This window comes from Shouchella sp. JSM 1781072 (assembly GCF_041949915.1).
Classification (GTDB): Bacteria; Bacillota; Bacilli; order Bacillales; family Bacillaceae_D; genus Shouchella.
On sequence record NZ_JBHFQE010000001.1, the window covers coordinates 1,438,718 to 1,493,596 of the forward strand.

69 protein-coding genes, 5 tRNA genes, 1 other RNA gene and 1 riboswitch (2 of these 76 only partly in view) are annotated in these 54,879 nt (G+C 39.5%); of the genes, 21 read left to right on the forward strand and 54 right to left on the reverse strand.

Annotated features, from left to right (window positions below):
* Positions 1–244, forward strand: partial view of an ion transporter gene (locus ACE1TH_RS07590; RefSeq protein ID WP_375078673.1) — the 3' portion only. Its footprint begins 560 nt before the window's first position; only the last 244 of its 804 coding nucleotides appear in the window; its start codon lies off the left edge, out of view; the stop codon is at positions 242–244.
* A gap of 76 nt (positions 245–320) precedes the next feature.
* Here the strand turns inward: ACE1TH_RS07590 and ACE1TH_RS07595 are convergent, their stop codons facing one another.
* The 3 genes from ACE1TH_RS07595 to ACE1TH_RS07605 form a co-directional block, all read right to left on the reverse strand.
* Entirely contained in the window at positions 321–1,691 is a 1,371-nt protein-coding gene (locus ACE1TH_RS07595; RefSeq protein ID WP_375078674.1) for an aspartate kinase, read from the reverse strand.
* 155 nt (positions 1,692–1,846) lie between these two features.
* Positions 1,847–2,005 (reverse strand): hypothetical protein, encoded by a 159-nt coding sequence (locus ACE1TH_RS07600; RefSeq protein ID WP_176554201.1) that lies wholly within the window; start codon positions 2,003–2,005, stop codon positions 1,847–1,849.
* Positions 2,006–2,057: 52 nt separating this feature from the next.
* Positions 2,058–2,351 (reverse strand): hypothetical protein, encoded by a 294-nt coding sequence (locus tag ACE1TH_RS07605; protein WP_099300489.1) that lies wholly within the window; start codon positions 2,349–2,351, stop codon positions 2,058–2,060.
* Between the two features lie 177 nt (positions 2,352–2,528).
* Here ACE1TH_RS07605 and ACE1TH_RS07610 point away from each other — a divergent pair, with 177 nt between their 5' ends.
* The 4 genes from ACE1TH_RS07610 to cbpB all read left to right on the forward strand — a co-directional run bounded on the left by ACE1TH_RS07610 (position 2,529) and on the right by cbpB (position 6,496).
* Entirely contained in the window at positions 2,529–2,831 is a 303-nt protein-coding gene (locus tag ACE1TH_RS07610; RefSeq protein WP_099300488.1) for a MerR family transcriptional regulator, read from the forward strand.
* 185 nt (positions 2,832–3,016) lie between these two features.
* Positions 3,017–3,799: a divergent polysaccharide deacetylase family protein gene (locus ACE1TH_RS07615; protein ID WP_375078675.1), complete on the forward strand. Its 783-nt coding sequence runs from the start codon at positions 3,017–3,019 to the stop codon at positions 3,797–3,799.
* 19 nt (positions 3,800–3,818) lie between these two features.
* The gene (locus ACE1TH_RS07620; RefSeq protein ID WP_375078676.1) at positions 3,819–5,576 is read left to right on the forward strand and encodes a S8 family peptidase; all 1,758 of its coding nucleotides are present in this window, start codon (positions 3,819–3,821) and stop codon (positions 5,574–5,576) included.
* A gap of 482 nt (positions 5,577–6,058) precedes the next feature.
* Complete coding sequence (cbpB, locus tag ACE1TH_RS07625) at positions 6,059–6,496, forward strand: cyclic-di-AMP-binding protein CbpB (RefSeq protein ID WP_099300484.1); 438 nt, start codon at positions 6,059–6,061, stop codon at positions 6,494–6,496.
* A 1-nt stretch (position 6,497) separates the two neighbouring features.
* Here the strand turns inward: cbpB and ACE1TH_RS07630 are convergent, their stop codons facing one another.
* Positions 6,498–6,914 (reverse strand): hypothetical protein, encoded by a 417-nt coding sequence (locus tag ACE1TH_RS07630; RefSeq protein WP_375078677.1) that lies wholly within the window; start codon positions 6,912–6,914, stop codon positions 6,498–6,500.
* Positions 6,915–6,929: 15 nt separating this feature from the next.
* Complete coding sequence (locus tag ACE1TH_RS07635; protein WP_375078678.1) at positions 6,930–7,364, reverse strand: YaaR family protein; 435 nt, start codon at positions 7,362–7,364, stop codon at positions 6,930–6,932.
* Positions 7,365–7,512: 148 nt separating this feature from the next.
* Between ACE1TH_RS07635 and ACE1TH_RS07640 the strand changes: the two genes are divergently transcribed.
* On the forward strand, positions 7,513–7,677 hold the full coding sequence (locus tag ACE1TH_RS07640) for a hypothetical protein (RefSeq protein WP_176554199.1): 165 nt from the start codon (positions 7,513–7,515) through the stop codon (positions 7,675–7,677).
* 12 nt (positions 7,678–7,689) lie between these two features.
* On the opposite strand, the gene ACE1TH_RS07645 is transcribed toward ACE1TH_RS07640, so the two are convergent.
* Positions 7,690–8,811 (reverse strand): M20/M25/M40 family metallo-hydrolase, encoded by a 1,122-nt coding sequence (locus ACE1TH_RS07645; protein WP_375078801.1) that lies wholly within the window; start codon positions 8,809–8,811, stop codon positions 7,690–7,692.
* A gap of 56 nt (positions 8,812–8,867) precedes the next feature.
* A complete protein-coding gene (locus ACE1TH_RS07650) occupies positions 8,868–9,275 on the reverse strand; it encodes a VOC family protein (protein WP_375078679.1) in 408 nt (135 codons plus the stop codon).
* A gap of 73 nt (positions 9,276–9,348) precedes the next feature.
* Between ACE1TH_RS07650 and prli42 the strand changes: the two genes are divergently transcribed.
* On the forward strand, positions 9,349–9,447 hold the full coding sequence (gene prli42 / locus ACE1TH_RS07655; RefSeq protein ID WP_176554198.1) for a stressosome-associated protein Prli42: 99 nt from the start codon (positions 9,349–9,351) through the stop codon (positions 9,445–9,447).
* A gap of 66 nt (positions 9,448–9,513) precedes the next feature.
* Here the strand turns inward: prli42 and ACE1TH_RS07660 are convergent, their stop codons facing one another.
* Genes ACE1TH_RS07660 through ACE1TH_RS07670 form a run of 3 tightly spaced genes read right to left on the reverse strand, consistent with a single transcriptional unit; the run spans position 9,514 to position 11,815 of the window.
* The gene (locus ACE1TH_RS07660; RefSeq protein WP_099300478.1) at positions 9,514–10,017 is read right to left on the reverse strand and encodes a L,D-transpeptidase; all 504 of its coding nucleotides are present in this window, start codon (positions 10,015–10,017) and stop codon (positions 9,514–9,516) included.
* Positions 10,018–10,045: 28 nt separating this feature from the next.
* A complete protein-coding gene (locus ACE1TH_RS07665) occupies positions 10,046–11,029 on the reverse strand; it encodes an aromatic acid exporter family protein (RefSeq protein ID WP_099300477.1) in 984 nt (327 codons plus the stop codon).
* A 57-nt stretch (positions 11,030–11,086) separates the two neighbouring features.
* Positions 11,087–11,815, reverse strand: coding sequence for a YqcI/YcgG family protein (locus ACE1TH_RS07670; protein ID WP_099300476.1), 729 nt, complete (start codon positions 11,813–11,815; stop codon positions 11,087–11,089).
* A gap of 143 nt (positions 11,816–11,958) precedes the next feature.
* On the opposite strand from ACE1TH_RS07670, the gene ACE1TH_RS07675 reads away from it, so the two are divergent.
* Positions 11,959–12,579, forward strand: a complete 621-nt coding sequence (locus ACE1TH_RS07675; protein WP_099300475.1) for a LysE family translocator — start codon at positions 11,959–11,961, stop codon at positions 12,577–12,579.
* Here the strand turns inward: ACE1TH_RS07675 and ACE1TH_RS07680 are convergent.
* Positions 12,509–14,170 (reverse strand): PAS domain-containing sensor histidine kinase, encoded by a 1,662-nt coding sequence (locus ACE1TH_RS07680; RefSeq protein WP_255225096.1) that lies wholly within the window; start codon positions 14,168–14,170, stop codon positions 12,509–12,511. The genes ACE1TH_RS07675 and ACE1TH_RS07680 overlap by 71 nt on opposite strands.
* A 178-nt stretch (positions 14,171–14,348) precedes the next feature.
* Positions 14,349–16,085 carry a BCCT family transporter gene (locus ACE1TH_RS07685; RefSeq protein WP_099300473.1) on the reverse strand — a complete coding sequence of 579 codons (1,737 nt, stop codon included), beginning with the start codon at positions 16,083–16,085 and terminating at the stop codon, positions 14,349–14,351.
* Positions 16,086–16,303: 218 nt separating this feature from the next.
* On the opposite strand from ACE1TH_RS07685, the gene msrA reads away from it, so the two are divergent.
* From msrA to fumC, 3 genes are all read left to right on the forward strand, one after another.
* Positions 16,304–16,840 carry a peptide-methionine (S)-S-oxide reductase MsrA gene (msrA, locus tag ACE1TH_RS07690; RefSeq protein ID WP_255225095.1) on the forward strand — a complete coding sequence of 179 codons (537 nt, stop codon included), beginning with the start codon at positions 16,304–16,306 and terminating at the stop codon, positions 16,838–16,840.
* Positions 16,837–17,271 (forward strand): peptide-methionine (R)-S-oxide reductase MsrB, encoded by a 435-nt coding sequence (msrB, locus tag ACE1TH_RS07695; RefSeq protein WP_099300471.1) that lies wholly within the window; start codon positions 16,837–16,839, stop codon positions 17,269–17,271. Before msrA ends, msrB begins: the two co-directional genes overlap by 4 nt.
* A gap of 183 nt (positions 17,272–17,454) precedes the next feature.
* The gene (fumC, locus tag ACE1TH_RS07700; protein ID WP_099300470.1) at positions 17,455–18,843 is read left to right on the forward strand and encodes a class II fumarate hydratase; all 1,389 of its coding nucleotides are present in this window, start codon (positions 17,455–17,457) and stop codon (positions 18,841–18,843) included.
* Between the two features lie 52 nt (positions 18,844–18,895).
* Here the strand turns inward: fumC and ACE1TH_RS07705 are convergent, their stop codons facing one another.
* Complete coding sequence (locus ACE1TH_RS07705) at positions 18,896–19,114, reverse strand: helix-turn-helix domain-containing protein (RefSeq protein ID WP_099300469.1); 219 nt, start codon at positions 19,112–19,114, stop codon at positions 18,896–18,898.
* A gap of 26 nt (positions 19,115–19,140) precedes the next feature.
* On the reverse strand, positions 19,141–19,329 hold the full coding sequence (locus ACE1TH_RS07710; RefSeq protein ID WP_099300468.1) for a hypothetical protein: 189 nt from the start codon (positions 19,327–19,329) through the stop codon (positions 19,141–19,143).
* 214 nt (positions 19,330–19,543) lie between these two features.
* On the opposite strand from ACE1TH_RS07710, the gene ACE1TH_RS07715 reads away from it, so the two are divergent.
* The 4 genes from ACE1TH_RS07715 to ACE1TH_RS07730 are packed head-to-tail and all read left to right on the forward strand — an operon-like array spanning position 19,544 to position 21,508.
* Positions 19,544–19,774: a hypothetical protein gene (locus tag ACE1TH_RS07715; RefSeq protein ID WP_255225093.1), complete on the forward strand. Its 231-nt coding sequence runs from the start codon at positions 19,544–19,546 to the stop codon at positions 19,772–19,774.
* 33 nt (positions 19,775–19,807) lie between these two features.
* Positions 19,808–20,536: an alpha/beta hydrolase gene (locus ACE1TH_RS07720; RefSeq protein WP_099300466.1), complete on the forward strand. Its 729-nt coding sequence runs from the start codon at positions 19,808–19,810 to the stop codon at positions 20,534–20,536.
* 13 nt (positions 20,537–20,549) lie between these two features.
* Complete coding sequence (locus ACE1TH_RS07725) at positions 20,550–21,074, forward strand: YjcG family protein (RefSeq protein ID WP_099300465.1); 525 nt, start codon at positions 20,550–20,552, stop codon at positions 21,072–21,074.
* Entirely contained in the window at positions 21,071–21,508 is a 438-nt protein-coding gene (locus ACE1TH_RS07730) for a GNAT family N-acetyltransferase (RefSeq protein ID WP_099300464.1), read from the forward strand. The genes ACE1TH_RS07725 and ACE1TH_RS07730 overlap by 4 nt, the downstream gene beginning before the upstream one ends.
* 104 nt (positions 21,509–21,612) lie before the next feature.
* Here the strand turns inward: ACE1TH_RS07730 and ACE1TH_RS07735 are convergent, their stop codons facing one another.
* From ACE1TH_RS07735 to ACE1TH_RS07790, 12 genes are all read right to left on the reverse strand, one after another.
* Complete coding sequence (locus ACE1TH_RS07735; protein ID WP_099300463.1) at positions 21,613–21,927, reverse strand: MTH1187 family thiamine-binding protein; 315 nt, start codon at positions 21,925–21,927, stop codon at positions 21,613–21,615.
* A complete protein-coding gene (locus ACE1TH_RS07740) occupies positions 21,915–22,625 on the reverse strand; it encodes a DUF1385 domain-containing protein (protein WP_255225091.1) in 711 nt (236 codons plus the stop codon). The genes ACE1TH_RS07735 and ACE1TH_RS07740 overlap by 13 nt, the downstream gene beginning before the upstream one ends.
* A 31-nt stretch (positions 22,626–22,656) precedes the next feature.
* Positions 22,657–23,223, reverse strand: a complete 567-nt coding sequence (locus ACE1TH_RS07745; RefSeq protein WP_255225090.1) for a hypothetical protein — start codon at positions 23,221–23,223, stop codon at positions 22,657–22,659.
* A gap of 11 nt (positions 23,224–23,234) precedes the next feature.
* The gene (gene thiD / locus ACE1TH_RS07750; RefSeq protein WP_099300460.1) at positions 23,235–24,032 is read right to left on the reverse strand and encodes a bifunctional hydroxymethylpyrimidine kinase/phosphomethylpyrimidine kinase; all 798 of its coding nucleotides are present in this window, start codon (positions 24,030–24,032) and stop codon (positions 23,235–23,237) included.
* Positions 24,033–24,041: 9 nt separating this feature from the next.
* Positions 24,042–25,148: a glycine oxidase ThiO gene (thiO, locus tag ACE1TH_RS07755; RefSeq protein ID WP_099300459.1), complete on the reverse strand. Its 1,107-nt coding sequence runs from the start codon at positions 25,146–25,148 to the stop codon at positions 24,042–24,044.
* A 12-nt stretch (positions 25,149–25,160) separates the two neighbouring features.
* On the reverse strand, positions 25,161–25,937 hold the full coding sequence (locus ACE1TH_RS07760) for a thiazole synthase (protein ID WP_099300458.1): 777 nt from the start codon (positions 25,935–25,937) through the stop codon (positions 25,161–25,163).
* Between the two features lie 3 nt (positions 25,938–25,940).
* Positions 25,941–26,138 carry a sulfur carrier protein ThiS gene (gene thiS / locus ACE1TH_RS07765; RefSeq protein WP_099300457.1) on the reverse strand — a complete coding sequence of 66 codons (198 nt, stop codon included), beginning with the start codon at positions 26,136–26,138 and terminating at the stop codon, positions 25,941–25,943.
* Positions 26,135–26,764, reverse strand: a complete 630-nt coding sequence (gene thiE / locus ACE1TH_RS07770; RefSeq protein WP_099300456.1) for a thiamine phosphate synthase — start codon at positions 26,762–26,764, stop codon at positions 26,135–26,137. The genes thiS and thiE overlap by 4 nt, the downstream gene beginning before the upstream one ends.
* Positions 26,765–26,831: 67 nt before the next feature.
* A riboswitch (TPP riboswitch) is annotated at positions 26,832–26,942 on the reverse strand.
* Between the two features lie 35 nt (positions 26,943–26,977).
* Entirely contained in the window at positions 26,978–28,393 is a 1,416-nt protein-coding gene (aspA, locus tag ACE1TH_RS07775; RefSeq protein ID WP_099300455.1) for an aspartate ammonia-lyase, read from the reverse strand.
* Between the two features lie 42 nt (positions 28,394–28,435).
* A complete protein-coding gene (locus ACE1TH_RS07780; protein WP_375078680.1) occupies positions 28,436–29,389 on the reverse strand; it encodes an ROK family glucokinase in 954 nt (317 codons plus the stop codon).
* Positions 29,389–29,592, reverse strand: coding sequence for a YqgQ family protein (locus ACE1TH_RS07785; protein ID WP_099300453.1), 204 nt, complete (start codon positions 29,590–29,592; stop codon positions 29,389–29,391). The genes ACE1TH_RS07780 and ACE1TH_RS07785 overlap by 1 nt, the downstream gene beginning before the upstream one ends.
* Positions 29,593–29,611: 19 nt before the next feature.
* Positions 29,612–30,121: a hypothetical protein gene (locus ACE1TH_RS07790; protein ID WP_099300452.1), complete on the reverse strand. Its 510-nt coding sequence runs from the start codon at positions 30,119–30,121 to the stop codon at positions 29,612–29,614.
* 112 nt (positions 30,122–30,233) lie between these two features.
* On the opposite strand from ACE1TH_RS07790, the gene ACE1TH_RS07795 reads away from it, so the two are divergent.
* A complete protein-coding gene (locus tag ACE1TH_RS07795) occupies positions 30,234–30,629 on the forward strand; it encodes a YueI family protein (protein ID WP_176554195.1) in 396 nt (131 codons plus the stop codon).
* A 13-nt stretch (positions 30,630–30,642) separates the two neighbouring features.
* Here the strand turns inward: ACE1TH_RS07795 and ACE1TH_RS07800 are convergent, their stop codons facing one another.
* The 8 genes from ACE1TH_RS07800 to ACE1TH_RS07835 form a co-directional block, all read right to left on the reverse strand.
* Entirely contained in the window at positions 30,643–32,103 is a 1,461-nt protein-coding gene (locus ACE1TH_RS07800; RefSeq protein ID WP_099300450.1) for a spore germination protein, read from the reverse strand.
* A gap of 118 nt (positions 32,104–32,221) precedes the next feature.
* Positions 32,222–33,781 carry a rhomboid family protein gene (locus ACE1TH_RS07805; RefSeq protein ID WP_176554194.1) on the reverse strand — a complete coding sequence of 520 codons (1,560 nt, stop codon included), beginning with the start codon at positions 33,779–33,781 and terminating at the stop codon, positions 32,222–32,224.
* Between the two features lie 85 nt (positions 33,782–33,866).
* Positions 33,867–34,067, reverse strand: a complete 201-nt coding sequence (locus ACE1TH_RS07810; RefSeq protein WP_255225085.1) for a sodium:proton antiporter — start codon at positions 34,065–34,067, stop codon at positions 33,867–33,869.
* A gap of 72 nt (positions 34,068–34,139) precedes the next feature.
* Positions 34,140–35,144: a ThiF family adenylyltransferase gene (locus tag ACE1TH_RS07815; RefSeq protein WP_099300447.1), complete on the reverse strand. Its 1,005-nt coding sequence runs from the start codon at positions 35,142–35,144 to the stop codon at positions 34,140–34,142.
* Between the two features lie 15 nt (positions 35,145–35,159).
* Positions 35,160–35,951 (reverse strand): DUF92 domain-containing protein, encoded by a 792-nt coding sequence (locus ACE1TH_RS07820; RefSeq protein ID WP_099300446.1) that lies wholly within the window; start codon positions 35,949–35,951, stop codon positions 35,160–35,162.
* Positions 35,948–36,499 (reverse strand): 5-formyltetrahydrofolate cyclo-ligase, encoded by a 552-nt coding sequence (locus ACE1TH_RS07825; protein WP_255225084.1) that lies wholly within the window; start codon positions 36,497–36,499, stop codon positions 35,948–35,950. Before ACE1TH_RS07825 ends, ACE1TH_RS07820 begins: the two co-directional genes overlap by 4 nt.
* A 56-nt stretch (positions 36,500–36,555) precedes the next feature.
* Complete coding sequence (gene rpmG / locus ACE1TH_RS07830; RefSeq protein ID WP_099300444.1) at positions 36,556–36,705, reverse strand: 50S ribosomal protein L33; 150 nt, start codon at positions 36,703–36,705, stop codon at positions 36,556–36,558.
* Between the two features lie 72 nt (positions 36,706–36,777).
* Positions 36,778–37,458, reverse strand: coding sequence for a hypothetical protein (locus ACE1TH_RS07835; RefSeq protein WP_375078681.1), 681 nt, complete (start codon positions 37,456–37,458; stop codon positions 36,778–36,780).
* 315 nt (positions 37,459–37,773) lie between these two features.
* On the opposite strand from ACE1TH_RS07835, the gene ACE1TH_RS07840 reads away from it, so the two are divergent.
* Together ACE1TH_RS07840 and ACE1TH_RS07845 are read left to right on the forward strand one after the other, a co-directional pair.
* Positions 37,774–38,157: a hypothetical protein gene (locus ACE1TH_RS07840; RefSeq protein ID WP_375078682.1), complete on the forward strand. Its 384-nt coding sequence runs from the start codon at positions 37,774–37,776 to the stop codon at positions 38,155–38,157.
* On the forward strand, positions 38,147–38,620 hold the full coding sequence (locus ACE1TH_RS07845) for a hypothetical protein (protein WP_099300441.1): 474 nt from the start codon (positions 38,147–38,149) through the stop codon (positions 38,618–38,620). The genes ACE1TH_RS07840 and ACE1TH_RS07845 overlap by 11 nt, the downstream gene beginning before the upstream one ends.
* A 125-nt stretch (positions 38,621–38,745) precedes the next feature.
* On the opposite strand, the gene ACE1TH_RS07850 is transcribed toward ACE1TH_RS07845, so the two are convergent.
* The 13 genes from ACE1TH_RS07850 to ACE1TH_RS07910 form a co-directional block, all read right to left on the reverse strand.
* Positions 38,746–40,845, reverse strand: a complete 2,100-nt coding sequence (locus ACE1TH_RS07850) for a peptidoglycan D,D-transpeptidase FtsI family protein (RefSeq protein ID WP_099300440.1) — start codon at positions 40,843–40,845, stop codon at positions 38,746–38,748.
* Positions 40,846–40,912: 67 nt separating this feature from the next.
* Positions 40,913–41,093: non-coding RNA, 6S RNA (gene ssrS / locus ACE1TH_RS07855), on the reverse strand.
* Between the two features lie 51 nt (positions 41,094–41,144).
* Positions 41,145–42,431: an MFS transporter gene (locus ACE1TH_RS07860; RefSeq protein ID WP_099300439.1), complete on the reverse strand. Its 1,287-nt coding sequence runs from the start codon at positions 42,429–42,431 to the stop codon at positions 41,145–41,147.
* Positions 42,432–42,544: 113 nt separating this feature from the next.
* Positions 42,545–42,697, reverse strand: a complete 153-nt coding sequence (locus ACE1TH_RS07865; protein ID WP_176554193.1) for a hypothetical protein — start codon at positions 42,695–42,697, stop codon at positions 42,545–42,547.
* A 99-nt stretch (positions 42,698–42,796) separates the two neighbouring features.
* Positions 42,797–43,405, reverse strand: a complete 609-nt coding sequence (sodA, locus tag ACE1TH_RS07870; protein ID WP_099300438.1) for a superoxide dismutase SodA — start codon at positions 43,403–43,405, stop codon at positions 42,797–42,799.
* 178 nt (positions 43,406–43,583) lie between these two features.
* Positions 43,584–43,673 (reverse strand) — tRNA-Ser (locus ACE1TH_RS07875).
* Between the two features lie 3 nt (positions 43,674–43,676).
* Positions 43,677–43,753: transfer RNA gene (locus ACE1TH_RS07880), tRNA-Ile, on the reverse strand.
* Between the two features lie 11 nt (positions 43,754–43,764).
* Positions 43,765–43,840 (reverse strand) — tRNA-His (locus ACE1TH_RS07885).
* 21 nt (positions 43,841–43,861) lie between these two features.
* Positions 43,862–43,938 (reverse strand) — tRNA-Met (locus tag ACE1TH_RS07890).
* 3 nt (positions 43,939–43,941) lie between these two features.
* Positions 43,942–44,016 (reverse strand) — tRNA-Asn (locus ACE1TH_RS07895).
* A 102-nt stretch (positions 44,017–44,118) separates the two neighbouring features.
* Complete coding sequence (locus ACE1TH_RS07900; protein WP_375078683.1) at positions 44,119–45,744, reverse strand: Na/Pi cotransporter family protein; 1,626 nt, start codon at positions 45,742–45,744, stop codon at positions 44,119–44,121.
* A gap of 315 nt (positions 45,745–46,059) precedes the next feature.
* On the reverse strand, positions 46,060–46,725 hold the full coding sequence (locus ACE1TH_RS07905; protein WP_099300436.1) for an NfeD family protein: 666 nt from the start codon (positions 46,723–46,725) through the stop codon (positions 46,060–46,062).
* Positions 46,726–46,824: 99 nt separating this feature from the next.
* Entirely contained in the window at positions 46,825–47,706 is an 882-nt protein-coding gene (locus ACE1TH_RS07910; RefSeq protein WP_375078684.1) for a DUF1002 domain-containing protein, read from the reverse strand.
* 236 nt (positions 47,707–47,942) lie between these two features.
* Here ACE1TH_RS07910 and ACE1TH_RS07915 point away from each other — a divergent pair, with 236 nt between their 5' ends.
* Positions 47,943–48,284, forward strand: coding sequence for a hypothetical protein (locus tag ACE1TH_RS07915; protein ID WP_099300435.1), 342 nt, complete (start codon positions 47,943–47,945; stop codon positions 48,282–48,284).
* A 108-nt stretch (positions 48,285–48,392) separates the two neighbouring features.
* Complete coding sequence (gene ispG, locus ACE1TH_RS07920; RefSeq protein WP_099300434.1) at positions 48,393–49,496, forward strand: flavodoxin-dependent (E)-4-hydroxy-3-methylbut-2-enyl-diphosphate synthase; 1,104 nt, start codon at positions 48,393–48,395, stop codon at positions 49,494–49,496.
* 37 nt (positions 49,497–49,533) lie between these two features.
* On the opposite strand, the gene ACE1TH_RS07925 is transcribed toward ispG, so the two are convergent.
* Positions 49,534–49,953: a hypothetical protein gene (locus ACE1TH_RS07925; protein WP_099300433.1), complete on the reverse strand. Its 420-nt coding sequence runs from the start codon at positions 49,951–49,953 to the stop codon at positions 49,534–49,536.
* Between the two features lie 78 nt (positions 49,954–50,031).
* On the opposite strand from ACE1TH_RS07925, the gene ACE1TH_RS07930 reads away from it, so the two are divergent.
* Positions 50,032–50,607, forward strand: coding sequence for a hypothetical protein (locus ACE1TH_RS07930; protein ID WP_375078685.1), 576 nt, complete (start codon positions 50,032–50,034; stop codon positions 50,605–50,607).
* 22 nt (positions 50,608–50,629) lie between these two features.
* Here the strand turns inward: ACE1TH_RS07930 and ACE1TH_RS07935 are convergent, their stop codons facing one another.
* The 6 genes from ACE1TH_RS07935 to ACE1TH_RS07960 form a co-directional block, all read right to left on the reverse strand.
* Positions 50,630–50,836 carry a DUF1540 domain-containing protein gene (locus ACE1TH_RS07935; protein WP_099300431.1) on the reverse strand — a complete coding sequence of 69 codons (207 nt, stop codon included), beginning with the start codon at positions 50,834–50,836 and terminating at the stop codon, positions 50,630–50,632.
* Between the two features lie 119 nt (positions 50,837–50,955).
* Entirely contained in the window at positions 50,956–51,372 is a 417-nt protein-coding gene (locus ACE1TH_RS07940; RefSeq protein WP_099300430.1) for a Fur family transcriptional regulator, read from the reverse strand.
* A gap of 47 nt (positions 51,373–51,419) precedes the next feature.
* Complete coding sequence (locus ACE1TH_RS07945) at positions 51,420–52,304, reverse strand: metal ABC transporter permease (RefSeq protein WP_375078686.1); 885 nt, start codon at positions 52,302–52,304, stop codon at positions 51,420–51,422.
* The gene (locus tag ACE1TH_RS07950) at positions 52,297–53,067 is read right to left on the reverse strand and encodes a metal ABC transporter ATP-binding protein (RefSeq protein WP_373454082.1); all 771 of its coding nucleotides are present in this window, start codon (positions 53,065–53,067) and stop codon (positions 52,297–52,299) included. The genes ACE1TH_RS07945 and ACE1TH_RS07950 overlap by 8 nt, the downstream gene beginning before the upstream one ends.
* Positions 53,068–53,188: 121 nt before the next feature.
* On the reverse strand, positions 53,189–53,896 hold the full coding sequence (locus ACE1TH_RS07955; RefSeq protein ID WP_099300427.1) for a lytic transglycosylase domain-containing protein: 708 nt from the start codon (positions 53,894–53,896) through the stop codon (positions 53,189–53,191).
* Between the two features lie 118 nt (positions 53,897–54,014).
* Positions 54,015–54,879, reverse strand: the 3' portion of a protein-coding gene (locus ACE1TH_RS07960; RefSeq protein WP_176554192.1) for a two-component system sensor histidine kinase NtrB. Its footprint extends 188 nt past the window's final position; 865 of the gene's 1,053 nt are visible here — the last part of the coding sequence; the start codon falls outside the window, past its right edge; its stop codon occupies positions 54,015–54,017.

The window sequence follows — 54,879 nt, forward strand, 5'->3', positions numbered from 1 at the left end:
CCCGTTAATGGCATACAACCAGTGGATCTGGATTTACTTTGTTTCCTTTGTACTAATAGGAACCTTTATTATTTTCAACTTATTTATTGGTGTAATTGTCAATAATGTTGAAAAAGCAAATGACTCTGAAGAGGAAGAGGACCCGGCAAATAAACAGGTATCTGTATCAGTCAGTGAGTTAAAACGCATTGAACAGCAGCTTGAATCAATCCAAGCTGAGTTAAAAAAACAAAACCATTCTTAAATCGATTTAGCAAAAGCTAGCAAAAAAAACTTTATGAATGAGCACCCCTCATTCATAAAGTTTTTTCTTTTAACGATTAGACAGGCACGCGACTGCCAAAAAATTCGTGGTACAGTTCTTGCACCGCAACATCCGCATCTTTTTGGTGAATCCCAAACACCAAGCTCGTTTCAGAAGAGCCTTGGTTAATCATTTCAATGTTAACTCCTTTTCGTGATAACGCAGCCGAGGCTCGTGCAATGACACCGATGGAGTTGTGCATCCCTTCTCCAACTAACATCACCATCGCAAATCCTCTTTCGATGTGGACGTCATCAACAGCCAGCTCTGTTTTGATACGCGCTGAAATTTGTTCTTCCACACCATCTGTTAACTGACTTTCGCGAATGATCACACTTGTATCATCAATACCTGATGGAATGTGTTCATAGGAGATCGATTGATCTTCTAATATTTCAAGCAGTCTGCGACCAAAGCCTACTTCTCTGTTCATCAAATATTTGCGTACATAAATCGTCGCAAATCCTTCATCAGCAGCAATTCCAATAACAGGATCATCAAAAGGTTCGCGTTCAGCCACAATGAGCGTTCCTTCACTTTTGGGGTTGTTTGTATTTTTCACACAAACTGGAATACCGTTTCGAAATGCTGGAATCAGTGCTTCATCATGAAAGACACTAAAGCCTGCATAAGAAAGTTCTCGCATTTCGCGATACGTCATTTTTTTTATTTCAAAAGGATCTTCAACAATTGTTGGATTGGCTGCGTAAACAGAATCAACGTCTGTAAAATTCTCATAAAGATCCGCTTGTACTGCAGCTGCTAAGATCGCACCTGTAATATCCGAACCACCGCGAGGGAATGTTACGAGCGTTCCTGTTTCTGAAAACCCGAAGAAACCAGGAAACACAATGACGCCTTCTTGTTGTCGCAATTCATTTAACCGTTCATAAGCTACCGGCAATACTTGAGCATTACCCGGTTCATCGCTCACAAGTAGACCAGCATCTTTAGGATTTATGTAAGTCGCATTCATGCCAATTGATTGAAAGTATGCTGCGATTAACTTTGCATTATTATCTTCCCCACTCGCTTTTAAAGCGTCCATCAGCTGATGTTCGTTTGCATAATATGCATTCATACGTAATTTTAAGTCATGATAAATTTCTTCTTTAATATCTTCTTGCAAGCCTAAATCCGAGACCATTTCTGCATAACGGTTTACTACTTTGTTTAACGTTTGTTCTTTAGCTTGCTCATTATTTCCAATGCAATATTGTGCCAATTCAATTAATAAATCCGTTGTTTTTACATCTGCCTTTGTTCTTTTCCCTGGTGCGGATACAACGACAATTTTTCTAGATGAATCTGCCTGAATAATTGCGGCTACTTTGCGAATCTGTTCAGCATTTGCAACAGAGGAGCCACCAAACTTTGCTACTTTCACGTTACGTTCCCCACTCTCCATTTTTTACTTCTCTATTTTAATTATTCATAATATCATAATCCTTTTTTATAAGCCACCGCTCTAGCACCTTTCTACAAAAAAAAGCGTCCGTTTTTCTTCTGTAAATAGAAGTAAACAGTCGCTTTTAACATCAACTATGGTTTATGAACATCTTCTGAATCGGATTTATGTTTTGTTTCCTTTTTCTTACGCTCTTCTTTTTCCTCTTTTTTAATTTCATCTAACGGCAGCTCGTCATAAGGAGACTCTTTTAAATCTCGGTCTTGAATGGCTTTCCAATCTTTTTTTGTCATGTACAAAACCTCCTTACAATCCTATTACCGCTCAGTCACATCATTAAACCCTTTACATAAACCACGCAAACCATAAAGGACCTCTTGATGTTTGAAATTCCATTGCCGTACAACTGGACTCTGGTAGAAATTCAGTCCCACTTTCTACATCTCCGTAAGTCATCTCGCTAATATTATTTGTGAAACCAGCTTCATCAAAACATTCAGGAGCACTATATAAATTTAGCGTATAATCAACAATTACTCGTTCGGAGTCTTCAGCCCCGTATTCTACTTGAATGACAAAACCTACAATGACAATTAATAAACTAACCGCCACCCCAATTAACCATCTATGCTTTCTCAACGTTCTTCCTCCTATTGTGTTCTACCAATAGTCTACACATTCTGAAAAGGTTCGGCAATTAAAATATAAAAATCACTCATGTTAGATAATCTAACAATTTTATTCACACTCATTCCCAAGCTATGATATATTATTACACAACAATCATGCGTAAACTCAATTGTGAGGTGGAGAGGGTTGTCTTATAAAGATAAAAAAGTGATTACCATTGGAATGGTTAGCGAACTAACCGGTTTAACAGAGAGAAAAATTCGCTACTATGAAGAACGAAAGCTCCTTTTTCCAGAACGTTCAAAAGGCGGAACAAGAAAATACTCATTTTTAGATGTTGAGCGACTAGTCGATATCGCCAATAAGATGGAAGATGGTATGCAAACGTTCGAAATCCGTAAAATGGAACAAAAAGCGATCCGAAAACAAGAAGTACGCGAAAAAATGTTGCGTGGTCAATTAAATGCGGCTTTTAACATTCGAAAATAACCGTTTGTTTGCAAGAAAAACAGAAGATAAAGAATAGTTTATATTAATCCCTTTTATATGTTGACACTTTAACTAGTGAGCATATTAAAGGGATTTTTTTGATTGATTGTTTTTCCTATTACTTCCTAACATGAAATGTACACCTTTTGCGACAAACTAGTTAGTAAAAAGGAGCTTATCTTTCTATGCTGAAAAAGCTTTTATGGTTTTATCTAGCGTTTCTTTTATGTTGCACCGCTCTTCCTTTTTCCGCATTTGCGCAGGAACAGTCAGCAGCCATTATCATTGATGATTTTGGCGGTGACGTTAAAGGAGCTGACCATTTTCTTCAAGGTGACATTCCTGTAACAGTTGCCATTATGCCTTTTCTTGAACAAGCTACTTTACAAGATGAAAAAGCACATCAAAACGGTTTAGAAGTCATCATTCACTTACCACTTGAACCTAAGACTGGTAAAAAATCATGGTTAGGTCCAAATGCCATTACATCTGACTTGAGTGATGAGGAAATTAAACGTCGCTTAAATACCGCCATTGAAAACGTCCCTCATGCTAAAGGGTTAAATAATCATATGGGCTCTAAAGGAATGGAAGACGAGCGCATTGTTACGCTTATTGTACAGTTTGCGAAGGAACATCAGCTTTATTTAATTGATAGCGGTACGACAGCCAAGTCACTTATGCCTCAGCTTGCTGCACGTTATCAAGTGCCATGCCTAAAAAGAACATTGTTTATTGATGATTCAACTTCTTCTTATTCATATGTTCGAAATCAATTAGATACATTCGTAAAGACTGCACGCGATCATGAATACCCACTTGCGATTGGTCATGTCGGCGTGAAAGGAAACGATACGTATAAGGCGATCGTGAATGCAGGCGAACAATTTAAAAGAGGAAACGTAAGGCTTGTTTTCCCTTCAGAATGGCTTTATCCACAAATCGACACACACTTAAACCAACTATAAAAAACAAAGGAGATTCGTTATGTTACGTCGCTCAGAAAAATGGGCTATTGCCTTAGCTAGTGTACTTATTATTAGTATGGTGATCATTAAGCCAAGTCCAACTATGCATCGCTCCATGAATCAACAACAGCACCCCCCGTCGGTTGCTCATGAAGCGATTGATCATTTACAAGCAGAAGACATTGCTCTTTCAACAAATTTAATGCTTCACTCTTTTACGGCAAGTTTAGAAAACTGGACTACTGAAGACCAACTTGATCATAAACTAGAAGATGAAGTCAACAACCATCCGTACATTCGAAGTATTGCTGTTCTAAATGAAGCAGGACAGGTTTTAGAAAGTGCTGGCAAAACAATGGATGTATCAAGCTTGCCTACGTTTTCTACAACGTACAATGCTCTTCAATACTCACATCCCTATCAAGAAGACAACGATGCCTATGTAATGGTGAAAAAAACGTTGGATCAGAACAAAACGATGGTTGGAGAAATCAATTTAGGGTTTATTCAATCTTATCTATCGGAACATGCCATGATCGCAGATAGTGAAGGAACGTTATTTATGTCAGGCGGCGAGGCTTCGGTAGATTTTAATCAAGAAACCCAGTTACCAGATGGACAACAAGCGATAACAGTGCCCGGCTTAAATTGGAGTATCTATGTGAACTCGAAAACAAAAAGTCAGTCGAACCCGATTGTTTCGCAAGAAGTTATCGTGAAACTGGACCCGAATGTACAACCAACAGAGTGGGCTACTACAAACCATCATACAATCTTGAAAGAAAATGATCCTTACCTTGTTTTAAAAACAACGGGTGATGAAGATGACTACATTCAAACATTGCATCGTGATCCCGATGTCATCTTTGCTGAACATAATTATTCTTTTGTGAACAAGGCCCTTATTAGCCAAGCAAAAGTTGAGCCTAATGATGAATTTTTTAAGCCTTATCAGTGGAATCTCGAACAAATTGACCTTGAAGAAGGATGGAACTATGCAAACGGCGAAGATACGATCATTGCCATCATCGATTCTGGCGTAGACCCAGAGCATCCTGACCTTCAAAATAAACTCGTTGAAGGCTACAATGCGATCGATGACTCATCTAATTTTATTGATGACAATGGTCACGGTACACATGTTGCAGGAATTGCAGCAGCTTTAACAAATAATGTTGAAGGAATAGCTGGGGTATCTTGGCAAAGCAAGATCATGCCAATAAAAGTACTTGATACAAATGGCGAGGGGTCGTCTTTTTCCGTAGCGAGAGGGATTTATTGGGCCGTCGAAAATGGTGCAGATGTTATTAACATGAGTTTAGGGGATTATTATCACTCTGATGTGTTATATGATGCTGTTGAACATGCTTACAATCAAGGGGTAACGCTCATAAGTGCGTCTGGTAATGAAAACACAGATGAACAGATGTATCCAGCTGCTTATCCCCAAGTTGTCACCGTTGCGTCTGTCAATCAAGATAAAAACCGATCCTTTTTTTCCAATTATGGAGAGTACGTCGATGTTACCGCACCTGGAGAACATATTCCAAGCACTTATTTAGAAAATCAATACATTCTGTTGTCAGGAACGTCCATGGCAGCACCTCATGTAGCGGGTTTAGCGGCGCTTATTCATTCGATTAACCCGTCTTTATCAAATGAAGATATCGGAAATCTAATTTTGGGAAATGCCAACCAACTTGGTGATGGTGATTATAATGTGTATTATGGTTACGGAGAGATAGATGTCAATGATACGTTATCTGCAATTGAGTAACAGGATGACAATATAAGACAGCTTACTTTTTACGAAAAGCACAAGTGCAACTTTGTTTCATTAGCGTTGCGCTTGTGCTTCTCTTTTATATAGGTTTACGGACCTCAAGATCTTTTTTGAAACAAAAGCACTTCCGCAGAAGCTTTTTTTACATATTCACAAAGGAACCCTTCTTTTTCTCGTTTTAAAAAAGTATCTTTTCCTATTGGCCGCGGTGCTGACCAGGCAACAGATTGAAGATTGCTCCATTTATCATGGGTAATGTATTCCTTTTTGAAAAAATATTCTCGACCTGAGGAATATTGCTCACAAATATATTTAACCGTTTGCTTAGAGTGCATAGCGTAACGCTCTCCTTTTTCTTACTATTGTTACCAAACGGTTCTCCCTGCATTCACCGACACGAATCTTGACGGACATCGTAAGAGCGTTTACGATAATAGAGAGCACATGAAAATCTAACATAAAGAAGTGATACATGTATGCAAACATTACGAAATCGATTGTTAACTGATAATGAAATCTCTCCATTAATCATTTCTGCCGACAAGGTTGCGCATGTTCAAATGAATAACCCGCTTCAACATGCCTTACTTGTTTTAATTAAGTCTGGGTATACAGCGATCCCGGTACTAAATTCATCCTTTCACTTGCAAGGTATGATCAGCAAGTCACTCATTTTAGATTCATTGTTAGGCGAACATGATTTTGAAATTGATCGTCTTTCAACATTGACAGTCGGCGAATGTATGAACAAAGACGTGCCTTGCATCCGTCCTGAAGCTACATTTTCTAAGGCGTTATCGCTTTCCATTAACCACCCTTTTTTATGTGTGGTAGATGATCAAAAAGCCTTCACGGGCATTTTAACACGCCGTTCAATTTTAAAATTAATTAGTAAATATTTACACCAACACTAATCTACATGTTAATCCGTTTGTGCAAGATTTGCGCTCTGCTCGAAAACATCGTTTGCAAAATTTTCGCAGCCAAACTTGCAGAAACCTTCGCACGAAAACGTACTTGATCAATCATAACGGTTCCGTCTTTTCCTTTAACGAATTCATGTTTATGCTCCCAATAAGTAAAAGGAAACGGCGGATTCACCATTTTATCGATGAAGAAATGTGGCGGAACCTCCGTCATAATTTCTGTTGTAAATTGTCCGATTTTGCCTGTATACGGGATTTTAACATGAACGGTATGCCCGTTTTTGTCCACTTTAACTGGCGGAAACTTGTTCACTTTTTCTAAGTTTTTTGGTTCAGAAAAGAACGACCATGTCTCTTCTAATGAATGACGTAATTTCGTCTCATATGTAAAAATATACTCGTCCATTTTTTCCTCCAAGGCTTAAATATAAATTTCCAGCAATAACCCTTCCAACTTCCCTACCCTTTTCAGCAAGTCGATACTCGTTTTTTGTGAATCTACTATTTCTTTTGCCAATTCATCCATTTCTTGATTCACAACCTGAACGAGCTGGTGTTGTTTAAACTGACCGAATTGACTGCTTGTTGTTCTTGTTAGTTGATAACTATCTTTTAAGACATGTGTTAAACATGCTTCCAGAGAGTGGCGAAATAACGATAACGCTTCATATGAGCGATGTTCAACTAGTTTATTCCCTTGTACCCGTAAGTCTTCAACTTTTCCCATCATTGATTGGAGAGCTTGCTGCTTCAACTGCTCTTGAAAGCTTGACTTTTGTGCCGCTGCACGATCCCCTCTCATTGATTGGGTACGTGCTTGAAAATGCAGTGCACTTTTATCTACGTGCTTTAACACGATCATTCCTCCCATTTCCGTCAGCAAACGTTTACATACGTACAACAATATGATATAATAGAATATTCATTCGCATTTCCTCCATCACTGGAGGTGTAAAATGTTTTCTCACATTCGTTTAGCTTCTAAACTCCATTATGAGGAAAATATGAGTAAAATCAATGACTATTTGTTAGAATTTCGACAAAATGATCACGTTTCTCCATCAATTCAACAGCTATCTTATGCGATTGGTCTAACGGAGGAAGAAATATTAGAAAGCATGGAGTATGCGGATGATGCCCAGTATACGATAAAAGCCGTTCACATGTGAACGGCTTATTTTTTATGCTTTAGCTGCTTCTTTTATGATCGCAACGACAACGTCTGCAACCTTTGTAAGAGCATGAACGGCAATTCGTTCATTCGTTGTATGAATGTGTTCATAGCCAACAGATAAGTTAATGGTCGGAATCCCAAATCCAGAAATCACGTTGCCGTCACTTCCCCCACCACTGGCTCTCATAGTCGGCTTTATCCCTAACGAAGTAATGGCTTCACTTGCAATCCGAACCACTTCAGCACTCGCTTCTTCTTTATAGCCTGGATACGAGTAGCTTACATTGACTTCGCACGACGTACCCATATCCTCTGCAGCTTTTTCGAACGCTTTTTTCATTGCCTCAACTTGAGTATCTAACTTATTTTTTTCTAAAGAACGTGCTTCCGCTGTAATTTCAACATAGTCACAAACGATATTTGTTTGTGTGCCTCCTTCAAAGCGACCGATATTCGCAGTTGTCTCGTTATCGATCCTTCCAAGAGGCATTTGTGCCACTGCCTTTGAAGCAACAGAAATCGCTGATATGCCTTTCTCCGGTTCTACACCAGCATGTGCGGTTTTGCCGAAAACTTTTGTCGTAATCTTCGCTTGAGAAGGCGCAGCTGTAATCATGCCTCCGACTTCTCCGTCACTATCAAGGGCATAGCCGTAAGAAGCATGAATAAGGCTTTGATCAAGTGCTTTTGCTCCGACTAAACCAGACTCTTCTCCAACCGTAATAATAAATTGAATGGGCCCGTGCTCGATTTGCTGTTCTTTTAACACGACAATGGCTTCAAGCATCACCGCAATACCAGCTTTATCATCCGCACCTAAAATTGTTGTTCCATCTGTTCTTATGTAGCCCTCTTCAAGAATCGGTTCGATGTTTTTACCCGGAACGATTGTATCCATATGAGAGGTGAAGTAAATGGTTTTCACTTCTTTCTCACTTGTTCCTGGTAATGTACAAATCAAATTATTCGCACCGTGTCCAGTAATCTCTTGCGCCTGATCTTCTTCAACTGTCAATCCTAAGTTCGTGAATTTTTCTTTTAACACTTTCGCAATCTCTGCCTCATGTTTCGTCTCAGAGCTAACTTTTACTAGCTCAATAAACTCATTAACAATACGTTCTGCCACGATTTACCCACTCCATTATTCAATAATCTCTTTTATCATAACGAATGCTACAACTTTTTTCATGTTTCTTGCTCACATAATTCAATTAAAACACCATTTGTAGAACTCGGTTTGAGAAAATTAATTCTTTTTTTATTACTTCCTTGTCTACTATTCGGATATAAAAAATCATATCCGATGCTTTCAAAAAAGGCTTGTCCGTAGCTTAAATCTTGACAACTTAACGCCAAGTGGTGGAAGCACGGAGATGGACGCTTTAAAAGAAACCGCTGTAATCCGTGGTTATCTTTCATAGGCACTAAAAGTTCAATCGAAAAAAGAGGCATGAAAAGATGATAAACGATAACTTGCTGATCGTCGACTGTTTCTTGTGTTGGTTTTGTTGCAGAAAATAACGTAGCTAACCGATCAACCTCTGTCTCAGATTGGAGGGCATATGCAATATGGTCTATTTTTAGTTCTAGCATAAAAAACTCCTCTTGTTGCTTTTGTAGCAATCAGGTAAACTAGCATTAGTAAAGCTTAGGTGGAGGGATGACAATGCCACGAAAATTCCAACGTTTAATTGTATATATTATGATTGGAACTCTTGTACTCGGGGGCGTATTTGGTGCAGCCGCTGGTTTAGGCATGTTTTAATTTGGCATACAAACGTGCGAATTTCACGAGACTTATGCGCTCGTGAAATTTGCTTTAATCCTCGGCTCACTTCAACAACCCGTAAGCTTTTCCTAATGCGTTAAAACTCCGCTGATCATTAACAACAATCACTTTACTCCCAATTTCTACGCGATCAAATACATATTCCACAGCTGAATTTTCCATGCGAATACACCCTAACGATGCATGATAGCCAATTGAATGAGGTTGGTTCGTCCCGTGTACACCATAGGTACGTCCACTTGTCCCATTGGCATCAAACCCAATCCACCTACTTCCTAACGGATTTCGTTCATCTCCACCAGGGATATCTTTTTTTCGGTAATAAGGCTGCTTTGCTTTTACAAGAACTTGAAACTCACCTTCAGGCGTTTCTTCCCCTTTTTTCCCGCTTGCAATTGGAAAGACTTCACTAATATGATTGGCTTCAATGAGTGCTAATTCATTCGTTTTAATATTTACAATAATATCTGCTTGCTCAATGAGAAATTGATTAGGAAATAGTGCGGAAAGAAACACGCAGATAGACAGAAAAAAAGACCACTTCACGTTTGTACACTCCTCGTATCGAATACGTTTAGGATTTACGCAATGGTCTTTTTTTATCCGATTTTCGAGCCCACAACTCGTCTTTTGTCTTCAAGTACTGTTCAAATTCAAACACAATTAGCAAAAGAGACGAGCGACTCTCGAACTCTTCTCTTGTTTTCGGCAGCGGCATATTTCTAAATTCCGTTCGCATCTCTTCTAATTGAAGCAAAAAATAAGCAACAGAATTCGTTGGGCTTACCGCACGTGATAATTCATCTAAAAAATTTGCTACTTTCTCTTGCTGCGGAACCGAACCATTAATACGGGTCAAGTGTGGCATAAGCCGCTCAATGATTTCTAGCTGCTTTTCCCTCATAGTAAAATAATGATAATAATGGTTTTCTTCTGCTAATAGATGGTTTTGCATGGCAACAAATGCCGTCTTCTTACTTTCCTTTAACACCCGATCTAATTGCGACAACTCTTTCCCGTCCCAACTACTTTCTCCAGCACGAATATATGTAGATAGCTGATTTAACGTTGTTTTTAACAATGCTTCAACTTTTTTCCGTTGTTCTCGCATTTCTTTATCTTTAGACGGCATGTAAAGATTCATTAATAGTGCTGTACCAATCCCTATTAAAATAAGCTGAAGCTCGTTCCAATAAAAGCCAACAGACACTTCTTCTACAACGTACAAATGCATGACAATGACAGAGCTTGTTACAATACCATCACTTGCTTTCACAAGCAAAACAACTGGGATAAATAACAAGATAAAGAGTGCGGCCGCAAATGGATTATAGCCAATGATCTCGAATAGAATTGAACTCATGACAAGACCAATCATACAAGCAACAAACCGCGCCCACGAAACAAGAAGGGAATTTTTTCGTGTCACAGATATACACAGTATTGTAATAATGGCTGCTGATGAAGCAAAATTCAATTCAAGCAATTGCGCAATTGAAAGTGAAATAAATACACCAATTGCGGTTTTTAATGTTCGATAGCCAATTCTAAATCTCATGATATCCCTTTTTCTTTAAGTAATATGCTTAGTTTAGCACGTCAATCGACTAAAAATCTATTTAGAATCATTTTTCGCTTTAAATGGGCATTTTCCTGTGATCGGCTCACAATCATCGCCAATAAAAAATTGTTTCCATTCTCTATGTTCGACATCGCCATAATGACTAATATCCGGATGTTTTGGTATTTGATCCCATGCCTCTACCCGTTTCCTAACCGCTTCACGAGAATTATGACCTTTCGGCTCAGTCCCTTCTAAGCCTTGAAAAATCTCCCGAGGTTGAAACCCTATAACCATACTTTGCCCTAAATCTCGTGTAATTCGCTGTTTATATGCAGGTGTATTTGCAAAGGCAAACATCGACTGCCCATTAAAACAAAACGACCATAAATAATGCTCGGGGTTACTAGGCGTATGTTCCGGCCAAATACTTTCGTCTTTGTCATTTAAGTATTGAAGCAAATCCCAAAAATAACGACGGTAATAATCAAGCGTTTGCTCCTGGTCTTCAGGCTCCACAAATACAAAAAGCCCTCGCCTAATGAGTGGACGTTGCGCCATTAATGATTGAAACGTTTGTAATGTATGTGGCAATGAGGACCAGTCTGCATGCGATAAATAAGAGTAGCGTAGTTCCCCTTTCCGTTCTCCTTTCTGACCAAAAAAACACGGAAATGTTGGATTCGTAACAACTTTACTATATTCTTGATAACTTTGATTGACCCAATTTGGTACTTCCGTTGAAAGCATTTCTGCAGTTGTTAATAACCGAGATTTATTCATTTCTCATCCCCCTTTACATTCATTCCCATCATATGAAGCTTGGTGCGAATCTAGTCACGAAATTACAAATAAAGCACGTCTAAATCCCCTTTACTGATCATTTACTAAATAGTAAGGCATGTCTAAGAAATAGGAGGTTTTTTATGCCTGATATCCTTGCAGCATTTATTCTTGGTTTATCTTTAGCTGTTCCAGTTGGTCCTATTTGTTTAGCCATTGTAAAAAAAGGCATTTCAAACGGTTTTTTTCCCGCTCTTTTTGTCGGCATTGGCGCCATTCTAGCGGATGTATGCTTTATGGTCATCATTTATTTTGGTTTAACGCAATTTATTTTTATGACTCCCGTGCAAATTAGTCTTTATCTGTTTGGATCGACTCTACTTATTTATCTTGGCTTCGAGTCCATTAACAAACGAAAGACTGCTCTTACTCGCTCAAGCAGTCTCTCTACTTCAGTCTTTTCTTCCTTTTGGACAGGTTTATCCATCGCGTTATTTAATCCGATTAATTTAATGTTTTGGTTTGGCATTTTCGGCTCAACTTTAGCCGAGCTCACGAATGAACAGTCTAGCTCCTTTCTTATCTATGCCATTTTTCTTTTTCTCGGTATTCTCGTTTGGAATATTAGCTTATCGTTTTTAGCTTCTTTTTTCGGTCAATTTTTGAGCCGCTCTCTCTTACCTATTTTGAATATCATCGCAGGTTTATGTTTGTTAGCATTCGGGTTTCACTTTGTCCTAAAACTTGCTGAAATCCTTTTTTAACACGTTTTCCGTCACGATTTTCTGATATCGCTTTTAATGGCAAATAAACTTGGACGATCGTTCCTGCTCCAGCTTTCGTTTTAATTTCCATTCTTCCACCATGTAATTCCACGATCTTATGACAAATCATTAAACCTAATCCCGTCCCCTTCTCTTTCGAAGAGAAGAAAGGTTGACCTAATAAATATAGACGATTAGGCGGGATTCCTGTTCCTTTATCGATAAATTGCACACAAAGTTGATTGTAATCAGACGTTACCCTTATTTCGATCGACGTAGATGAATGACTCGCATCTACTGCATTTTCAATTAAATTGAGAAATAAAATATCTAATTCTTGTTCATAACCTCGAACATAATACGTATCTGAAACAGAGAGTAGCAAAGGGTTATCTTTCACAAGCTCTTTCATTTCTTTTTTTCTAACCAAAGCTTTTACATAACTGTTCATTTCAATTGTTGTTTTGTTTTCAGCCATCCCTTTTTGCTTAGCAAGAAATACATAATCATCTATGATTTTTTCCATTTGCGTTAATTCACCATTAATAGTGCTTACTTGACTTTCAGGAATGGCGTTTGTCTCCGCATAAAGCTGCATAAAGCCTTTGATTGTTGTTAATGGATTTCTTAATTCATGTGCCATGCTAGCTGATAAACGAGACGCAACTTTCATCGCCTCTTCTCTTCGTTTAGACGTTTGATGAGGTTGCTTTAAAACGGAAACAAATAACCTCTTTCCATCGATATGAACAGGAAGAATAGCACACATTGTGTACAGTAAACTGCCATCCCCGTTAATAAGTTTTATAGGACGATACATAATTTCTTCTTGTTGCGTTCGCATGGCTTCCTTAACGAGCTTTAATTCTCGTTCCTGAATATGATCACGTACTGGTTTTCCTATAAGGCTATGATTCACACTTAAATAACGATTCGTCGCTTTGTTTGCATAATGAATGGTCATGGAATCATGAACAATATAACATTCATTCGACAAATCTAATATATTGATTAACTCATTTCTTGTAATTAATTGCTCCACACGCTGTTCCGCGCGAACAACATCAAATAACATGTAGCCACTATAGGTAACCACTTGTACCTCATATTCAATTTGTTGATATAAAAATGTAACAATCTGTTTTTTATTATTAGGGTTACATAATTCTCTTGGTACAAACGTCCAAATGGAATCTTGAATCGTTAAAAACGCTTTTCCGACTTCGCTCGCTTCAATAATTTTACCCGTTTCGTCGGTTAACCAGCGTAATTTTTTTGATTGATCATTTGACACAAGCTTTAAGCGAATATCTTCTTTCTTCTTTCTCACAGCAAATGTATAGAGCATATAGTCTTGATCCAGCACAGCATGCTCAATGTTTAGTTCAACATTCATACCGTTATCATCAATAACCCACTTTTCCATGGATTGATAGCTTAATATGGTCGCCAACGGAATTTTTTGATTTGGCTTCTTTTCAAGTCCTGTCAATTTATTAAAAGCGCCGTTTCTTATGATAATTTCGTCATCATAAATCACACATTGTGGAACATTAGACTGATTCAGTAACTCAGTAACCATCGCTTTCATATGCACATGCTCGATGTCGCAAAAAACACCGAGACACCCCCCCTTTATAGATAAAACTGACATTTTCCAACAATTGATTCGTTTTTTCTTTTAAAAATCCTCCTAAAGCTACAGAATTCATCAATAAAAAGATTTTGACAGTATAAGAAAAGGGTCGACATAATGCCGCCCTCTTTCGCTATCGATCTTTACGGTTCTCTTTTTTTAGCTGTTTTTTTACATCTTTCTTTAAATCCTCTTTTAATTCCTTGTATACGTCTTCACGGAGTTCTTCCTTTAATTCCTGATAGGCTTGATCTTTAAAATCATCTTTTATTTCTTCTGACACTTCATCTTTCCACTCTTCATAAAAATCTTCTCGAATCTCATCTTTCAACGAAGCCGAGCGGGTCGCCAATACCTGTCTTCTGTAGTATCGATAATCTCGCGTAAGCAAGATCGTTAAACAGACAACCATGCCAATTAAAATGAACGCAATTGGTAACCCACCTGTGATAGCAGCTGTTTGTAACGCACTTAGACCATCATCGCCCCCACTTAATAAGAGCACAGCTGCCACAGCCCCGATGAGAATCCCCCATAACAGTTTTAGTTTAGTTGGTGGATTTTGCATGCCATTTGATGTCATCGAGCCAAGAATAAAGGTTGCAGAATCGGCGGACGTGATAAAAAAGATAAAGATTAACAGCAATGCAACAATACTTGTTAGCAAACTTAACGGGAGCTGTTCAAGCAAAACAAACATAGCCAGTTCTTCATTCGTTTGTGAAACGCTTGTAATGGTTGATATCCCTTGGCTGACTTCATAATAGAGCGACGAGCCCCCAAATGACGAAAACCAAATTAACGCTAATGCTGCTGGAACAAACAGCACACCTGCAATAAATTCGCGAATCGATCGTCCTTTTGAAATACGCGCAACAAATAACCCAATAAACGGTGCCCAAGACATATGCCAGCCCCAAAAGAAAATTGTGTTGCCTGCAATCCAGTTTGATCCTGCATAGGGCTCAAGGGTTAATGACATTTGAACAACGTTTCCTACATAGGAACCGAGAGTCGTAACCATACTTTCAAAAATAAAAATCGTTGGACCAAATGAAATAACGAAAATAAGCAAAATTCCTGCAAGCGCGATATTAATGTTCGTTAATCGCTTAATTCCTTTATCAATTCCGGATAATGCTGAAAAGATAAAACAGATAGTCACAATAATAATAAGTGTAATTTGTGTCCAAACTGTATTTGGAATGGGGGTTATGTAAGATAGCCCGCCGGAAATTTGTAAAGCACTTAAGCCAAATGTCGTCGCAACACCTGCACAGGTAGCGAGAATAGCAAAAATATCAATTGATTTTCCGATCACTCCGTCGGTTTTGTTTCGCAACAATGGATAAAAAGCAGAACTAATGAGCGCGGGTTTGTTTTTACGGTACATAACATACGACATAATAAGACCGACAATTAATGATGCAATCCAGCAATGCAGCCCCCAATGATAGACCGCATAACGGAGCCCTACAGCAGCGGCAGCTTCTGGACTTTGAACCGCTTCGTTCGGTGGTGGATCTAAGTAATTCAACACGGGTTCGGCTACACCGAAAAACACAAACCCAACGCCAATACCCGCAGCAAAAAGCATCCCAACCCACGTAATGAATTTGTATTGCGGTTCATCATCTTCTTTTCCTAAGCGCATTCGTCCAAACGGGCTCACCATTACAATAAGTGCAAATACAATAAAAACGCTTAACACAAGCATGTAGAACCAACCAAAATACTCCGTAACCCATTGAAGTGCATCGTCTGCCACTGCGCCAAGAGATGTCGGTGAAATGACGCCCCATAAAACAAACGCAATCATAAATGCAGCACTAATCATAAGCACACGATTTCCTATTTTTTTCGTTTTCATTCTTTTTTAAATACTGACTTTATAAGCCAGCTCTCCTCTCCTCTATTCTGTTTACATATATACCAGTACCCGTCGCAAGATAGAACGTGCAGCGAAGTAATATCGATATGCATTCCCTTTTCGTAAAATTTCGAAACGTTTTCATATAAGCAGATATAACATGAGACATGAAGGGGTATGTTATACTAGATCTATACAATTGAATTGGGGTGAGAAAGATGAATCAGGTAGAAAAAGCAACATTTGCTGGCGGCTGTTTTTGGTGCATGGTCAAGCCGTTTGATCAATTTGACGGCGTTGAATCGGTCATTTCTGGCTATACAGGCGGCCATACCGAAAACCCCACGTACAAAGAAGTATGTAGTGAAACCACTGGTCATTTTGAGGCGGTTCAAATTACGTTTGACCCTACAGTCATTTCATACGAAACCATTTTATCTTTGTTTTGGCAACAAATTGACCCGACCGACCCTGGTGGACAATTTCATGATCGAGGCGATTCGTATCGAACGGCGATCTTTTATCATAATGAGGAACAAAAAGCAGTAGCTGAAAAAGCAAAAGCTGATCTTCAATCTAGCGGGAAATTTTCTAAACCAATTGCTACACTTATTCTTCCTGCAAAACCTTTTTACCGTGCAGAAGAATACCATCAAGATTATTATCAAAAAAACGCCTTCCATTATCAACTTTACCGTAAAGGATCTGGAAGACAAGATTTTATTGAAACACATTGGAAAGGAGATCAATCATGACGAAAAAATCACCTGAAGAATTAAAGAAAACCTTAACACCCATGCAATACCATGTTACGCAAGAAAATGGGACAGAGCCACCTTTTAAAAACGACTATTATGATCATGAAGAAGATGGCATTTATGTGGACATTGTTTCTGGGAAGCCGTTGTTCTCTTCAAATGATAAGTACGATGCTGGCTGCGGTTGGCCAAGTTTTACTAAACCAATTGAAGATCAAGAAATTCTTGAAAAAGAAGATCGGAGCCATTTTATGGTTCGAACCGAAGTGCGTAGCAAAGAGGCGAACGCGCACCTTGGACATGTATTTCCGGATGGGCCAGGTCCAAATGGTCTACGCTACTGTATTAATTCAGCAGCGCTGCGCTTCGTTCCAAAAGAAGAACTGGAAGATGAAGGATATGGCATCTATAAAAAGTTGTTTGCGTAAAATCATACTCGTCAGCGTAAATTATACGTTGACGACTTTTTTTGTATGGTTTCAATAAGACCGATGATCGGTTTGCTCATTCGACAAATTCAATTCTTTTTTTTGTGTTTTCGTTAAGTTTCATGTTGTTTTTTGGTATGATAGATATGCGTCATGAAATTAGGGATAAAGGGATGATAAAAAATGAAAACGCGTACAGAAAGAGATACAATCGGAGAAATTCAAGTTCCTGTTGATAAGTACTGGGGCGCACAAACGCAGCGTAGTTTAGAAAACTTTAAAATTGGTACTGAGAAAATTCCATTTGAAGTCGTCCGAGCTTTTGCAGAATTAAAGAAAGCCGCTGCGATTGTTAATGGTAAATTAAAAGGTCTAGACGCTCAAAAAGTCGAGGCAATTACATACGCAGCAGATCAAATTATTGCTGGTGGCTTAGAAGACCATTTCCCGCTCGTCGTATGGCAAACCGGAAGTGGCACGCAATCAAATATGAATATGAATGAAGTAATTGCTTATTTAGCGAATGAATACTTAACTGAAAAAGGTGAGACAAGCGTAACGGTTCATCCAAATGATGATGTGAACCACTCTCAAAGCTCAAATGATACATTTCCGACAGCCATGCATGTAGCAACAGTTATTTTTGCAGAAAATGAACTAATTCCTGCTGTCAAACAATTTAAAGAAACGTTGGCTGCAAAAGAACAAGAATTTGCAGACGTTGTTAAAATCGGACGTACCCATTTACAAGACGCTACCCCGTTAACGTTTGGTCAAGAAATTAGTGGATGGAAGCATATGCTTACTACGTGTTCCACAATGATCGAACAGTCTCTTGACCATGTACGCGCATTAACAATTGGCGGCACAGCGGTTGGCACTGGCTTAAATGCCCCGATCGGTTTTAGCGAAGAAGTATCCGCTCAACTAAGCCAACAAATCGGGTTAACCTTTAAAGCATCTGAAAACCATTTTCATGGTTTAACAAGTCATGACGAGCTCGTCTATTTCCACGGCGCTTTAAAAGCTCTTGCAGCAGACGCTTTTAAAATTGCAAACGACATTCGTTTATTGGCTAGTGGTCCACGTTGTGGTATCGGCGAAGTCATTATCCCAGCAAATGAACCAGGTAGCTCGATTATGCCAGGAAAAGTTAACCCTACTCAAAGCGAGGCGTTAACAATGGTTGCTGCACAAGTACTTGGAAATGACGCAACGGTAGGGTTTGCTTCAAGTCAAGGTCATTTTCAGCTAAACGTGTTCAAACCCGTTATTATTTATAATGTTTTACAATCAATGCGTCTACTATCGGACGGTTTAAATAATTTTCATGATAAGTGTCTTATTGGCTTGGAAGCGGATAAAGGGAAAATGGATCAACTTTTAAACGAATCACTTATGCTCGTCACAGCATTAAATCCACATATCGGCTATGAAAACGCAGCGAAAATTGCGAAAAAAGCTCACGCTGAAAATACAACATTAAAGGTAGCGGCAATTAATAGTGGATTGTTAACAGAAGAACAATTTAATGAATATGTGGTTCCTGCAAATATGATTTCTCCTAAATAAGGTTCAATTTAGCTCCCTCTACCATGATATTAGGGGGAGTTTTTTTGCGTGATTAGTAATCCCATATCGTTTTGTAACGAGTCGCTTCAAATAAATCGTCTAGTGAAACATTGAAAAATTGAGCAATTTTATTTGAAATCATCGCGTTCACTTGTCGTTTTCCTGATTCAATTTGTGATAAATAGCCTGCAGATATACCTACTTGCTTTGAAACTTCCTCTAGGCTAAAGCCTTTTTGAATTCGCAACATTCTTAGTCGACTCTCACTCATTCTTCCTTTCGCCTTCCTTTCGCTGGTTAAATCACTTCATCATACGTGTAACGGACAATATACTTATTCGTTTTCAATCGCTTCACTTCCACAAGTGGACCAATTTCATAGCCATTTTCCCAATTATCTTCTAGTTTTGCTTGAATGCATTTAGCTTGGAATTTTGAGCGAAATACTTCCCGATAGTAAATCCAATGAGGTTTTCTAGATCTCATATTATACTCCTCCATTAGCCATCTACTCATTTTTAATTAGATAAGTCAAACTCACAATAGTTTGTGGAAATCGTTTTTATGATTCATAACTGAATGAATTTCATCAGAAGTAGTCGTCATTTTCACGAATGATAAACGCAGTATTGTTTGTAACATTCGTCTTATTAAATGGTGACGACTCCCACGGAACACAGGCTAAGGATAATCAATAACTGTGAAGCGTGCCCAAGGCAAAGAAGACACCGTGAGAGCAAGTGATAACGAAGCGCAAACGGATGTCGCGCTTGTGCCTCTAGTGAAAATGTTCGCCACTCTAAATACGTGTTTGTTTTTTAATTCTAACATTCATTCAGGTAGCGTTAGTTTATCCTTAATTATTCATTTTATCATAGAATCAGCAAAAAAATGGGTACTCCCTGCTATTCATCGAAATATGGTAAACTAATGAGAGAAAAAGAAGCTAGAAAGGAAGTTATCAATGGCTAACATCGAAGGCAGTTTAGCAGAAATGACGATTGAAAGCGAATATTTAAAAGATCGTATTTCATTATCCATTTACTTACCAGCTAACTACACACCGTTAAAATCGTATCATTTAATGATTTGTCAAGATGGACAAGACTTTTTTCGACTTGGACGTATTCATCGACACGTCGATACACTTATTAGCGAGATGGACATTGAAGAAGTAATCGTGGTGGGCGTTCCTTACCCGAGTATTTCAATGAGAAGAACATGGTATCACCCTGATAACGAGACTCATATTGCCTATACCCGATTTCTTGCCTGTGAGTTATTACCTAAAATTGAAGAATCCTATAGTGTCGAACCACTCGCCGCGGCTCGAATTCTTGCAGGAGATTCATTAGCCGCCACAATTTCATTGCTAACTGCACTAGAATATCCTACACTATTTAAAAACCTGGTATTGTTTTCACCTTACGTCAATAAAACCGTACAGGAGAAAGTTAGCCAATTTAGCAAAACGGAAGCGTTATCGATTTATCACATCATTGGAACGAAAGAAGATGTTGTGAAAATGACCGACGGAGACACGGCTGATTTTCTCAAGCCAAACCGCGAGTTAAGTGAACGATTTCGTGCAAAACCGTTTCATTACACATACAGAGAGTTTGAAGGTGATCACACATGGACGCATTGGCAAAAACATCTATCACCTAGTTTGAAAACGTTACTGCCATTATAAAGGAGGCTTTATTATGTTAAATTATGGAATTGTTTTATTCCCATCTAAACCTTTTCAAGACGTCGCCAATGGCTACAGAAGACGTTACGATGCTCATTATGCAAATATTCCACCTCACATCACAGTAAAAGAGCGTTTTTCTTTAACGGATGAAGCGTTACCGACTGTTATTTCAGCTTTAAGAGAGACTGCTACTCAATGCCCTCCTATAGAAATTGATGTCTATAAAGTTGATACATTTTTTCCACAATCCACAACGATTTATTATAAATTAAAAGAAAACGCTCACTTAACTTGGCTTAATGAGAAACTTTACGAAGAACCATTTCCGACGGATCGTGCGCATTCTGTATTTATTCCACACATTACAATTGCACAAAAGCTTCAACAAGCGGAGCACGATGATATTGTCGGTCAGTTAAAGATGAGTGATGTATCTCATCAAGAAACCATTGACCGCATTCAACTCCTCTATCAGCTTGATAATGAATCGTGGACGGTTTACGAAACATTCATTCTTCAAGGAAATCAAGCATGATTGATACCATTACAGTTCAAGTTGCTACGAAACAAAGTGAAATTGACCAGTGTTTCTCTATACGAGAACACGTTTTCATTGACGAACAAGGCGTATCAAAAGACTTGGAACGTGATGTTCACGACGAGACTGCTATCCATCTTTTACTTAAGTCAAGCCATGAGCCAATCGGTGCTGCTCGTATGCGCATACTTGATCAAACAGGAAAAATTGAACGGGTCTGCGTACTCTCACCATTTCGAAACAAAGGCTTTGGTGAACAATTCATGCGTGAAGTCGAAGAAATCGGCAATAAAGAAGGCATCCATGAACTTGTTTTAAATGCCCAAGAACCTGCCCTCAATTTTTATTTACGATTAGGTTATCAAAAAGAGTCCGAGCGTTTTTATGAGGCAGGAATTCCTCACTTTGCGATGAAGAAGACGCTCAAATAAATTGTTATAACCTTACTTCATACTCTTTGCATTCGTGAAGATTAATAATGAAAAGACGGTTCAACCTATTGGCTGAACCGTCTTTCATTCTTTTTCAACACTCGTTACGTTTTCATTTTCGCTTGAACAGCATCAATCTTACTTTGAAAACTTGCTTTTTGGTCACGTCGATCATCAATTCGTATATTCGTCGCGACTCGCTCAATCCCGTTCTCAAAAGGGACTTCATGGATTTGTTTGACAACATCTAATAATGTTGAAACATCGCCTTCAATCAACGTGCTCATCGGCGTTAATTGAAACTTGATGTCATGTGTATGTGATAACTCGTCTAAAAGTTCTTGAATGTTGGCCACATAGTGACTGACACTTGGACCATTCGTTCCAATTGGAATAATTGTTACATCTACGATTGCCATTCTTCTTCCCTCTTTTCAATTCTCTGTTGATACAAAACTGGTGAAAACTCTACCTTCGCAAGTTGAATATACGACTCAATTGCGCTTTCAAGATGTTTTTTTTCCGGTGTCTTAGTCGTTACGTTTTCTTGGAGCCAATAAGAAAGCGGCAATATAACCTGATCAATTTTTTTACTTACGACAATGTTACGATTATAAGCATAGAGGAACACAACTAGTAAAGAGAGGTACGATGCACTGGCAAGGCTTGATGTAAACGACAGAACAATCATTGCTACAGCGGTTAAGACCACGGTACTTAGAAAATAGAGAACGACTAAACCTGTTGAACAGCCTCGATTCCGAACAGACGCTCTTGCTACTTTTTTCCGAGTCTCGTGATTTACTCTCCCTACCGTACTAAAGACTTTATGCTCCGCTGCATGATAGCGTTTCAGTTCGCTTGGAAAGAAAAAATGTGTTCCAAATAGCAAATAAAAGAAACTGTAGAACGGCAAACCAGCCCACTCAATTGGTAAAAGTTTTGGTCCAATAATTAAGAGAACCATCCCCACGCAAATGGTTTGAAACCAAAGGGGCGCCGTCCTCCAAACCAATTGACCTGCCAGCAAAAATGTTCTCATATTTCGAGGTTTTGCCCAAGCATGCAGCGTACCTTTTTTGTCATGGTATGCACAAGCTAAAGTTTGATTTGCCATAAAAAATATCCCTTTTTGAAATGACATTCCGCTAATTCTCAACGATATCATCCCATTCATATGTCCGTACCCAATGCAACACATTGGTCGCATCGCCAAACTGAGGTTCCGCGAACGTCGCATCTTCCAACGTCAGTTCTTCATGATTTGTCCATGTGTGTAAAAGAGAAATTTCAATGTCTTCAACGTTCACGTATTCTGGTAACGCTTGTATAATCGTTCCTCTAGTGCCCACACCTTGATGGTCTTGCATCTCTGTTGGAAAAGGAAAAACAACTCCATTTTCAACCAACGTTCCTTGAAACGTTTGCTCTGGCTCAACCGGCAATGTTACCATGCCCGGTTCAATCGTACCAAAATCTCCATCAAAAGAAAGTCCAATATAATCTGTTCCGAAAATTCCTTCTGTCGGCATCTGCGGCCATTCCCACTCAATGCGCACAGTCTGCTCGTCCACTAAAGATGCCGTTAAGTCGATCTCTTGTTGAAGTTCTTCATTACTTACTGATTCATCTTGATCCAAATAAATGAAGCCTCCGACCGCGATGAATATCATTAAAATAGCTGGTAATACGAATACAACCCAGTGCCTTCTCACCTTCATACCCCTTATCTATGCTGATTATATGCGGCGTGATTCGTCGGTCCTTTGCCTGATCCAATTTTCAATCCGTGACGAATTGCCTCTGTTATAAATGCTTTGCCAAGTTTCACTGCTTCTAACGCCGTCTGCCCTTTTGCTAATTCAGCAGCAATAGCCGAAGCAAATGTACAGCCTGTTCCATGGGTATCATTTGATTCAATTCGTTCATGGCTAAGAAGTTCGACTAGCGTTCCATCATAATAAACGTCAATCGCATCGCCTTCAAAATGCCCACCTTTTAACACAACGACTGAGGGACCAAGCTGATGTAATTGTACCGCGATTTCCTTTAAATCTGCAATTGTTTTAGGCGTTTCTCGATTTGTTATTCGTAAAGCCTCGGGAATGTTCGGTGTGAAAATGGTCGTACGAGGTAAAAGTGTTTGCGTGAGTTGCTGCATCCCGGAGTCATTTAAAAGACCCGAACCGCTTGTTGATGCCATGACCGGATCCACGACTACCTGCTTCACTTGATACTTATCGATGACTTCACACACCACACGAATATGCTCGTCACTTACAAGCATCCCTGTTTTTATGACATCTGTCCCGATGTCAGCAAGGACAGCATGGAGCTGTTGCGCTAAAAAACTTGGCGGAATCGGAAAAACATCTTCCACTCCTAATGTATTTTGAGCTGTTAACGCGGTAATTGCCGTTGTTGTATAAACGCCTAGCTCTTGCCCTGTTTTAATATCCGCTTGAATGCCAGCTCCCCCGCCTGAGTCTGAGCCAGCAATGGATAACACTTTTGCCGTTTGCATAATTGCCTCCTACGAAAAACGTTCTGGATGAAAAGCTTCTAGCGGAAACGAAACGTCTCGTTCTAATAAATCTTCCGTTACGACCTTTGCCGTAATTGCGCTTAATAAAATACCATTTCGATAATGACCGCATGCGAAATAAATCTTTGGATGATCGGTTAATCGACCAATATACGGAAAACCATCTTGTGTAGCTGGTCGCAAGCCGGCCCACTCATGAATAGTCGGTTCATCTTGAAGGGCAGGCAGGATTTTTTTATTCCAGCGCTTTAAGCGATCCATACCTTTTGCTGTAACTGACGTTTCAAAACCAGCAATATCTTCTGAAGCTCCATTTACAATTGTACCATTTGCTTTTGGAACGAGATAGCCTTGACTCGTATAGACAATATGATTAAGTAACGATTCATTTGGACGATACGCACATATTTGACCTCGTATTGGATAGATTGGCAGGTTAAGCCCTAACGTTTCTGCTTGCTTTTGTGCCCAAGCTCCTGTTGTAACGACAACTTGATCTGCTTCAAACACTTGACCCCTAGCTTTTACTTGCACATCATCAGACGATGACGACAGAATCTCTACTTCTCCTAAATGTTCACAAATGTCGACGGATGAACGTTTGCACGCCTCAATTAACGCTTTCACAAAATCTGGAGCGTAAATGTGCGCTTCATTTGGGTAGTAAATCGCTCCTTTTATTTCCTCTGATAGATGTGGCTCAAGCGCAAGCACTTCTTCTTGGTTCAAAATTTGCATATCTTTATTATAGTCTTTTTGCCAAGACGATCTTGTATAAAGAGGAAGTAAGTCCGCTTCATGATAGACACAATGAAGGCTTCCTGATTTTGAATATTCAAAATCGACACCCGATGTTTTTCTTACATATGCTTGCCATTCAGGATATAAAGTTAGACTTGCCAAACTAAAATCAAAAAAAACATCTTGGTCTTCCCCAATCTCTGAAAAAGGAGCGAGCATCCCTGCTGCCGCTCCTGAGGCTTGGCCGCCACACGTGTCCTTTTCTAAAATCGTTACTCGAGTGCCTTCACTTGCCAGCCGTAATGCAATTGATAATCCAATAATTCCGCCACCAATGACGATTATTTTTTCCATTTTGAGCCTCTCCTATTTCATGTACTGTGTTGTTGGGCTACTTGCACTCGCATATGGTTTTTTCGGAATTCTCCCTGCTTCATACGACAGTTCGCCTGCCTCAATCGCTAAACGCATCGCTTTTGCCATTTTAACAGGGTCTTTTGCTTTCGCTACAGGGGTATTCATTAAGATTCCATCCACACCCAGCTCCATTGCTTTTGCAACATCGCTTGGCGTACCTAATCCTGCATCAATAATAATTGGTACATTTGCTTCTTCTACAATTAAACCAATATTGTATTCATTTAAGATTCCAAGCCCTGTACCAATCGGCGCAGCTCCTGGCATGACAGCATGAGCGCCTGCTTCCTCTAGCCGTTTACACAAAATGGGGTCGTCAGACGTATAGGGTAAAACGGTAAACCCTTCTGATACAAGGATTTCGGTTGCTCTTAACGTTTCGATCGGATCAGGCAGCAACGTTTTTTCAGAAGCACTAATTTCAATTTTAATCCAATCACTTAGACCAGACGCTTTTGCTAAACGAGCAATACGAATGGCTTCTTCCGCTGTGGAAGCACCAGATGTATTCGGCAAATACTGAAAATTTTCCCCGTTTAAATGTTGTAAAATCGCATCTTCGGCCGGCGCTTCTAAGTTTACGCGGCGCAAAGCAAACGTTAATACTTCAGCACCAGATGCTTTAATCGCTTCATTTTGAACAAAAGGATTTGGGTAGCGACCAGTACCTAAAAAGAAGCGTGACTGTAATGGCTTTCCGTTTATACGTAAAAGGTTTTTTTTCATTTCTCAACCACCTCCAACAAAATGAACAAGCTCAATTGACTTATTCTCAGATAAGGATGTATTGCTCCAATTTTCACGGGCAATGATCTCACCAGCCATCTCGACAACGAGGAGTTGCCCGTTTAATTCTAGTTCCGCAATCAATTGTTCAATGGTTTCACTTTTTACAGTTCTCTGCTCACCATTTATGAAAAGATTCATGCTTTCGCCTCATTTATCGCCTTTGTCATAGTTTCTGCCGCTGCTTGCACATCTTCCGCTGCTACCACTTCCGTAATGACACAAACGGCATCTGCTCCTGCTTCAATGACTTCGCGGACATTATGAGTTTTAATGCCACCGATTGCTACAAAAGGAATCGAGACATGCGCTTTAATTTCTTTTATATACGAAGTGGTAACTGGATCAACTACGTCTTCTTTACTATTTGTTGGAAAAATGGGGCCGACACCAATATAGTCTGCTCCACCCTTTTCTGCTTCAAGGGCTTCGTCTAATTTGTGCGTAGATACACCAATAATTTTGTCTTTACCGACAAGTTTACGGACTTCAGCCAACGGCATGTCATCTTGACCTACGTGAACCCCATCTGCATCGACTGCCATCGCAATATCAATGTAGTCATTCACTATAAACGGCACGTTATAGGTTTTACAAAGATCATTTAAACGCTTTGCTTTCTCAAACACTTCTTTTCGACTGCTCGTTTTATCTCTTAGCTGTATAAAGTCTGCTCCACCTTTAATCGCCTCTTCCATTACTTGAAGAAGCTCTTTGCCTTCATGAAACGCTTCTCCTGTTATGACATAAAGTTGAAAATCTTTCATTTTGTCTACACTCCTTTACGCAAAAAAACCGTAACCAAAGGGGTTACGGTTTACACGCTCAATTATATGATACGTATGCCGACTTCCCTCCGCTGGTATAAACCAGATCAGGTTAAAGAGTAAAAGAAATTCGTTCTTTTTCTCAGCCCAACTTCATCGGGCACCCCTAGTCTTTTGCTATTTTCTTTTAGTATGACATAAGTGCTTTTGTTTTTAAAGTGGTAAGAAACGAGATCCCGCTATACCAGGTTTAGTCATTTCTTTTGGATCAAGAATTTCGTTTAATTCTTCTTCAGATAAAATGCCACGCTCCAAACAAATTTCTCGCACAGGTCGCTCCGTTTCTAACGCTTCTTTGGCAATGCGAGTGGCCACTTCATAGCCAACGTGAGGATTAATCGCCGTAACAATTCCAACACTATTTTCAACAAGCTCTCGACAGCGGTCGATATTAGCCGTAATACCAGCAATCGCATATTCACGGAATACGCGCATGCCATTTTCAAGAACGGTTAAAGATTGTAATAAATTAAAGACAAGCACAGGTTCCATTACATTTAACTCAAGCTGTCCCGCTTCAGATGCAAGGCTAATCGTATGATCATTTCCAATTACTTGGAAAGAAAGCTGATTGATCACTTCACACATGACTGGATTTACTTTTCCCGGCATAATCGAAGATCCAGGTTGACGAGCAGGTAAATTTATTTCATTTAACCCTGTACGAGGCCCAGAACTCATTAAACGTAAATCATTGGCTATTTTGGATAAATTAATGGCTAATATTTTTAATGAACTTGAAAGTTCAGTATAAGCGTCGGTATTTTGCGTTGCATCTACAAGATCTTCTGCTGTTTTAAAAGGAAGATTTGTAACCGTCGCAAGATGTGTTGCTACTTTTTCAATATACTCCGGTTTAGCGTTTAAGCCTGTCCCAACAGCTGTAGCACCCATATTCACTTCATGTAAATGATTGGCAGAGCGGCTAATTCGTTTTAAATCACGGACTAACACTTTCCGATAAGAACCAAATTCTTGTCCAAGTCGAATCGGCACTGCATCTTGTAGATGCGTACGTCCCATCTTGAGGACATCGTCAAACTCTTCCGCTTTTCCTTCCATTTCCGCAATCAATTTTCGTAACTCATCGGTTAACCCCTGCGTCATATGAAGTGCAGCGATATGAATGGCAGTTGGAAAGGCATCGTTTGTTGATTGAGCCATGTTCACATGGGTGTTTGGGCTAACTTTTAAATAGTCGCCTTTTTCTCCACCTAAAATTTCAATGGCACGATTGGCAATGACTTCATTCGCGTTCATATTAAAGGATGTGCCTGCACCACCTTGAATCGAATCAACAATGAAATGTTCATTTAATTCGCCGTTAATGACATCATCACTTGCTTTCACAATCGCATCAGCAATATGGGGACGTAAAACACCAACGTCTCGATTTGCCATGGCTGCAGCTTTTTTCACAAAACCAAATGCTCGAATCAGTTCTGGATGAGGCGGGTAGCCTGTGATCGGAAAGTTATCCTTCGCTCGTAACGATTGAATGCCGTAATATGCATCCTTTGGTACTTGTTTTTCCCCTAGTAAATCTCGTTCTATACGGTAATCCATCATTTGATGTTGACCTCAACTTTCAATACGTAATCGCTTTTATTTCTATTTATTCTCTACTGCTTGAATCGCTAACCAAACGGCACCATAAATGCCTGCGTCATTTCCTAAGTGGGCAAGCTTAATCTCTGCTTGCTCCGCAACTCTTGGTAACGCATATTGTGTGAATACATCTCTTAAAGGTATTAGGAGATCTTCACCAGCCTTTGAAACACCGCCACCAATAACAATCTTAGATGGATTTAATGTATTGGCTAGGTTTGCAATCGCATAACCTAAGTGATCAACGGCTTCTGTAATCACTTCTTTCGCTACAGTATCTCCTTGTTTAGCAGCTTCAAAAAGGTCTTTTGTTGTTAAGCTTTCAGAAGGAAGAGAGTGTAGGCTAGATTCGCGTCCATCCTTTAACTTTTCGTTCATTAAGCGAACCATTCCTGTTGCTGACGACACTGTTTCCAAGCAACCATGTTTGCCACAATTGCACAATGAACCGCCTTCTTTTACAGAAGTGATGTGGCCGATTTCACCACCCATACCGCCAACACCATGAAGAATTTGGCCTCTTGTAATAATGCCTCCACCAACACCTGTTCCTAGAGTAACAAACAATTCCTCATTTGTGCCATCACCAGCACCTTTCCATTTTTCCCCTAGAGCGGCCAAGTTGGCATCGTTATCAATTCTAACCACAACACCAAGCGCTTTTTCTAATTCATCTTTTAATGGATAGTCTCTCCAGCCGATGTTAACGGCATGATAAATAAATCCGGTTTCCATTTCGATAAAGCCTGGCGCACCGACTCCCGCTCCCATTAACGTATCGCGTTCATCTTTATTCTTTTTTATACTTTCAGCAATATCGTTTACAATGTTCGCGCCGTTATGACGGATATCAGTAGGAATTTCCCACTTCGCTAACATGTCGCCTTGTTTTGTAATGAATGCAAGCTTGACTGAGGTTCCGCCTATATCAATACCTGTATAAACCTCGTTCCCCACTATAATCCCCCATTTCGATGTTTTGTCTCCTCTTGACGTAAAAGTAGCATCGCCGCTTGATACGTATCACTTGTAATCATACCAAACTGATACAAATCTTTAATTTCTTTACGCATTAACTGCAAATCCAACTCTCGATCTCTTGTATAAATAAACGATCCATACTGCTTTAATAGTTGTCTAATGTCGACCATCGTTTCCATTTGTGCACCTCATCCATTATTATAACAGCTTTATTACCGTAACTAAAAGAAATGAGGCAAGCGGAATAAATGCAGCAACGTAAGCGTTTTTAATCCATAACAACATAGAATTATACAGCAAAATGCCTACAAAAACCGCAACCGTAAAGAAAAAAGTCATACTGATAGTGAAAAAAGTTCCGTAACCAAGACTTCCCCATTGTAAACCCATGAAAAAAAACAATAGTGCTAATATCCAGGCAATTGGCTTATAAAAAAGTTGATACCCAAATGCTGGATGATACGAGCGCAACATCGCGATGATAAACACAAAAGAACAAATGACAATTAACGTATTAAAAAGGTGAAAGCCAAACCAGGACAAACTTACAAGTGCAACAAACATCCCGATGTACGTAAATAGTAAGAAATAAAAACTTAGCACACAAAGCACAATAATTGGAGGAAGCCCGCGCATAAATGTGGATAACCCTCCTAGCGTTAAACCAGTCGCAATAACAAAGAACACAATAACAAACCACGCCAACATATGATCAACCCCCTATGTCGATTTTTCCTTAATACAGTCTATGTTTTCATTTGAGATTTAAGGACAGGTTTGCGATGATAGAGAAGATTGATTTAAATAAGAGGTGAATGAATTGGCAAGAGATGTAAACGAAGTATTAGAACACGCCATTAGAGGTGGCTTGGAGACAAAGCCTGCAGAAAGACGAATTTTTTTAACGACAATCGCAGAAAGACTCCATTTAGCGTTAACGATAAATCAAGTTCGCTCAACCGTCATCTATCAGGAAGTCGAACAAACAATGAAAGCAAAACCGAACATTCAAATGTTCGTAAATGGACAGTTAACGTACTCTGATTACAATGAATACGTGAAGCTTGCTACCGTCCACAACATCCCATATACGGTCGTAACAGGCACTACAGAAACCCCATTTGGACTTGTAATCGCAAATAAAGACATGCCTGTTGAAACGTCTCAACCGTATATTGAAGATGATATACACAAACAAGATATCGAAGGATATTAAAAAGGTAGACCTGCTACCTATCCGGATCTTGCGGATGGTTGATAGCAGGTCTACGATTTTTTAATGGCATTGGAATACGTAAAAACACATCTCTTAACGCTTTCACATTAAACGGAATGAATGGCCACATATAAGGGACATGAAGCCCACGTAAACGAACCAAAAAGATGAGCCACAGTGTTGCGCTTATCATAAAGCCAGCTGGACCAAAAATGGCCGTTGCAATTAAAAAGAGAATGCGCATAAATCGATTGGCTAATGACAATTCATAGCTTGGTGTTGCAAACGTACCGACCGCAGCAATGGCTAAGTATAAAATAACTTCAGGCGAGAACATTCCTACTTCTATCGCAATATCACCGATTAATAAAGCTGCTACGAGCCCAAGCGCTTCCGCTACAGCATTTGGCGTATGAATGGATGCCATCCTCAACATTTCAATCCCGGCTTCTGCAATTAGAAACTGAACAAATAACGGTATACTTCCATCCTCTTGTGTTCCAATAAAGGAGTACGCTTCTGGCAATAACTCTTGATTAGTCGCTAGCATATACCAAATCGGCAATAAAAAAAGTGAAACAAACACAGCAGAAAACCGGACGATTCGCAACAACGCGCCGATAATCGGCTTTTGTCGATATTCTTCAGCATGCTGAAGCAAATTCCAAAACGTAATCGGCGTAATCATCGCGCTCGGTGAACCATCTACAAGAAGAATCACATGCCCTTCATAAAGATGGGTGGCACAAACGTCTGGACGTTCACTATAGCGCACTAAAGGATATGGGTTCCCACCTTCTTTAAAAACAAATTCTTCAATCGTTTTGTCTGCCATTGGTAATCCGTCTGTATCAATCGCCTTCATACTTTCACGAATTTGTTCAACGTATTCTGGGTCAGCAATATCGGCAATATATAAGAGCGCCGTATCCGTTTTCGAACGACGACCTATTTGTAAATATTCAACCCGAAACGTTCGATCTCTTATTCTACGACGAATTAAAGCAGCACTCATCACAAGTGTTTCAACAAGACCATCTCGTGAACCGCGGACGACTTTTTCCGTATCTGGTTCTTCAGGACCTCGGACTGGATATTCCCTCGTATCAATGATAATACAATATTCAAGACCTTCTACAAGAAGGACAGAGGGACCAGAAAGAACTTGATCAATCGCAACATCTAAATCTTTTTCCTGTTCCACTTCCGCATATGGAATTCGACTTTTAATAAGCGCATCATACGCATCATCCAATTCTTCAGCACGTGTATGCGATAATTCTCGCTGAATTTGTGTCAGCGCCACATCTTTACCGAACCCGTCCACTAAAAACAACGCCATTTTACGGTCGGCGTGAACCATCTCTAAACAAATTAAATCAAAATTTTGGTCAATTGCGAGTTCATCTTTTAAATATGCAAGCTTGTCTTCATAGGATGATTGGCTTGTTATTTGATTCTCGTCCTTGCTCATCTCAATCCCCCTATTCTATTGTCATAGGGTGCTCGCTAACGTTTAAATCTATGTAACGTCTTTTATAGATAAACAAAAAAACATGGCGGCAACCTGTACAAGTACCACCATGCTTTCCTTAATCGATTTCAGACAAGATCTGTTCTTCTATCTCATAATACTGATCCATATTTTCAATTTGTAACGCTTCTCCGTAGTCAATTGCTTCTGAAATGGTGTCTTGCGCTCGCTCATACTCTTCATTTTCAAGATAAATAAGCGTTAGGTTAAACCAAGCTTCAGGAAATTCTTCTTGTTCTTCTAAGGCTAACTCTAAGTTCATTTGCGCCTCTTCAAGATTATCATCTCGCACATCAACGTAGGCTTGCATAAATAAGAGCTGTGGCTGGCGATCATTCTCTTGAAGACCAGCAGAAATATATGCCTGCGCTTCCTCATAGTTCTCTTCTTCAAACAAACGTTGGGCTTCTAAGACAGCAAGCTCTGGTGAAGTCGATGTACTTTGTTGTCCGAAATAAAGGAGCGCGAGGGCAGCAATTCCATAAACAATAAAAGCGGTAATAGAATATAGGAATGGAGTTGGCTTTTTTTCTTTTGGCATTCTTACAAATGCTGCAATAAGGAAACCGCCAAGTAACCCACCAATATGTGCGCCGTTATCAATTCCAGGCACAATAAATCCTAACACTAAATTAAACCCTAATAAAAAAAGAATGTTTTTTCCTAATGTCCGAAAGAACAGCGTCGGATGCTTCATCCCGAAATAAAGCAGCGCTCCAAAACAACCAAATAATGCCCCTGATGCACCTGCTGACACATAGTCATTAAAGGCAAAACTAACAATTGATCCGAAAATCCCTGCAAGGAAGTAAATAATTACAAAGCGAAACGTGCCAAATAATTGTTCAACAGCTGTTCCAAGAAAAAATAAGGCCATGGCATTAAAAAACAAGTGAAGAAGGCCGATATGCAAGAACATTGATGTCACGAGCCGCCACCATTCACCTTCCATGATTAACGGATTATATTTTGCCCCGTACTCTATTAACACTTGAATGTTCGTACTGCCTCCGTTGGTTTCTAAGAGGAAAAACATGACCACAAACGATATAAGGAGCGCATAGATGAAACGTGGCTTGCCATAAAATAACGTGTTTTCTTCTTTCTTCCGACGATTCCCATTTTCCTGTTTTACCTTTTTCCGAATTTGATCTATTTCTGCTTCCATTTCTTCATCCGATGATAAGACAGCTATTGTTGGAATCTGGTCGTTAGGCAACGCTTCGTCAATCGTTGACTGATACTGCGTTATATTTGTATGTAAAGCAAGATTTCGGATCGTTCCTTTATTCTTTTTTACTTGAAAAGGCACAAGGGCATCTTCCCAAGAATCGATAGGAGGTTGGCTCATAACATAAATGTTTTCGCCTTGCATTTTCCATACACCTAATTGTTTAAAAATAGAATCAAACTGTTGTTGTGCATGGGAAATATCACGCTTTAAGCGATTGGACCAGTCAACTTCTGTTAACACTAGCCGAATAACCCGCCTTGGTTTAACCGCATCGTCTTCAACCCATGCTTGGGTATCATGCAAAGCCAGTAAGCGAAATCCTTTTGTTAGCACATAATGTTCAATGAACTTCCAGTATAAGTAACGATGTTCCGTTTGGTTCATGCCCATCCCCCTTTCTGACTGTCATTATAGCAAGTTTTTATGAATTAAGATGGAATTTTGCTTACAAAAGAAAGCCCTGAAAAAATCAGAGCTTTTCTGTCGTGTGCGGGAATGAAAACAAAGATCCCATTAGCTTCTGCCGCACGTAAGGCATTCGAAGGGCAAATCGAATAAGAACTCTTCTTAATCCTGGTTGTCTCATCATGAGATTGAGCAATTTATAACGGTATTTATAAATGCTAAACCCTACAATAAGAACGGAAAGAATGGAACATGCTTGTTTCATGTAGACACCTCCACAATTAGGATGTGACACCAGTCTACATTTCATCCTATAAAAACGAAGCAGCGCCTAGCATTAGTTTCCAATATACTTGCTGTAAAGAGTTTTCGCTCGCGTCATATCATCTGTTCCTTGAATTAACACTCGTCCATCAGGAAAGACAACAATCGTCTCTAATTCACTTACCATTGCTCGAATTAAAAACGGTGTTTCTTTCACTTGAGCCACCTGTTGTAGCTTTTTGCTCATTTGTTTTAAATCAAAAGGTGCCGAAGCCGTAATTTGAATAGACTGACGACCACATAACGTTGTCTCTGATTTAGAACGTTCATTTAGTGCTGGGAATTCTTCTTTTATACAGGTTGGACAATCAGCACGCTTACCTGCAAACTTTATCTTTTGCTGCGTATTTGACCAAATGTCAAAGGATTCTAATGTTTTTCGCTGTTTATCTTTCGCACCTACAAGATACTTCATTGCCTCAATTACTTGTAAAGAAGCAACAATATCAATAATTGGGGCTAGCACGCCAACAGTATCACACGTGTCACCTGTAGCGCTTCCGCTCTCGATAAAGCAGCGAAGGCACGGGGTTTCTCCGGGAATAAAGAACGCACCCATCCCTCTCGTCTGTACGGCGCCCCCATAGCTAAACGGTATTCCCGCTTTAAAACATGCATCATTTAACAAAAAGCGCGTTTCAAAGTTATCCGTTCCATCTAAAACAACGTCAACCTCTTCCATTAATCGATCAATATTATCGACAGACACGTTCTCAACAATTGCTTCTATTTCAATTTCAGAGTTGACTTTTTCTAACGCTTGCTTGGCCGCAACTGCTTTTGGCACAAGTTGCTTTGCATCTTCTTCCGTAAACAGCATCTGCCGCTGTAAATTACTCATCTCCACAAAATCCCGGTCTACTAATCGTAAAGAGCCAACACCTGCACGCGCCAAGTGATTGGCAATCACCGTTCCAAGTGCGCCTAAACCTACAATTAGTACCTTGCTATGTAAAAGTTTCGCTTGACCTTCTTCACCGATTCCATTAAACAGTAACTGTCTTGAATAACGTTCCATGAATCTCGTTCTCCTTTAAAAAAAGATAACGGCACCTATTACTCCCATTAGCGCACCTGCTCCTGTACAGCATAAATTAACAACATCATTTGTGACAACTGAAAACCCTCTGATTTTAACCGTCTTTACACAGTGATGCAATTTTTCTGTGTGGATCCCGCAGGTAGGGCATTTATATAATGCTTGTAACGTTGATCCTAAAATGCTGTCCAATAAATTCGCAACGAAACCAATGAAAATAAAAAAGAATAACCACACGTAACTTACACTTGTTTCGTTCCACCAAATTAAAATTGCCACACCTGCTAATACAAAGCTCCCTGCAAATGCTGCAGCCATTCCAAGCCCTGTCACACCGCCTGATACGCCTTTTTCTACTTTCTTTCGCGTTAGAACATCAATTGGTTTATCTTGACTTAACTTCCCTATCTCTGAGGCCCATGTATCAGCAATTGCCGCTGACAAGCTGCCTACAAAACCTGCTACAAGAATCGTTGCTAATGAGGGAAAAAAGACTAGGAGCAATGAACAAAGTCCGGCATAGCCTCCATTCGCAAACACTTGAAAAGCGTCGCGTTTTCCATGCTTCTCAACGACCTCTTCGTCTACAGCGGCACCTTTTACTTTTCCTAAAAGAATGGAGCTACCAAAAAACACCGCAAAAAGGAGTAAACCAGCAGGACCCACTCCTACTACAGTTGCCCCTCCAATGATAAACGCAGTTACAGCTCCTGCTAACGTTAATTTCTGCAGCACATACAACATGGTGCACGCGATAACCAGGATACCAAACCAAACACTCATCATAGGATTTCCTCACTAATGACGACATTAACTGGGAAGTCATGAGACTCTATTGAAAGAGATTGAACAAGCTGCTCCTTAAAACATAGCGATATAGTCGCTCCCTTAACTTTAGGTAAATAGCGGTCGTAAAAGCCTCCACCCATTCCTAAACGATAGCCGTTTGTCGTAAAAGCTACGCCAGGAACTAACAATAAGTCCAGTTCATCAGGCGCAACATATGAACAGGCATCCATTTTAGGCTCGTACAAACCGTATGACCGCCGTTCTAAATCATTAAAGCCTTCTATCGTATAAAACGCCATCGTTCGATCACGCATTGTCGTTCTTGGTAAAGCAACACGTTTACCTATCGTAAGCGCATGCGTAATAATTGACAACGTATCCACCTCTGGAAAATGAGAATAGGTCAAGCCAATTCGATCTGCCTCTTGCCACGCTCGCGTGTTAAACAAACGATTTGCAAGATTTGCCGATCGTTCTAAATACTCAGTTTTCTCCATTTGCTTAAGACGTTCCGAAATACGTTGACGTTCGTCTTTTTTTGACACACAATCCCCTCACTCTAAAAAATGCAATAAAAAGAAGCAGCGGTAAATCCGACTGCTTACTTTGTTTCACGATGAAGTGTATGGCGCTTTAAACGCGGATTATATTTCTTAAGTTCAATACGCTCTGGGTTTGTGCGCTTGTTTTTAGTCGTAATATAACTACGGTCACCGTTTTCTGTACAAGCTAAAGTAACTTGAACACGCATATGCTATCCCTCCAAACTCGTCTTACATACTTACATAGAATAGCAAAAGCCACCACGAAAATCAAGACTTATTTAAACACTTTGCTGCAGAAGGTGGTTCGATCGTTTTAAATGCCCCATATTGTCACTACTCATTTGAACAATGGATGCTCCAATTGTTTCGTTTGCAGGCAGTGAGCATGCACAAACAATCACACTCTCTGTTTTTGTTGCCGAAAATGGAGAGAAAAATAACTTACCTAGTGGATCGTTCCATATTTGATTCATAGCCCCTACGCCATAATGAATGAATTGCGCCTTGCTCATTTGTATAGAAAATAAAGAATATTTTTCATCTGAATAATGAATTAGTGCGCGTTCAGCTGGAGAATAAAATGATAAACCATCTTGAGTACACGTAACCTGTTGAGAAAGCAGCTTAAAGTCTCTTGACTGATGACTTTCATTTTTAATTGTAATAGATCGCTTAACTCCTAGTTCACTTTGTAAAGACTCATCACGAATCGTAATTTTAAGGTTTAATCCTCTATGATAGGCTTGGCTCACAATCACTTCGTTTGTTCTTGAGAAGGCAGCATTAACGATCCATCCTTCATCCCCTACCCACGTTGTCTTACCGTCATACCATAACCCAATTTTAGATAAGTGCTGAGAATGAAGTGTAGTCCGCAATCGTAAATGAATATCTACAGTGAAAATGGGCTTTGTCCCAATTGAATAGAAAATGTTTGATATATATTTGCTCGTTTGCATACAACCGCCCCTTCAGTCAGTAAATTAAATAGCCAAATCTGTTTTATGTCATCTTTCTTTGTCTATTAAGCATACTGTGTTCAGCTCCTTTCCACAATGAGTGCAAATTGTATGTTTTTGTAAACCGCTTTTCATCAGTATTAGCAAGTGTTCTCACCTCCTCAATTAGTAGAAAGATCTGTATGAAAGAGATTATGACTAAAGGTGTCAAAAAATGACGCATGAATGGGTAATTTTTATTTATCTTAATGAAACCGTCTTAAAATCATGTATAATGGAGGGTGCGAGAACAATCCGTAGGAGGGAACAAATATTATGGAATGGATGTTAGCGCTCTTGCTTGGAACAGCCATTGTGCTACTTATTGTTTCTTTTGTTAAAGAAGACAAAGGTTCAAAGATAGAAGATCAAATTGAGCATTTATCAATTTCCTTTATGCAAGAGCTCCATCAAGTAAAAAATCAAGTACGAAACATGGAGTTGGACGCAGAAATTGCAGCTAAAGATGCGACTCAACAACATCGCTCGAATTCACACCAACAGTTACTAAGGGAAATATTAGATTTGCATAAGCGTGGCTATTCAACAGAAGGAATTGCTATCGAAACAGCTTTAGAGCCTCATGAAGTAGATCGACTCTTAGCCCCTTACCTTGATTCATTATCAGAAGAAAGGACGAAAGTAGCTAATGACGCGTAAAACAATTCGTAGTTTTGCTGGAGGGTTGCTTGTAGCTTCTGGCGTATTAGGTGCCACATATTTCATTGGAAGCGATACAGAAGTCTCATCTAGTACGGATTTTACCGAAGAAGAGATGGTCAATCATTTACAGGAAAATGGATATGCCGTTGAAACGCAAGAGACGTGGGATGAATTAGAAGCACAGCTCGCTACAGCTCAACAAACAGAAGACGAATCGTCTAATGAAGAGCAAAGTGAAAACGATGAGCAAATCGCCTATCGTACCATTCTTCATGTCGTTCCTGGTATGACGAGCATTGACGTTGGTGAAATGCTTGAAGATGCAGGGATCGTGGACAGTGCATATGACTTCTATGAAGAAGTGGATAACCGCGGATTATCAAACGATTTACGTCCTCAAGTTACAGGGGAATTAACAAGTGAAATGAGCTTGTCTGAAGTCGTAGATGAATTCTTTTAACACGTGTTTAGAATTGATTATTCGACACTTACAGAGATAATCCTTCTTATTCATACAAATTCCTACATTTAAACGTAGAAAAGCTGTGCGCCAAGTTATTTGGTGCACAGCTTTTATTTTATCTTCTATTGTTCTTCAAACAAATCCACTTCTTCAACGACAGAATCGACTTCTTCTGGGCCATTTCGGTCGTCTTGGAGGTCAAAATAGGCATCAACTAAATCAGCACTAATTTGTTGTGATATTCTGCTTGAATTAGTTTGAGCGATTGTTGTATCAGGCGTCATTACCGCGAATGCAATTTCTGGATCATCATAAGGGGCGTAACCAACAAAACTTAAATTGTTTGTATCTGCTACCTTTTGTCCCTCTTCATAAATGGATGTTTGCGCGGTACCTGTTTTTGCGGCTACAGGCACGCTAAAATTAATGTTATTATTAGCCGTTCCGTCATTACGACTTACTACACCTCTAAGCGTTTCTTGAACATAAGAAATATCTCCTTGACTCATATCTAACGTATTTAACACTTCTGGTTTATTCGCACGTACAATTGTACTCTCGCCTTCCCCATTTGGATTCGGCTCCATAATTTCTGTTACTAATCGCGGACGCATTCGAACCCCATCGTTAGCGATTGTACTAATGTATTGAGCCAGTTGTAGCGTTGTATACGTATCATACTGACCAATCATAAAGTCAAGTAAGTTACCTGGGTCTCTAGCTTCATTTGAGACAATTCCTGTTGATTCTCTAGGTAAGTCTATACCAGTCTCAACACCTAAACCAAATTGATTGAAATAATATTTGACATCATCTAAAACATCTGTAGCTTTAGATGGTCCAAAGATATTGGCTCTATCTCCCGGCTGGCTATCATAATCATAATCAGCCATTCTCATCGCAATATAGAACATGTATACGTTAGAAGAACGAGCCATTGCCTCACGGGTGTCTACCGGTCCCATTGTGCTTATCGACCCTTTATCGGCGGTTCCAGCAAATCGAAGCGTACGGTCATTTATAACTGATCCTCGACTTATTACCCCTTCATGAAGGCCAGTTAACACAGAAGCACCCTTAATAACCGACCCTACTTCATATCCACTTTGAAATGCTGGCAGAGGATTAATACTCCCCTCTTCTCCAGGTCGCTTCTCATAACCACTCATCCCTAAAATATCGCCTGTTTTTGGATCCATCACCACAACATAGGAAGACGCATTTTCTCTGAAGATCCCTGTATTACTCATTACTCGTGATTCGACAATGTCATCAAGCTTTTGCTGAAACTCCATGTCAATACTTAATACTAAGTCATTGCCACGGCTTCCTTCTGTTTCTTCAATAACTTGTTCCAACGGTCCATTTCCTTCACGGGTTTGTGTGCGCACGACCTCTGCTTTTTGACCACGTAAAACATCTTCATACTGATTTTCTAAGAAGCTTGTTCCAACTAAGTCAGAGCGCATGTATCCCTTTGATAAATAGCTATCTACTTCCTCAGAAGGGATTGGTCCAACATTCCCAAAAACGCTATCTAACGTTTCTCCATAAACATATTCACGCACCGAGTCTCTTTGAATGTTAATATTCGGTAAGCGGTCAAGGTGTTCAGCTAGTTTTGGTGCTTCTTCATCTGATAAACCTTGCTTTATACGTTGTGGAGACCCGCTTGATCCTCTTAACATATGAGAGAAGACTGCAATAACTTGCTCTTCTTCTTCAGAATAGCCAGCGATCATATCATCGCTAATCGCATCAATCATCCGTTGATATTCACTTGTTTCATCATCTTCATCATAATCAATATCTGCTATTAACTCTCTACGCTCTTCCGGCTCTAAAGAAGTGTAGTAATATTCTCTTTTGTCTCGATCACGTAAATTTTCTGTGTCCACTTCAATAAACTGCGTTAAATCTTCTGCTAATTCAATCATGTCACCGGCGCTTTGGTTGCCTGGGTTTGTGTATGTAACAGAAAGCTCTAAGCTGTTTTCAACAAGCGGGTAACCGTAGCGGTCAGTAAAAATTCCGCGTGGTGCATCGATTAATGCGGTTTGGTTCGATACATGCGTCAACTCTTCCTCATACTCTTCCCCATTCACAATTTGGACAAGCCCTAGTCGCAATATTAAGGCAGAAAACAACAAGAAAACAGCAAGGAATAAAATGTTTAACCGCAATGACACATGGTGTTTCTTTTTATTTTTCGTTTCTCCCATTTGACAACCTCCCTGATCTATTACAGGTAAAAAGACACCCGAACTCCGGATGCCTTCAATTTAAGTAGTCATACCCGCTTGTGCCGTTGCAAATGAATGCTTTACGAACCTACTTTGGTAGGTGGGTGTTCGCAGTTAGAGTTTCGCTGTCCAGTACAAGCTAGCTTAGCGTTGCTCTACTCATGTAAAACTCCCTTTTAACATTCAAGGTTCAAAGCATAAAAAGCTTACGGACACGGCAGGTAATACAATCCTTATTATAAAGTAGAAAGCGAACCCTGTCAAAGAATGTAGAGATTTTACACAGTTTTATCAGGACTGTTTTCCCCTTCCGATTGACTTACATTCGGCATTGGTTCTGGAGGCCTTGTGGGTTGGTTAATGTGTTTAATAAAAAAGTAAATCCACATATGCCCAGACCCTACTACAAGAAGAATGTAAGGAATCGATTGTTCCTCGGGGAAAATCGAGATTACTGCGATAAATAACAGGATTGAGGCAATTCTACCTATGTTCAAAAACCATTCTCGAACAATGATGTACTCGACTCTTAAGTCCGCTGCACGGTGCGCTTTTCCAATCACATCATACGTTAACGATACGTACGGAATAAGTAATAGTGGGTAAGCGATTGAAATAATAATGCCATACACAATTAATTTTGGAAACGTTAAGTTAAATAGCAACAAGAAAATAGCTCCGTAAAGCATTAGACCGCCAATAAGAATTGCTTTCTTTCGATAAGCCACTCTGAGCAATCGTGCTGTTAAGTAGTAAAAAATAAATTGGGTTCCTGACGTCACTAAGCCGTACGTACCTAACGCAAGTTCATTATTGGTGACAATGTAGACCCAAACAACAATAACAAACACAAAGGTACCTTCTCTTAAGCCCTGAGTCACATGTGCCCACGTAATTTTCCGCCAATCCTTATTTTCTTTTCTTTCTTTTAACACTTGTTTGATTTCAAATTTCCCTTTTGCATGACGTTTCCCTAGCCATATCGTTAAAATAACCGCAAGTAAAAAAAGCGTTAAGGAAATCCCGAAGATTAAAAAGTAGCCTTGAAAGCCATTAAGCTTAGTAATCATAATCCCTGCTGTTAAAGGCCCTGTCATTCCAGCGAATGATGTTAACAAGCCTAAAAAGCCATTAAAAAAATCTCTTGTATCCGGTTCTGTCACTTCAAATGTTAATACATTAAACGCCAGCCAATAAAAACCTGTTCCTAGGCCAAGTAAAGAACCTAATAGTAATAAATATTGAGCCGCATTTTCCCCTACCACTAATACGGAAATGTAAAACAACGACATCAAACTAACACCGATACGCAGTACATAAACACGGTCAATGTGTTTTGATAACTTGCCAGCAATTAAAAACGCTAGCGGTTGAAAAATGACCGACATTAAATTATACAAAGCAAGATCGATAAATTGACCAGATTGTTTCCACAAAAAAACATTTACAAACGTATTGGATAAAGCCACGCTCAATGCATAAAGTCCACCAATGGATAATAATAATTTTAGATCTTTTGAAGCAACAACGTGTCCAAATATACTGTCCATCCACTTTTTTGGCATGACCTCACCACCTTAACAGTAGTTTGTCTGTTTCATTTTTGCCTATGCATGGATTTCGGCAATAAAAAAGAAAGGTAAATGATGACATTCACCTTTCTTCTTTTCGCAATCAATTAAAGCTGTTCGCGATTTGCATTCGTATACTCATCTAACGCTTCTCCATGAGAAGACTCGTTTTTAAATTGGCTTAATCGACCCGTTCTTTTTTCGCCATGATTTTTGTTCTCTTTAAATTGGTTGTTTTTCTTTTTATCTTGATTACTCATCTTCATTCCCTCCCATCTTAGAAGGTAGTATGTCACTTTCTAACTCGTTCATATACAAAAAAACCACAAGGATGATCCTTGTGGTTTTGTTTGCGTCAATTATTTTGCTGCTTCGTAACGCTTTGCAACTTCATCCCAGTTTACTACGTTCCAGAACGCTGCAATGTAGTCAGGACGACGATTTTGGTAATTTAAGTAGTAAGCGTGCTCCCAAACGTCTAATCCAAGAACAGGTGTCTTTCCTTCTGTAAGTGGAGAATCTTGGTTTGGTGTGCTCATAATTTCAAGCTTGCCATTGTTTACAACGAGCCAAGCCCAACCTGAACCAAAACGACCTTTTGCTGCATCCGCAAATTTCGTTTTAAATTCATCCAAGCTGCCAAAAGTAGAATCGATATCGTTTGCTAATGAACCAGTTGGAGCACCGCCGCCATTCGGGCTTAGTAACTGCCAGAATAATGCGTGGTTAGCATGTCCACCGCCATTATTACGAACGGCTGTACGAATGTTCTCTGGTACAGAATCTAAGTTCGCAACGAGATCTTCAATCTCTTTGTTCGCAAGATCTTCATGACCTTCTAACGCGGCATTTAAGTTCGTTACGTACGTGTTGTGGTGTTTCCCGTGGTGAATGTTCATTGTTTGCTCATCAATGTGTGGTTCCAATGCATTTGCTGCATAAGGTAATTCTGGTAATTTGTAAGCCATAACTTAAAAACTCCTCCCAAAACTAAACTGATTTTGTTTCTCAATTAGATTACCATTTAACCATGTAAACGGCAACGAATATGCTCATATTCGCTTTCTATTTATACTATTCCCGCACTACATGCAATTAAACATAAAAAAACCTTGGTACAAGACGTCTTGTACCAAGGTTCGCTGACGGAGGAAGAGGGATTCGAACCCCCGCGGGCTTTGACACCCCTGTCGGTTTTCAAGACCGATCCCTTCAGCCGAACTTGGGTATTCCCCCGAGTGGTGGACCCTGTAGGACTCGAACCTACGACCAATCGGTTATGAGCCGAGTGCTCTAACCAACTGAGCTAAGGGTCCACAGATAAAAATGGGGCGACCGATGGGAATCGAACCCACGAATGCCGGAACCACAATCCGGTGCGTTAACCACTTCGCCACGATCGCCAAGGTTAGATAAATATGTAATGGTAGCGGCGGAGGGGATCGAACCCCCGACCTCACGGGTATGAACCGTACGCTCTAGCCAGCTGAGCTACACCGCCAAATGGCTCCACAGGCAGGATTCGAACCTGCGACCGATCGGTTAACAGCCGATAGCTCTACCACTGAGCTACTGTGGAATAATATCCCTGCCCTTTGTTAAGGACAAGAGTTATATTATCATGTATCTTTACATTGTGCAATACTTTTTTTAAAAAAGATCGGGCTTAGCCCGATCTTTCTTACTGCTCATCAATAACCGCTTCTGCAATGTTTACAGAATGATCACCGATTCGCTCAAGGTTTGAGATAATATCTACGAAGATAATCCCTGCTGCACCTGAGCATTCTCCGTCGTTCATACGTTTAATATGTTGTTTCCGGAGCTTTCTTTCCATTTTATCAATTAACTCTTCGTGTTTTAACACATCATTTGCTTTATCAATATCATCTTTTTCAAGAGAATCCATTGCTTCTTCCAATGTTGAATACGTTAAATTAAACATTTCATTTAAATCCTTTAACGCAATATCAGACAAGGCTACTTTGTTTGCTTTTTGATAATCTTTTAGTTCAACGATGTTTTCCATATGATCGCCAATACGCTCTATATCACGAACAGCATTCAATAACGTTGAATGTAGGTTCGAATCCGATGCAGAAAGAGAACGGGATGATACTTTTACAAGGTAGTCGGTAATCTCTTTGTCCAGATTATTAATCGCAAGTTCGTATTGAAGTGCAAGATCTGCATCTTTCTTCTCACCTGTCTCCATATACTTAATTGCTTGTTTTAACCCTTTTTTCGAGTAGTCGGCCATGTGAATCACTTCTTGCTTGGCTTGTCCAAGCGCAATAGCCGGTGAGCTTCCTATGAAAACAGGATCTAAATGTTTTGGTTTGTAATCCAAATCAAGCTCTTGACCTGGAACAAGTTTTGTTACAACGTAAGCCAGCACACCAATTAATGGGAATTGAATAATGACATTCGCTACATTGTAAACACCGTGCGCAGCGGCGATTTCAAGAGTATTACTTAAATTAAATTGGTTCCCTAAAAAGTCTACAAACGATACAAAGAACGGGAAGACAGACATAACCAAAATGGCGCCAAACAAGTTAAATACGACATGGGTTAACGCTGCTCGTCGTGCCGCAACCGTTGCACCAATTGCTACTAAAACGGCTGTTAAGGTCGTCCCAATATTATCACCAATTAAGACCGGTAAAGCAGCTGATAAATCCATTGCTCCTTGTTCATACAATTGCTGGACTAACCCTATGGCAGCTGTAGAACTTTGCAAGGCAACAGCTAGAATGACACCGACCACAACACCTAATAATGGATTATCACTCATTCGCGCTGTAAAGTCGACGAACGGTTCCCATCCAGCTAATGGACGTAGACTTTGACCCATTAAGCTAAGACCATAAAATAGTCCACCAAAACCAAAGATTACTTGCCCAATCGCGTTTACGCGTTTCTTCTTAAAGAAGAAAAGTAAAAAGGCTCCGACTGCCATAATAGGCAAAGCGTACTCACGAATCGGCAAACCAATGATAAATGCGGTTGTTGTTGTACCAATATTTGCACCCATAATAACACCAATTGCTTGTCTTAACGTCATAAACCCTGCGTTTACAAGACCAATTGTTAATACGGTTGTTGCCGTGCTACTTTGCAGTAAAATCGTTACAACAATACCTGAAAGTAGACCCATAAAAGGATTGGTTGTGTATTTATCTAATAACCCTCTTAATCCGTCTCCTGCTGTTTTCTGCAACCCGTCTCCCATATACTTTACGGAAAACAGGAAGATTCCGATCCCCCCTAGGAACGTAAACAGCAATACTTGAAACTCGCTCACTCATCTCATCCCTTCATAAAAAAACTCATGTAGGTTTTCATTTCGACAAACCTCAACAATGATGTTCCGAATCTATTATTAAACGATCACAAAGAATTTGTAAACAAGCTTTTAAATATCTTTACACTTTTTTTACAAAGCAACCCGAACAAATCTTTAAACTCCCATTACTTTTCCACAAAAAGTAAAATTAATCCCCATTTCATTGAATTTCAACATTGTTGTTCCATGCTACCACTCAAAAATGCTCACGTTGTCTTAGATCGAATCATGTTTGAAACATAAAAAAGTCAGCTTGCTCAAAGCAAGCTGATTCTAGTTTTCTTCTTCTGGTTGAGTTTGTTGTTTTTGTTCTGCACGTCTGACTAAAATTCTTGTACCATCAACAGATACAACGTCCACTTCTGTCTCCGCTTCAATCCAAACACTTCCACTTGTTGCACTATACGGTTCACCATCAATTTCCACTGTACCAGTTGGTCGAAATGCGGTTAATGCTTTGCCTTTTTTTCCAACTAGTTCTTTATACCCTTCATTAATTGAATTGTAGCCAGCTTCTGAAGAAAGGGATTCTTTCAACGTCATTTTCGACCACATATTTCTGTGCGGAAATACTTTCAAGAAAAGGAGCGATGCAAATGCACCAATTACAGTACCCATACCAACAAGAATGCTGTATACCATGTCTGGAGCCGGTACAGCTAATCCAATAATCATAAACAGTACACCAATCGCTGCAATGGTACCATCTGATGTCACATTTCCATCAAAAATAATGAGCGCGAGTCCAATTAAATAGAAGATGATGACCCACGTGCTTGCATCTCCATTTAAGTGGTGCAAGAAATATACACTTATTAATCCGAGTCCGAGTAAGCCAAAAAGACCTCTAGCTCGAACGAGGAGTTCTCCTATTAAAAACAATGTCCCAATTGTTACAACAAGAAATCCAACAGTTGCTGAATCTAACCAGTCAATCAAGATAGTGACCTCCATTCTTATGATTTAACGATTCTTTCCTTTTTACGTGTCTTCCCTAAAAAAAGTTTCAAAAAACAAAAATAGGGGGTTATCCCCCTATTATGAACTAAAAAAGCTGCGAATGGAATTGAAAAAACTTTTTCCTGCCTCTATCATTCTGTCGAAAAATGAGCGTGCTTCGTCACTTTCTAGAAAGCCACTAAGGTTTTCACGAACTTTATCAATTTGGCTTGAAACGGCGTCCCAGTCAATATTCAATTCTTTCATTTTCATGAACAACGCAGATAGATCATTCACTTGTGTTTCAGTGAGCGTCACATTAATTTCTTCTGCTAGTTGAATAATAATGGTTTTCATTTCCTCTTCAGATTCAATTGATGTTGACGCAATTTCTTCTTTAATTAAGGTTATAAGTTCCGCCGCTTCTTCTTCTCCGATTGAATCTCCAAGCTCTGCCGTACGGATCATTTCTTCATTTGCAACGTTTTTTTGCTCTTCAGGGATTACTTGGTCAGTCGCAGATTCATACGCTTTAATTAGCCCGGTTAAAGCCGCTGTACCTGACACATCAAACGGAGCCGTCACATGTACTTCAGCATCTTTAATCCCTGCTGTAATTAAAGAATTTGCATACATCTCATTCGTAACCCATGTAATATGATCAGAGGTTACATGAATGCCTGTATCTGTTTCGCCTAACGTAATTTTTGAAGAGGATAAAGCACGACTTCCGATTGTTTGCGCGCTAATATAGTCACCTAAATATTTATGTTCTTCTTCATTCGTCACATACAGAGTTGGAACATTTTCATCCACATTCATCCGACTTAAGATCTCGTTGGCCTGCTGTTTCGATAAATCTTGACCTAATGTCACAACCACATCTCCAGGAGCAGCATCTGCGTTTGCTACATTTACACTAAAATGAGTAATTAAAATGAATGTCATGAAAATACCAAATAGTTTTAAAGCTCGATTCAATTAGGATTCCACCTTTCATGCTTTCCTATATCAAACGTTACCTTTTTACCAGCTTTCAGAAAAGCTACGAAAGTCCTAGTTTACTGTTTAATACTGTGTATGTTTTGTTTCAACTATGTATAAATGAAGGAAACTTAACGAGTTAGAAGGTGCAGGAATATTTGCACAAACCTTGAATACATATGAATAGCTGAAGAAACATGAGACGATGTTTCTATGAAGGAGTGTGACGACTGTTGAAGCGCCTTGTTTATCTTGCGATCGCGATTATCGTTATTTTAGGTATCCAAAACGATTTAACAGGCTCAACATTGTCAAACTTAGTCCAACAGGATGACAACACATCAGAAGCACAAACAAATCAAACAGAAGAGGACCCACCTCCTATCCCCTCTCAAGAAGTCATAATTGAAAGTGGACAAACCGTTCTGTCGATTGTCGAGCGACTGCATAACGGACAAGTTGATCAATCCATCCAAGAAATATTAGCCGATTTTTCGGTGTTAAATGATGGAATTAATCCAAATGAGATTCAAATTGGGCAGACCTATCGTTTTCCACTTTATACGAAACAATAAGTGAATTTCCTTGCCAGATTGCACAAGTGATTGATAAAATAAGCATGTGTCTTCACTAAAGTGGAGAAAAAGACGGGCACGATGCCCCGCAAAGGAGCGATATGGTCTATGACCGAAAGAGTTCATCGAAAAAATACTCGTCCCGTTAAAGTGGGAAATTTAACGATTGGCGGTAATGATGAAGTAATCATCCAAAGTATGACAACAACAAAGACTCATGATGTTGATGCTACCGTTGCGGAAATTGAAAGACTTGAGGAAGCAGGCTGCCAAGTTGTTCGGGTTGCTTGTCCAGATATGCGCGCTGCAGAAGCCATAGCCGAAATCAAAAAAAGAATTAATATTCCTTTAGTAGTAGACATCCACTTCAATTATAAATTCGCATTAAAAGCTATAGAAGGTGGAGCGGATAAAATCCGTATCAACCCAGGAAACATCGGAAAGCGCGAAAATGTTGAAGCGGTTGTTAAAGCTGCCAAAGAAAAAGGCATTCCGATTCGGATCGGTGTGAACGCCGGTTCGCTTGAGCGCCATCTTTTAGAAAAATATGGTTATCCAACGGCTGACGCCATGGTTGAAAGCGCCCTTCACCATATTAAAATCCTTGAAGACCTCGATTTCCATGACATCATTGTTTCAATGAAAGCATCTGATGTGCATTTAGCAGTTGAAGCGTATGATAAAGCAAGTCAAGCTTTTGATTATCCTCTTCATTTAGGAATTACAGAGTCTGGTACTCTTTTTGCTGGAACAGTAAAAAGTGCTGCCGGTATCGGCATTTTACTCAATATGGGGATTGGAAACACATTACGTATTTCTCTTTCTGCAGATCCTGTTGAAGAAGTAAAAGTAGCACGAGAGTTGCTTAAATCCTTTGGTCTAGCTGCTAACGCTGCTACACTTATTTCTTGTCCTACATGTGGTCGAATCGAAATTGACCTCATTAGTATTGCAAATGAAGTGGAAGAGTATATCGCCAGCGTAAAAGCGCCGATTAAAGTTGCCGTCCTCGGATGCGCAGTAAACGGACCTGGTGAAGCTCGAGAAGCAGACATCGGGATTGCCGGTGCACGCGGAGAAGGCCTTCTCTTCATGAAAGGTGAAATTGTCCGTAAAGTACCAGAAGAAACGATGGTCGATGAACTTAAAAAAGAAATCGATAAAATGGCAGAAGCGCATTACGCAAAACAACGAGAAGAACAACTTAATTAAAGCAAAACCGACTCTCTCGGGAGTCGGTTTTTCCTATTTATAAAAACGGAGTAATAATCAATGTGGATAATACAGAAATGGCGCCAATTACGATCGCCCATATCCCCAATGATTTCCGTCCTTTTACAATCGCGATAATGCCTGATATAATCCCAATTGGGCCTAATAGAAGCGGTACTAAAAATAATGAAGTGATGGCGAAAACGATGCCCATCGTTCCAATTCCTTTTCCAGCGCTACTGTCACCATAATCTTCGCCTTCATTTAAATCATCTGGCGTAAATTCATTGGCGTATTCTTCATGATAATCTTGTTTTTCTTTGGCATCATAAACATACTCGGAACCTTTTTCACCGTCGTGTCCATCAACATGTGTGTTTAAAAAAGTTAATGAAGGATCATCTTTATCAACCAATGTTAATGGTTGTTTATGCTTTTTCTTTTGCTGATCACTCATCATAAATCCCCCTTTCTTAGGTGTAGTATTTCTCTTTCTGACGCAAACATTCTTATGAAATCATACGAGGTGCAAACAATGAAAAGACGATTAGGTTTTGATATTGACGGAACCATTACAGATCCTGCAACGTTTATTCCCTATATTAACCAAGATTTTAATACAAGCTTTAAACTAGATGACATTTCTGAGTACGACCTATCTAATTTATTAAATATAGAAGAAGCCGATTTTTGGAAGTGGATGTTAAAAAATGAACCGACGATATACAGCAATGCGCCACTTATTAAGAAGGTCGATCAAATTCTAAGTAAATGGAACGTAGATCACGACCTTATTTTTATTACAGCTCGCAAAAAGCAATACAAAGCCATTACACTCGATTGGTTAAAGAAGAACGACATTCCTTTTCAACATGTTGAACTCATTGGTCACCATAATAAGATTGAAGCTGTTAAAGAACAAAACGTCGAAATCTTTTTTGAAGATAAACATGACAATGCGGTCATGATTGCCGAAGAATGCAGGATTCCCGTTATTTTGTTTGATACGCCATACAATCGTTTACCGGTACCTGAACAAGTCATTCGCGTGACAAATTGGACAGAAGCTGAGGCCTGGGTTGAGTCGTGGATAAAAAATAAAACTCTCTAGTGCGATGACTAGAGAGTTTTTATTAATGCTTAGGTTCAAACGTGTGACAGCATGTTTCTTCACTCTTTTTCACTTCACCTAACTCATCTGTTCCTAATTCTTCACTTGTTTCCATGTCATAGGAAGACTCCAATTTATCCGTTTGGACCAAAATCTTATCTGCACCACACTGGTTTTCTTCTTTCCAATGGAGACAGCTTGAAACGTTACACATTACAACTGGTGACATCTAATCCCCCCTTGTGTTTATAGGTTCTCCCAAGCGTTTGATCTCATAACGCGTAAAAGATGGGAATTATGCGCGCAAAAAAAAGCAGAGATGCCGCGTAGCCATCTCTACTTTTATGTTTACTGTTGACAAGCTTGACACATGCCATAAATTTCAAATTTATGACCAGTGACTTGAAAGTTAGGAAACCGATTGAATAACTCCTCGTCCATTGGACAATTATGAAAGTGCTCTGTTTTCCCACAATCTAAGCAAATTAAATGGTGATGGTGTTCTGATGTTCGACAACTAAATCGAAATCGTTTTTCACCCTCGAGCTCCGTTGTTTCTAATAAATCCAAATCAGCGAACAACGATAAATTACGGTAAATCGTATCAAAACTTAATGAAGGGTATTGGTCATGCATATTTTCCAATACATCTTTAGCGGTCATGTAGCGAGAATCATTTGCGAACAAACGCAGCATGTCTTCTCGTTTATCTGTATACTTGTACCCTTTTTCTTTTAAGCGATTAAGTGCATGTGAAACATCCATTCAATCAACCCTCTTCTTTGACTTCTTGCTTTTTAGTGTAACGAATTTTATTCGGATTGGCTAGTAGGTTGCGTTCTTTTTTTCAACGGAAAGCGCCCTTGCTTTGCACGATTTCGACCAAATAAGATGGAAAATAATAAGATCAATACTGCTAGAAGTACAATCACTCCACCTGGAGCTAAATTCAGCTGAAATGCAAGCATTAGGCCGCCAATTACTGCAACTTCTCCAAAAATAACTGCGTAAAAGAACAATTGCTTAAACCCTTTCGCGAATCGCATTGCGCTCGCAACAGGTAAAGTCATTAAAGCAGAGACGAGTAAAATTCCCACTACTCGCATTGAAGCCGCGATAACAAGCGCAACCATAACCATAAAAATTAAATGAACGAGACGTCGATTAACCCCTGATACACGCGCTTGCTCTTCATCAAATGATAGAAAGAATAATTCTTTATAAAAAATGATCAAAATAAATAGTACAACAACAGTAATAACTGTAATTGTAATAAAGTCACTGCGGTTAACAGCAATTACAGACCCAAATAAATAATTTAATAAATCTGTGTTAAATCCATTAGCCATCGAAATAAATACAACGCCTAATCCTATACCAGCCGACATGATAATTGGAATGGCAATCTCTTTATAATGCACATACACTTGTCGTAATTTCTCCATAAAGAGTGACCCACTTACTGAAAAGACCATCCCCATATAAAGCGGGTTAACCCCTTGCATAAACGGAATATAGCTTCCGAGCAAGAGACTAAAAGCAATACCAGATAAGGTGATGTGCGATAAAGCATCTGCAATTAAAGACATTCTTCTCACAACTAAAAAGACTCCTAATAAAGGAGCAAGTAACCCAATCATTACACCAGTCAATAACGCATATTGCAGAAAATCATAAGTTAAAAAAGCATTAAGCATGGTGGACTCCTTCATGACTGTGGGTTAACAAATGAACATCATGTCCATAAAAATCCAGCTTGTCTTTTTTCGCAGCAAATTCTTCGGTTTTTCCGTGAAAATGGATTGTCCGGTTTAAGCAAGCTACTTTGTTTACATGATCCGTCATCGCCCCGATATCATGAGAAATTAATAGAAGGGTTTTTCCTAAATCACGATTTAATTCGTGCAGCAAGCCATAAAACGATGCAACGCTTTTCGCATCAATTCCCACCGTCGGTTCATCAAGAATCAGCAAATCTGGGTCGCTCACGAGCGCTCGCGCAATAAAGACACGTTGCTGTTGACCACCAGAAAGTTCTCCGATATTTTCATACAAGTACTCCGTCATATCTACTTGCTCAACAGCACGGAACACCATTTCTTTATGCTTTTTCTTCATGAAACGAAAAAGCCCTACTTTTCCGAACAAGCCCATTGATACAACTTCGTAAACAGTGGCAGGAAAACCACTGCTAAAGCTATTTGCTTTTTGTGACACATAGCCAATACGGTCCCATTGATGAAAATGCTCTATCGAGTCATCAAATACTTTGACCGTACCTTCTGTTGGTCGCAGTAAGCCAAGCATCATTTTTATTAATGTTGACTTCCCAGATCCATTCGGACCAACCAATCCAAGGAAATCACCTTTTTTTATTGTTAATGAAACGTCACTGAGTACCGGACGTCGCCCGTAAGCAAATGTTATATTCTCTAAGGAAACATAGTTTTCGCGAATCATTTCCATCCCCCTATTCAGAATGATTCCGATTTATCTTCAACCTATTATACTCTTTTTTTCTCATTTGTCCAGCCATGTTTCTGCATTTTTAACAAAACAAAAACGGCACGTTGGCCGTTTTTTAAAAGAGGTCATGGGTTTTTGCTTGTTTTTGAATTGTCACTGCGTATTCGCTTTTAGCATGTCCATTTTCTGCTATATAGGCTTGCATCCCGCCCATTCCTCGATGATATGCAGTTAAAGCTTGATCCCAATTGTCATATTGGTCATGCAAAAACGACAAGTACTGTACCGATAAATGAATGGCGTAATAGGGATTAAATAAATAGTCTTTTTCATAATCTAAACTCGCCATATCTGCAATCCACGGTGCGGTATTCGTCATAAATTGTGCCATACCATAAGCATGCCCATACTTTGTTTCTGGTCCGATCGCATTCTCATCAAACGTATGGCCACTTTCAACTTTTAGAAGTTCGTAAACAAGAAACGGATCTACATCTTCTTGCTCAGCGATAAGTCCAAGATACATGCCCCAACGCTCTTCGAAGTGCCCTTCACTCTCTTCATGAAGAAAGCCACCAAGCTGTTCAGCATCTTCCCATGCATGTTTGTTATCTTCATATGAAGGAAGAGAGTCCAACGACCCATCATGAAACATGGTAATCTCTTCTTTAATATGCTCATAATCTTCTTCTAATGGATCATAGGAATTACCATAAGCACGTTCCTCCAGTTGTCCATTTGTAAGATGATTTGTATATAAAAATAGGCCAATAACAGGTCCTAATAAACATAATAAAATAAGCTTTTTTCGGTTTCGTTCCATACAAACGTCCTCCTCCTTTAGCTCCAAAGTAGAATAGACGATATCGATACGAACGTCAAGCGCTAAGATCTTCCAACAAACAAAAAGCCTATAATAAGGCTACATCCAAAAAGTCTTGTTAGACAAGCAAAGGAAACGTAATCACAACTTTTGTCCCCACATCACGTTCACTTGAGACATAAAAATGACCACCATGGTCTTCAACGATTTTTTTACATAGTGGAATACCGACACCCGTTCCTTTTTCTTTCGTCGTAAAAAAAGGTTTCCCGAGTTGTTCAACAACTTCTTTAGGCATGCCTTTGCCATTATCAATTAATTCAATATGTACAAACTCCCCTACTTCCTTGCTTGATACTTTTAAATACTTGTAGGAAGCGCGCTCATCAAATGCTTCAATCGCGTTTCTAAGTAAATTGAGCATCACTTGTTTAAACATCGATTCGTTCACATAGCATAGCGCAAAGGACTTATCAAAATTTACCTGTAGCTCCACACTGTGCAACAGACACTCCGCTTTCATTAATTCCACTAATGACTGGATGAGGTTAGAGGGGGATTGCCATTTTCGGTTTGATTTTTTTCGAGAAACGGATAAAAAGTCTTCAATGATAATGTTCATTCGATTAAGCTCAGAGATGATGGTGTTGTAATATTTTTGAAAATCACACGTTAAATGCGATAGCTGTAAAAAGCCTTTGATAACTGAAAGCGGGTTACGCAATTCATGGGCAACACTAGCAGCAATATGAGACACCGCTTGCATTTGGTGTTGAAACGTCAATAATTCCTCATATTTCGTTTGCAAAGATAAATCTTCTAACATAATAAAATAACAGACACGCTCATTTTCCACTTCTGGAATAAAAGTAATATTAAGTACACTTCCCTCATTCTCATAAATATTTTTTGTGATTTGCACATATTTAGAGCTGAGTTCAAGTTGATTAAGAAAAAACTCTGCAATATCATGACTGATCGCT

Excerpts from the sequence above, each read along its gene's own strand:
- ACE1TH_RS07860 (WP_099300439.1), bottom strand. The coding sequence starts at position 42,431 with ATGCCAAAAAAGTGGATGGACAGTATATTTGGACACGTTGTTGCTTCA.
- msrA (WP_255225095.1), top strand. The coding sequence starts at position 16,304 with ATGAATCAGGTAGAAAAAGCAACATTTGCTGGCGGCTGTTTTTGGTGC.
- ACE1TH_RS07790 (WP_099300452.1), bottom strand. The coding sequence starts at position 30,121 with ATGTTGGCGTGGTTTGTTATTGTGTTCTTTGTTATTGCGACTGGTTTA.
- ACE1TH_RS07615 (WP_375078675.1), top strand. The coding sequence starts at position 3,017 with ATGCTGAAAAAGCTTTTATGGTTTTATCTAGCGTTTCTTTTATGTTGC.
- ACE1TH_RS07850 (WP_099300440.1), bottom strand. The coding sequence starts at position 40,845 with ATGGGAGAAACGAAAAATAAAAAGAAACACCATGTGTCATTGCGGTTA.
- ACE1TH_RS07640 (WP_176554199.1), top strand. The coding sequence starts at position 7,513 with ATGAGTAAAATCAATGACTATTTGTTAGAATTTCGACAAAATGATCAC.
- ACE1TH_RS07705 (WP_099300469.1), bottom strand. The coding sequence starts at position 19,114 with ATGAGTGAGAGTCGACTAAGAATGTTGCGAATTCAAAAAGGCTTTAGC.
- ACE1TH_RS07740 (WP_255225091.1), bottom strand. The coding sequence starts at position 22,625 with ATGGCAAATCAAACTTTAGCTTGTGCATACCATGACAAAAAAGGTACG.
- rpmG (WP_099300444.1), bottom strand. The coding sequence starts at position 36,705 with ATGCGTGTTCAAGTTACTTTAGCTTGTACAGAAAACGGTGACCGTAGT.
- ACE1TH_RS07670 (WP_099300476.1), bottom strand. The coding sequence starts at position 11,815 with ATGAATAAATCTCGGTTATTAACAACTGCAGAAATGCTTTCAACGGAA.
- sodA (WP_099300438.1), bottom strand. The coding sequence starts at position 43,405 with ATGGCTTACAAATTACCAGAATTACCTTATGCAGCAAATGCATTGGAA.
- fumC (WP_099300470.1), top strand. The coding sequence starts at position 17,455 with ATGAAAACGCGTACAGAAAGAGATACAATCGGAGAAATTCAAGTTCCT.
- ACE1TH_RS07665 (WP_099300477.1), bottom strand. The coding sequence starts at position 11,029 with ATGAGATTTAGAATTGGCTATCGAACATTAAAAACCGCAATTGGTGTA.
- ACE1TH_RS07815 (WP_099300447.1), bottom strand. The coding sequence starts at position 35,144 with ATGGAACGTTATTCAAGACAGTTACTGTTTAATGGAATCGGTGAAGAA.
- ACE1TH_RS07800 (WP_099300450.1), bottom strand. The coding sequence starts at position 32,103 with ATGAGCAAGGACGAGAATCAAATAACAAGCCAATCATCCTATGAAGAC.
- ACE1TH_RS07725 (WP_099300465.1), top strand. The coding sequence starts at position 20,550 with ATGTTAAATTATGGAATTGTTTTATTCCCATCTAAACCTTTTCAAGAC.
- ACE1TH_RS07835 (WP_375078681.1), bottom strand. The coding sequence starts at position 37,458 with ATGCAAACGAGCAAATATATATCAAACATTTTCTATTCAATTGGGACA.
- ACE1TH_RS07940 (WP_099300430.1), bottom strand. The coding sequence starts at position 51,372 with ATGGATGTTTCACATGCACTTAATCGCTTAAAAGAAAAAGGGTACAAG.
- ACE1TH_RS07730 (WP_099300464.1), top strand. The coding sequence starts at position 21,071 with ATGATTGATACCATTACAGTTCAAGTTGCTACGAAACAAAGTGAAATT.
- aspA (WP_099300455.1), bottom strand. The coding sequence starts at position 28,393 with ATGATGGATTACCGTATAGAACGAGATTTACTAGGGGAAAAACAAGTA.
- ACE1TH_RS07925 (WP_099300433.1), bottom strand. The coding sequence starts at position 49,953 with ATGAGTGATCAGCAAAAGAAAAAGCATAAACAACCATTAACATTGGTT.
- ACE1TH_RS07810 (WP_255225085.1), bottom strand. The coding sequence starts at position 34,067 with ATGAAACAAGCATGTTCCATTCTTTCCGTTCTTATTGTAGGGTTTAGC.
- ACE1TH_RS07630 (WP_375078677.1), bottom strand. The coding sequence starts at position 6,914 with ATGGACGAGTATATTTTTACATATGAGACGAAATTACGTCATTCATTA.
- ispG (WP_099300434.1), top strand. The coding sequence starts at position 48,393 with ATGACCGAAAGAGTTCATCGAAAAAATACTCGTCCCGTTAAAGTGGGA.
- ACE1TH_RS07685 (WP_099300473.1), bottom strand. The coding sequence starts at position 16,085 with ATGAAAACGAAAAAAATAGGAAATCGTGTGCTTATGATTAGTGCTGCA.
- ACE1TH_RS07865 (WP_176554193.1), bottom strand. The coding sequence starts at position 42,697 with ATGAGTAATCAAGATAAAAAGAAAAACAACCAATTTAAAGAGAACAAA.
- ACE1TH_RS07935 (WP_099300431.1), bottom strand. The coding sequence starts at position 50,836 with ATGTCACCAGTTGTAATGTGTAACGTTTCAAGCTGTCTCCATTGGAAA.
- ACE1TH_RS07785 (WP_099300453.1), bottom strand. The coding sequence starts at position 29,592 with ATGGAAACGATGGTCGACATTAGACAACTATTAAAGCAGTATGGATCG.
- ACE1TH_RS07680 (WP_255225096.1), bottom strand. The coding sequence starts at position 14,170 with ATGAAAGCGATGGTTACTGAGTTACTGAATCAGTCTAATGTTCCACAA.
- thiO (WP_099300459.1), bottom strand. The coding sequence starts at position 25,148 with ATGGAAAAAATAATCGTCATTGGTGGCGGAATTATTGGATTATCAATT.
- ACE1TH_RS07805 (WP_176554194.1), bottom strand. The coding sequence starts at position 33,781 with ATGAACCAAACGGAACATCGTTACTTATACTGGAAGTTCATTGAACAT.
- ACE1TH_RS07760 (WP_099300458.1), bottom strand. The coding sequence starts at position 25,937 with ATGAAAAAAAACCTTTTACGTATAAACGGAAAGCCATTACAGTCACGC.
- ACE1TH_RS07845 (WP_099300441.1), top strand. The coding sequence starts at position 38,147 with ATGACGCGTAAAACAATTCGTAGTTTTGCTGGAGGGTTGCTTGTAGCT.
- ACE1TH_RS07735 (WP_099300463.1), bottom strand. The coding sequence starts at position 21,927 with ATGGCAATCGTAGATGTAACAATTATTCCAATTGGAACGAATGGTCCA.
- ACE1TH_RS07620 (WP_375078676.1), top strand. The coding sequence starts at position 3,819 with ATGTTACGTCGCTCAGAAAAATGGGCTATTGCCTTAGCTAGTGTACTT.
- ACE1TH_RS07820 (WP_099300446.1), bottom strand. The coding sequence starts at position 35,951 with ATGATGAGTGTTTGGTTTGGTATCCTGGTTATCGCGTGCACCATGTTG.
- thiS (WP_099300457.1), bottom strand. The coding sequence starts at position 26,138 with ATGAATCTTTTCATAAATGGTGAGCAGAGAACTGTAAAAAGTGAAACC.
- msrB (WP_099300471.1), top strand. The coding sequence starts at position 16,837 with ATGACGAAAAAATCACCTGAAGAATTAAAGAAAACCTTAACACCCATG.
- ACE1TH_RS07675 (WP_099300475.1), top strand. The coding sequence starts at position 11,959 with ATGCCTGATATCCTTGCAGCATTTATTCTTGGTTTATCTTTAGCTGTT.
- ACE1TH_RS07950 (WP_373454082.1), bottom strand. The coding sequence starts at position 53,067 with ATGATTCGCGAAAACTATGTTTCCTTAGAGAATATAACATTTGCTTAC.
- ACE1TH_RS07650 (WP_375078679.1), bottom strand. The coding sequence starts at position 9,275 with ATGCTAGAACTAAAAATAGACCATATTGCATATGCCCTCCAATCTGAG.
- ACE1TH_RS07600 (WP_176554201.1), bottom strand. The coding sequence starts at position 2,005 with ATGACAAAAAAAGATTGGAAAGCCATTCAAGACCGAGATTTAAAAGAG.
- cbpB (WP_099300484.1), top strand. The coding sequence starts at position 6,059 with ATGCAAACATTACGAAATCGATTGTTAACTGATAATGAAATCTCTCCA.
- ACE1TH_RS07720 (WP_099300466.1), top strand. The coding sequence starts at position 19,808 with ATGGCTAACATCGAAGGCAGTTTAGCAGAAATGACGATTGAAAGCGAA.
- thiD (WP_099300460.1), bottom strand. The coding sequence starts at position 24,032 with ATGCAAACGGCAAAAGTGTTATCCATTGCTGGCTCAGACTCAGGCGGG.
- ACE1TH_RS07930 (WP_375078685.1), top strand. The coding sequence starts at position 50,032 with ATGAAAAGACGATTAGGTTTTGATATTGACGGAACCATTACAGATCCT.
- ACE1TH_RS07840 (WP_375078682.1), top strand. The coding sequence starts at position 37,774 with ATGGAATGGATGTTAGCGCTCTTGCTTGGAACAGCCATTGTGCTACTT.
- thiE (WP_099300456.1), bottom strand. The coding sequence starts at position 26,764 with ATGAAAGATTTTCAACTTTATGTCATAACAGGAGAAGCGTTTCATGAA.
- ACE1TH_RS07710 (WP_099300468.1), bottom strand. The coding sequence starts at position 19,329 with ATGAGATCTAGAAAACCTCATTGGATTTACTATCGGGAAGTATTTCGC.
- prli42 (WP_176554198.1), top strand. The coding sequence starts at position 9,349 with ATGCCACGAAAATTCCAACGTTTAATTGTATATATTATGATTGGAACT.
- ACE1TH_RS07945 (WP_375078686.1), bottom strand. The coding sequence starts at position 52,304 with ATGCTTAATGCTTTTTTAACTTATGATTTTCTGCAATATGCGTTATTG.
- ACE1TH_RS07955 (WP_099300427.1), bottom strand. The coding sequence starts at position 53,896 with ATGGAACGAAACCGAAAAAAGCTTATTTTATTATGTTTATTAGGACCT.